This is a genomic window from Candidatus Arthromitus sp. SFB-rat-Yit (genome assembly GCF_000283555.1).
Lineage (GTDB): Bacteria > Bacillota > Clostridia > Clostridiales > Clostridiaceae > Dwaynesavagella.
The window spans coordinates 1,095,757-1,153,427 of sequence record NC_016012.1; the positions used below are offsets into that span (position 1 = coordinate 1,095,757).

A 57,671-nucleotide genomic window follows, 5' to 3' on the forward strand; every position below is an offset into this window, starting at 1 on the left:
CAATAGTAACAAATGCTCTAGTCTTTTCCTCATTCTTATCATTAAATATCCTTTGTTCATAGATCATCTTAACCTTTGATAATTTATGTATAGATGTTTCTACATGAATATTTTCATCATAACGGGCTGGACTCATAAACTTTATATCCATTTCATAAACAGGAAATAAAAATCCTTTCCGCTCAAAGTCCATCATATTAAATCCACTATCTTTTATGAAATTTGTTCTCCCAATCTCCATCCAAATTAAATAATTCGAATGATAAACAACACCCATTTGATCTGTTTCAGAATATCTAACTTCTATATCCTTTATCGACTTCAAACTATTTACCCCCAAAAAATTATTTCAATATACCAACCCTCTTCAAAATAATATCAACATTTTTCATATAATAATCAATACTAAAACATTCTTCAACTTCAAGAAGAGTTAAGTATTTCAAAATTTCTGAATCATTAATTAGCATTTCTTTAAATTCCAACTTGTTTGTAAAACAATTCATCGCCAAAGATTGAACAATGTCATAAGCCTCTTCTCTCGACAATCCTTTATTTATTAAACTATTCATAACCCTTTGCGAAAAAATAATTCCATAAGTTTTATTTATATTTTCAAGCATATTATCTTCAAATACAACCAAGTTCTCCAAAATATTTTTCATTCTATTGAGCATATAATCAATTAAAATCGTAGCATCAGGAAGTATTATTCTCTCTGCACTCGAATGCGAAATATCCCTTTCATGCCAGAGTGAAATATTTTCAAAAGATGTAACCGTATAACCTCTTAGAACACGGGCACACCCTGCTATATTTTCACTAGAAATTGGATTTCTTTTATGTGGCATAGCACTCGATCCTTTTTGTCCTTTTACAAATCTTTCTTCAACTTCACGAACTTCCGTTCTTTGAAGATGTCTTATCTCTACTCCAATTTTTTCAAGAGTCGATCCAATTAAAGATATAGTTGACATATAAAAAGCATGTCTATCTCTTTGAAGAGTTTGAGTTGATATACTTGATGAATTAATTCCAAGTTTATTGCAAACATAATCTTGTATAAATGGATCAATGTTTGAATAATTCCCAACAGCACCACTTATTTTACCAACCTCAACATCTCGTGATGATAATTTAAACCTCTCCAAATTTCTCATCATCTCATCGTACCATAGAGCAAATTTCAAACCAAATGAAGTTATGTCAGCATGAATTCCATGAGTTCTACCTATACAGGGTACTTTTTTATATTCAATAGCTTTTTCTCTTAAAACATCAAGTATTTCTTCTATATCCCTAAGTATAATTTCATTTGCTTGCTTTAAAATATATCCATATGCCGTATCAACAACATCAGTGCTTGTAAGGCCATAATGAATCCACTTCTTCTCTTCTCCTAAAGATTCACTAAGTGCTCTTGTAAAAGCAACAACATCATGTCTTGTTTCTCTTTCAAGCTCAAGCATTCTATGCACATCAACTTTACAATTTTCCCAAAGCTTTTTAACATCATCTTTAGGTATAACCCCAAGCTCACTAAAAGCTTTACTAGATAACAATTCAACTTTTAACCAAGAATTAAATTTATTTTCATCACTCCATACATTGGTCATTTCTTTCCGTGAATATCTCTTAATCATACTACTTTAACCCTACACTTCTCTGCACTACTACATTGTGCAGCTTCAATAATTTTCATAACATCAATAGCCTCTTCTGGTTTTACAAATAATTCTCCACCATCATTTATAGCATGATAAATATTGTCATAATATTTCCCATAATCACCTATCTCTGTTACTATCTTCTCTTCCAAAAATTCATTTTCACTGACTCTACAAAGAGTTCCAAAATATTTTTCTTCATCAACTCCCAAATCTGATTCCCAAGGTCGCATTCCCGAAATCAGTCTACCCTCTTGCAAATCTTTTCCGTATTTTATAAAACTTCCTTTTGTTCCATGAATTGCAAAATGAGGTCCAGACATCGCAACAACTTCACCAGATGATAACACAACTTTTTTATCTTTATAATATAAATACACTTGGAAATTATCAATTCCAGAAGACTCATTACGTTGTTTTCTTAAATCGGCATAAACCTCATTTGGCATCCCAAATATATTGTAAGCTTGATCAATCAAATGAACTCCAATATCATATAAAAGATCTATCCCTTTTCCACCATCAACCTTCCATTGTTTCTTATTCTTGCCAGTTACAAATCGATCAAAATGGCATTCATAATCCAAAACTTCACCAATCATATTTTCATTTATTATTTTTTTGACAGTAAGAAAATCTCCATCAAATCTCCTATTTTGATAAACAGAAAATACAACATTCTCACGCTTAGATATTTCACATAATTCCATTACTTCTTTGCTCGTTGATGCAACAGGTTTTTCTACCACAACATGCTTACCAGCCTGCATAGCTTTCAATGACATTTCAAAATGACAAGGATTCGGCGTTGAAATTACAACAAGATCAATATCAGATGTCAAAAGTTCATCAAAACTTCTAACCACCTCAACTTCTGGATACTCTTTCTTAGAATTAGTCGAGGTTCTCTCATAAACTTTTTTAAGATTAAACCTACTATCTGCATGAAGAAATGGAGCTTGAAAAATTTTCCCCGATAAACCGAATCCCGCAAGTCCCACGCATATCATATTGTTATTAATTTTTTCCACACTACTCTGCCTCACATTCCTACAAAATTTTAAACCATATAACAATTTTAACTAAAATTAAACTTAAATTCTATATATTCTGTTATACTCAATATGTAGACAATTTTTATTTAATTTTTAAGTTGGGAGTTATTTATATGAATTCACTGATTGTTGTTGGAACAGGATGGGGAGATGAAGGTAAAGGTAAGCTTACAGATTATCTCTCAAGTAAATTTGACGTTTGTGTTAGATATCAAGGAGGAAACAATGCAGGACATACAATAAAATTTAATAACAAACATTTCGCTCTTAATTTAATACCATCTGGTATTTTCAATTCTACTACAATGAACATATTATCAAATGGTATGGTAATAGATCTCAAAGTTCTTATTAAAGAATTGAATTCTCTAATTTCTCAAGGTATAAATTGTGAAAATCTTTATATATCAAATCGAGCACACATAATATTTCCATATCATATTGCACTTGATGAAATATTTGAAAATCTAAAAGGAGATAAAAAAGTTGGGACAACCAAACGAGGAATTGGACCTTGTTATGTTGACAAATATATGAGAATAGGAATAAGATTTGGAGATTTACTAAATAAAAATTCCTTTTATGAGAAGCTTTCTTTAAATGTCGACTATGCAAATAAACTTCTATCACTATTTGGAAATACTACTTTTGATAAAGATGAAATCTTCAATGAATACATGTCTTACATAAATATTATAAAAACAAAAATAATAGATAGTTCTGTATTTATAACAAACGCTTTAAATGAAAACAAGAAAGTAATATTTGAAGGTGCTCAAGGTATAATGCTTTGTTTAGATCACGGAACTTATCCATATGTTACCAGTTCATCACCTTCAGCATCATCTGTTGCTCTTAATTGTGGAATAGCTCCTCAATACATTCAAAAAGTTTTAGGAATAACCAAAGCCTACTCAACTCGTGTAGGTGAAGGAACACTCCCGACAGAAATTTTTTGTGAAATTTCAAAAAAGATACGTAAAATTGGAAATGAATATGGAACTACAACTGGAAGGAAAAGAAGAATTGGATGGCTCGATACTGTGATCTTAAAACATGGAAAAAGAATTTCTGGAATTACAGATTTAGCGATAACTCTACTAGACGTTTTAACAGGATTTGAAAAATTAAAAATCTGCATAGCTTACGAGCTAGATGGAAAAACAATAGATTTTATTCCATCAAGCATAGAAGAATTCTCTAGATGCAAACCTATATATATAGAGTTAGATGGATGGAGCGAAGATATAACACAAATTAAATCATTTAACGACTTGCCTGATAATGCTAAAAAATATATAAAAACAATTGAAAACATTACTAAAATTAAAATTTCAATTATATCCGTTGGTCCAGATAGAAATCAAACTATAGAAATATAAATTTAATACTGAATAACTTTTAATCCTAAGGGACAAGATAATAATAGTGCCATTTAAAGTTATAAGAATTAAATTTTATGTAGTGTTTTTAAAAACATCTTTATTTAATATAAAATTTAAGCACGTTGATTATATATTTAAACTGCATCTTATATTTTAAATGGCTGTATTAATTTTTTGTTGACTTTATACAAAATTAATATAATAATATCTCCATAAGGAGGAGGTTATTATGTCAAAATCTGCTATTTTCTTTCTTAGAAGATTATCATTTGCAATAATTTTCTTTTTACTTGGTTGCCTTTTAGGATATATCTAATCATCTAGTTCTACATCATCAAGAACTGGAAGTTCTTCTAATTTCTCAATCCCAAATTGCTTTAAAAAATTATCAGTCGTTCCATATAGAATTGGTCGACCTATGGCTTCAAGTCTACCGGATTCTTTTATAAGATCCTTATCTAAAAGAGTTTGTATTGCTTTATCACTTCGCACACCTCTTATCTCTTCAATCTCAACTCTCGTTACAGGTTGTTTATACGAAATTATAGATAATGTTTCTATAGCCGCTTGAGATAGAGATTGTCGTTGATTAGTTTTCAATAACCTAACTATGTATTTTTCATTCTCAGGTTTTGTCCCAAATTGGTATTTACCATCTATATTAAATACTTTTAATCCTCTATCAGAATTTTTATATAGAAGTTCAAATTCATCCATAAGAGATTTTACAAAGTCTTCCTTCTCTTCAAGAACATCGCTTATATCCTTCAAAGAAATCGGATCACCATATACAAATAACAATGATTCTATAACAGAGAAAAAATTATCTCTAACTGCTGTATCCAAAATAAACCTATCATTCATCTTCACTTTCTCCATATTCCAAGCTATTTTTTTCAAGTATAATGTCTGTAAATTTACCTACTTGTATAATTTTAAAATAATTTTGCTTAACAAGCTCAAGTATTGCAATAAAAATAATAATTATCTCAACCTTATCAACACACGGCTTAACTATTTCATTAAATCTCAAAACAGATTCTGATGTATTTTTTAAGTCTTTTATCTTATCATCAACCCTGAACTTATCCAAATAAATATTAGTTTGTATTGGATTTGAATCATTCTGTTTTTCTATATAAGAATTAATCAATTTCTTATACTTATCATAGAAATATAAAATATCAATATCTTTAAATATTTGATTTAAATCAATTGCCTCTTCTTTAGGCTGATCAATTATTTCTGGCTTTTTAAAATATGTATTACCCTGACCTTTATATTTAGATAGCAATACCTCTGATACTTTTTTAAATTTTTTATACTCTATGAGCCTATCAAACAATAAATTTTCTGATGTTTCTTCCTCTTGTTCTTCAACTTTATTTAATTTTTCTGGAATAAGTTTTCGAGATTTTATTTCAATAAGTGTAGCCGCCATAACAATAAATTCTGACGCAATATCAAGGTCAAATTCTTTCATTTTATCTATGTACTCTATATATTGAATGGTTATATCATAGATATTTATATTGTAAATACTCATTTTATTTTTTGTAATAAGATGAAGTAGCAGATCAAATGGTCCTTCAAAATTTTCAATTTTTATATCCATTACTTAATACCCAATAATTTTAAAATTTTATTTAATTAAATACTATCACATATGCTCATATCGAGTAAATTCTCCAAAATATATAACTAATTAATTTTTTCGAGTTCTTTAAAAGTCAAAAGCTTGTCCCTATAATATTCATATTGTTTCCTCCTCGCTTCAATCTCTGCAGGGAGTCCTTCAGTTAAATCGTTACAAAGCTTATCAAATTTATCGAGGATTGAAACTATTCTTTCTTGTTCTTCTAATGGTGGGAGTGGTAGCACTAATCCTTTAACAATATTGGCATTTAAATTTTGAACGGCTCCACCAAAAGATGCCTTTTTCTTCATCTCATTTTGATAAATATTTGAATTCAACAAATAGTATAAAAAATCTGTTAAATAATAATTGGAAAAGTTACTTATTATAAGCCAACCATCATGAACGCATCCATTTATTTTCAAAATATAAGGTCTTCCAAAACTCATAGAGTTAGATAAAATAAGATCGCCTTTTTTAACAAACCGAGATTTTTCAGCACCTTCTTTAGTAATTCTTTCTTCTGAACAAGTTATATATTTTTCACCTATCTTTACATCACCAATTTTAATCCAATTAACTCCACTAGAATCTGTCGTTATAAATTCCCTTATCGGTCTTGGTGAAGCTCCGCGAAAAATAGTAGCACATTCTCCAAACTGTTTCCACTCAACCCCATCACCAAACATAAGCAATTTATCTCTATAATACTCATACTGTTTCCTTCTTGCTGTAAGCTCTGCTGTAAGCTCTTCTGTAAGATTTGTAAACAAATCTAAAATATGTACAATCTCTTCTTGAAGCTCTAACGGGGGTATTGGAATTTTAAATTTTGAATATTTACCTATCCATTGCCTTGTATGATCATTGTTTGAATATCCTATATTTTTCATACAATGATAAATAAATCTAAAATTTATACTATCTTTGGATTTAGGTGTTAACATTTTCATAGCAGATGATTTTATTTTAAATACAAAATCCACCCAATGAAATGAAGCTGTAAAATCATCAAATATAATTACTGGTTTATCTTTACTAGATTTATACAATCCATCTTTTTCATTTGTGTATCCTAAAACAAATGATTGCCCTGCTGTTAAAACTGGAATATCATATTTATCACTATACTCTGTGGATTTTACTATATATTTTGTAGGTTGTTCATAATCTAAAAACTCCCCAATCTCTTTCCACTCAACTCCATCAGGACAAAGTTCTTTTATCAATTTATCAAATTTGCCCATCTTTTTTTCACCCCTAACACACTCAAGATTAAGCACATTATATTATTATAACTATACATTAATAAAAATTGATACCAAAATAACAAAAAAGGATAGCTAATTGACTATCCTTTTTCCATTAAACTTCTATATTCTAAAAGTTTAATTGGTACTTTCTTCCTTATTATCTTTCTTAAAAATTGATAATATATTATCAAATATACTACTATTTTTCATATCACGATCGCTATATACTTCAACTCTTCCTACTTCTTTTCCATCAATTAAATATATAACTGTTCCCATAATATCGCCCTGTTTAATGTTCTTTTTATTCTTACTTATATCAAGTTTTGTTGATATTTTAAGGTCATTTGTTTTTTCAACAACTAAACTAAGTGATTGTGCTGCCTTTAAAATTATAAATTTATCCTTATCATTTCCTAATTGAAATTTAGAAACCTCAGAATCTTTTTGTACTACTTCTTTTCTCTCAAACAATGAAAATCCATAATTTAAAAGCATACTTGCATCTCTGTTTCTTATCTTATAAGTAGGTGCTCCCATTATTATACATAGCATTCTAACCCCACTTCTTTGTGCTGTCGCAGAAATACAATATTTTGCCTCATTAGTAAATCCAGTTTTTAATCCATCACATCCATTAAAAAATCTAACAAGTTTATTGTGATTAACAAGTTCTATTGGAGTTTTTCTATTTGTTGAAATCGTTTCCATATATGTACCACTATATTTCAATATAGTTTCATGCTTCAATAATTCTCTTGACATAATTGAAATATCATAAGCCGTAGTTAAATGATTTTCTGTTGGAAGTCCTGTAGGATTCTGAAATGTTGTATCTTTCATACCAAGCTCTTTTGCCCTATCATTCATCTTGTTAACAAAATTTTCAACCGATCCACCTAAATATTCAGCAAGTGCAACAGCTGCATCATTGCCGGATGCTATAGCAACACCTTTTAATAACTCCTCAACAGTTCTAAGCTCACCAGCTTCTAAAAGCATAGTGCTTCCACCCATTTTCTGAGCATTCTCTGTAACTGTAACTACATCATCTAGTTTTATTCTTCCACTATCAATAGCTTCCATTGTCAAAAGCATTGTCATTATTTTTGTAACTGATGCTGGAGCAAACTTTTCTCTTGAATTTTTATCAAATATGATTTTTCCAGTTTCAACTTCCATTAATATAGCCGAACGTGCCTCAACATCTGTTCCATTATTATTAGTATCATTTATAGCATAAACTGGCAAACAACCAACTATAAAGGAAAATAACACACCAAATAAAACCGATTTAAATATTCTCATGAATATCCTCCCTTTGATATAAAAAAATAACCATACAAATATAATCACCAATTTTTGTGAAAATATTTAGTACAGTTATAATGTTCAATATTATTTTATAATTCTATATATTAATTCACCTTTAGTTTGCTTTTGTTTTGAAATATTAATATTTTTATCAAGTTGCTCAATTATCATATTAATATCTTTATAACCATTATGATGAATTTGACATATTACATCCCCAACTTTAACATAATCAGAAACCTTTTTCTCAAAAATAAGTCCAACTGATGAATCAATAACACTTTCCTTTGTTTCTCTTCCTGCCCCTAAAAGCATTGCTATTTTTCCTATCTCCTGTGCATTTATAGAACCTATATATCCATCTTCTTTTGCAACAAAAGTATTAATCCTGCTAGCTTTTTTATATTCAGAAATATTATCTATTATAGATAAATCTCCCCCTTGGCACTCTATCCACTCTCTAAACTTCCTATAAGCACTTCCATCATTTATACTTTTTAAGACAATCTCCCTAGCATCATCTATTGAATTTGCTTTCTTACCTAAATAAACCATAATAGAAGATATAGTTAAACATACCTCTAATAAATCTTTTGGACCATTTCCTTTTAAAACTTCAATAGCCTCTCTAACTTCAATAATATTTCCAATCCCAAAACCAAGTGGCTCATCCATCCCAGATATTATACAAATAGTTCTTTTATTCAAATTTCTCCCAATATCAACCATGGTTTTTGCCAAAATTTCAGCATCTTCAATAGTTTTCATAAAAGCTCCACTTCCAACCTTTATATCAAGAACTATAGCATCAGCTCCCGATGCTATTTTTTTACTCATTATGCTAGCTGCAATTAACGAAATATTATCAACAGTTGATGTTACATCACGAAGAGCATATATTTTTTTATCTGCTGGAGCTAATGCATCTGTTTGACCACAAACAACAATTCCATGATCTCTAACATGAGATTTAAATTCATCAATAGTCATATTTGTCTTAAATCCTTCTATAGACTCAAGCTTATCAATCGTACCTCCAGTAAAACCGAGACCCCTACCGCTCATCTTTGCAACTGGTATTTTACAAGATGCAACTATAGGAGCAACAACCAAAGAAACCTTATCCCCAACTCCACCAGTTGAATGCTTATCAACTTTAATTCCTTCTATATCACTAAGATCCAAAACTTTTCCAGAATACGCCATAGAAAGAGTTAAATTTGCAGTTTCCTCAGGTGTCATTTTATTTATAAACATAGCCATAATAAGTGCCGATGCTTGATAATCTGGAATATTCCCATTTGTATACTCATCTACAAAATACTTTATCTCTTCCTTTGATAATTCTAATCCTTTTTTCTTTTTATCAATAATATCTAAAATTCTCATAACGTCACCCTAAAAATTACTATAAAATATCATCTTTAAAACTTTTTCCATGCAAATCATTATCTATTGAAAATAAATCTAAAATTGTCTTTCCTATATCAGTAAAACTTTCCCTACACCCTAGATCTGAAGCCTTTATATTTTTACTATAAACAATCAATGGAATTTGTTCTCTTGTATGATCAGTTCCAGGCGTTGTTGGATCACACCCATGATCTGCCGTCAATATTAATAAATCATCTTCTCTCATGTTATCAATTATCTCAGGTAACTTCGAATCAAATTCTGATATAGCTCTAGCATATCCTTCAACATCATTTCTATGGCCATACATCATATCAAAATCTACCAAATTGGTAAATATAAGACCATTAAAATCCTTTTTCATCAATTCAATCGTCTTATTAATCCCATCAAGATTATTTACAGTTTTAAATTTATCCGTAATTCCAAACCCATTAAAAATATCATTTATTTTACCTACACTTATAACATCTTTTCCATTTTCCTTCAAATAATCAAGCATCGTCTTTCCAGGTGGATCTATAGCATAATCGTGCCTATTTGGAGTTCTTTTAAATGAAGAAACATCTCCGATAAAAGGTCTAGCTATTACTCTTCCTACCAAATCATCTCCAACAAGCATCTCTCTTGCAATCTCACACATTCTATAAAGCTCCTCAAGAGGTATAATTTCTTCATGAGCTGCAATTTGAAAAACAGAATCTGCAGAAGTATATAAAATAGGACTTCCCGTTTCCATATGTTCCTTCCCAAGTCTATCTATAATTTCAGTCCCTGAAGCAACACAATTTCCTATAACTTTTCTTCCTATCTTACTTTCAAACTCATCTATAATTTTTTTAGGAAATCCATTTGGAAAAGTTCTTAATGGAATCTTTGTAACAACTCCAGCTATTTCCAAGTGTCCCGTAATAGTATCTTTCCCACGTGATAATTCATTACACACACCAACAGATGCTATTTTGTTTTCTTCCTTACTTAACTTTAAAGATTCTATCCTACCCAAACCTAGTTTCTTAAAATTTTCTATTGATATAGAACTCGACTTTTCAATAACATTTTTAAATGTATTACATCCATTATCTCCATACTCATGAGAATCATGCATCTCACCAACACCTAAACTATCCAAAATTATTAAAATAACTCTTTTTATCACAAACGTTAACCCCCTTACAATTTAAAATATCAATTTTATTATAAATGGTGTTATCAAACATTTAAACAACAAAGCAATTAAAACACTAAATATTATAAACAAAATTAAAAATCTTAAAGTGATTGATTTATCATTTTCAGAAAATCTTCCCCTAAATCTCGTTCTAGATATTCCACGTGATATACTCTTAACACATAACAATATATACAAAAAAATAATCAACATATTAGGCAACATTATAGTAAAAATAGTTAACAATACACCCTTAAGTTGAAAATTAGTTAATAAAAATGTTGTCGTAAATCCTAAAGCAAATCCCTTCAAAGACAAAGTAACCAAACTTAATGGACAAAAAATAATATTAGCACTAAACAACACAAAAATAATTATAGGCACAATAAGCATGATCGAACTTAACCTAAAATTACTTAAATAACTAAATTCACCTTCTTTAATCACGTTCATATACTCTATAAAATCATTTTTAATATATGTAACAAGTTCAGAATCTAAATATGTAAATAAATAAACTCCAATCAAAAATCCACATAACAAAAATAATAAAACCATCATATAAATGATAAAATTTTTATTATAACTGTCTTTTAACCCAACCGTTAGCGTTCTACTCTTTACCATATTTTCTCATCCCCCTTTATTAAATAAGTATGAGAAAAATTTTTTTATATTCTATTAAAAAAATAAATTTTAAAACATTTTATTTTTTTGTTTTTTCATAATTTCAAATAATTTTATGCCTGTTATAGTCTTACTATCTATTATTTCGCCTTTTGATATCATGAGATTTATTTCATCAAGTGTAAACTCATGCACATTTATAAATTCATCTTCATCTCCCCCCTTTAATCCTTGACTTAAATTATCCGCATAATAAAAATACATCATCTCATCACAAAACCCTGGAGTCATTGCACTTTTACCTAAAAACTCAACATCTTTCGATGTATATCCAGTTTCCTCTTCAAGTTCTCTTCTTGCACATTCAACTGGATCTTCATTTATTTCAAGTTTTCCAGCAGGAATCTCAAATAAAACTTTATCAATAGGTTTTCTAAATTGTTCAACAAATAATATTTTTTCATTTTTTGTTAATGCAATCAAAGCTACTGCTCCACAATGTCTTACAATCTCCCTCGTTGATTTATTCCCATCTGGAAGCAATACCTCCAATTTCTCAACTGTGAAAAAACTCCCATTGTATATTTCCTTTGTTGATAATGTCTTTTCAAACAAATCCATACATTTCCCTCCTATAGTAAAATTAAATAACGATAATAATAATAACACAAATAAGACACACCTTCTAAAAGATATATTAAATAATGACTATCACTTCAATTTTTTAAATAATTGAAAAAAATTTTTTAATGTGGTAGACTTACCTAATTAACCATTTTAAAACGATAAATAATTTAAAAAGGAGATACTAAATGTTAAAAACATTTTTAAAGCGTTCTTTAAAATACGCTTCTTTTTCATTACTAACAATAATTGTTTTATCAGGATGTTCAAACAACGCTAAGCCAAACAATAACACTGCAAACACTACACAAACACAAAACACCAAAGAAGAAACTACAAATTTTGATGAAATATCAAACAAATTTATAAGCCAAATTGAAGAAAAAATCGTTAAAAATTGGCCTAACTTAAATAAAATATGGCCAGATTTAGATTTTTCAAATAATAACACTGTAATATTTTTACTGGGAAATGATGGAAAAGCTATTAAGGCGTGGGCTATAGATATTTCAGGAAAAAAAGAATTGTCTTCCTCTGAATATTCAAAATTAAATTATCCTGATGCAAATGGATTCTCTAAGGATACTTTCAATGGTAAAGATTCAATATTCGTATCTTTATCAGCTGTAAATAATGAAATTAAAGAAATTATTGATACGTATGAATATGCAACTCATGAATTAATTCACGCATATCATCAGCCAAAAGATTATATAGAAGGATCTCGAAATCAAAAATATCCTATTGAATATGAGCCAAGAATTTATAGGACTATGATATATAGAAACTTATCAAATGCCCTCACAGCAGATGATGATAATATTTCAAAAAATCACATACAGAAGGCAGCTTACTGGTTTAACAAATGGAAAAATGAATATCCAAATGAATACGAAGATATTAGAACAACAGATATATTTGAGGGACATGCACAGTATGTAGCTAAACTCGCTGATCTTACAAACAAGGATAAAATTACTAAAGAAGATTTTAGTAAAAAGATAAATCCAAACGCTATCTTAACAAATTTAGGGACAGATAGTTATGATTTAGGTTTTGTTGCTCTTGCTCTTTTAGATAGAAATGATCCAAATTTTAAAAATGATTTCTTTAAATTACAAAAATCTCCAATTGAATTACTTCTTGAAAATGTTACTCCAGTTGAAGATATTGCAGACGAAAATTTATCAACTGAAATAAAGAAACAAATCGATAAAGTAAATAGTGAAACTAAAACATTTATCGAAAATATTTTAACATCTTTAAATGATAAAAGTATACCTTACTTAAAAGTTAATTCAGATTATATTGAAGGAAGTATTGGAGTAGCTGGATTCTATTCATACAATGACCTTGAAATTTTTTCAAAGTTTTCCGCAAAATATAATCAAGATTCATCAAACTCTTTAAGCGTTAATGAATTGAGTATTATTACAAACCCAAATAATAAAGTGGATATAATTCCTTTAACAGAAAAATTTGAAATCAATGGAGATACCTTAACTTTAAAAGGTAAAAATTTAAATGGAACTCTTAAAGTAACTACTTCTATTGAAGATGGAAGAACAGTTTATATAGCAAAGTAATTTTGGATATTCCAAAATTACTTTGAAAAAAAAGTTTTTTGGTGTTAAAATTTAATAAATATTTAAATAAAGAATAAGGTGAAAAATATGTTAAAAATATTTTCAAAACACTCTTTAAAACATCTTGGATTTTCATTATTGACAGTATTTGTATTATCAGGGTGTGCTAATAACACTAAACCAATTAACACTACACCTACACAAACTACTACTGAAACACAAAAAAATACAAATATTGAAACAATGGATAGACTTATTTCTGAAATCCAAAAAAGTATGGCAAAAAATTGGCCAAACATGAATAAAATTTGGCCAGATCTAGATTATTCGAACCATACTGTTATTTATGCTATATTAGGTACGGAAAATACAAATCCTATAAAACCTGTAAAAGTATGGCTCTTAACTCCAACTGAAAAAAGAGAACTATCTCCTGAAGAATATGCAGAAATTAAATTTACATCTGAAGGTGGTTTTAACGGAATAAAATTCCAAGGAAAAGATGCAATTGTTACCTCAAGGTTAAGTGATGCACCTATTGAAGAAAATGGATTTGATTCTACAGTTATTGATGAATATCAATTTTTAACTCATGAACTATTTCACTTATATCATCAAAAGAATATAGCTCTTCCAGATAATTCAAACAATTCAAGATCTCAAAAATATCCTATTGATTTTGAACCAAGACTTTATAGAAATATGATACATTATAATTTAGGAAATGCTGTTATAACAAATGATGATAATACAGCTAAAGAATTTATACAAAAAGCAGCTTACTGGTTCAACAAATGGAAAAATGAATATCCTGATGAATTTTCTGCCATTGCATCCACAGATATATTTGAAGGAGTTGCAGAATATATAGGTAGACTTTCTAATCTTGCAGGTCAAGATACTATTACTAGGGAAGATCTTTCTAAATTAATATCTATAGAATCTACTTTTTCAACTCTAGGATTGGATAGTTATGATTTAGGTTTTGTTACTTTATCAGCAATTGAAAGATTTAAACCTGATTTTAAGGAAGATTTCTCAAAATCTAAAAAATCTCCAATAGAATACCTTTTAGAAAATGTTACTCCTATTGAAGATACACCAAATGAGCAATTATCAAACAAATTAAAACAAAATATTAATGAAATAAATGATACTTTAAATAAGTCACTTGAATATATTATTTCTTCGATAGATAATAAAAATATCCCTTACTTGAGAATGAAGTCAGAATATAGATCAGAATACGGCTTTTCTGCAGGTGGATTCTTTAATTATAACGGATATGAAATCTTACATGGACTTGATACAGAATTCATACAAGACTCATCAAATATTTTATATCTTAAAAATGTTAATACCTTTGAGGAAAATTCAGGTTTTATTTTAATCCCATTAACTGACAAATTTGAAATAAATGGAGACACAATGACTTTAACAGATCCTCAAATAAAAGGAACACTTAAGGTAACTACTTCTACCGAAGATGGAAGAACAATTTATACCGTAAAATAAGAAAAGACTATTTACCAACAAATTTGGTAAATAGTCTTTTCTCATATAAAAATCAACTAAATAGTTTTATTCAAACAAAAAATATAATAACTTCATAACGAAATTATTATATTTTTATAAATGCTATCTTAAGTTTATCATAAAAAATGGTGCTATCAATCAATAATATTACATCCTTAAAATTAAGAATATAATAAAATTAATTAATATATTTTTTTAAAAGGAGTTCATTATTATTATTACCCCTTTATTAAAACTTATACATAAATAATTTTACATATCCCCTAACTTCAAATACTAATCTTTATACTACTTCCACTATTTGAGTCTATCACTTCTATCTTAGATTTTATAAAATCCTTGAGTTCCTGAACGTGTGAAATTATTCCAATAAGTTTTGATTCATCATTAGCATCTATTAAACACTCTAGAGCATTTTGAAGTGAATCAGAATCCAAAGATCCAAATCCTTCATCAATAAATAATGTATCTATAGAAACTCCTCCTGAATATCTTTGTACTACATCTGATAATCCTAATGCCAAAGCAAGTGAAGCCTGAAAGCTTTCCCCTCCTGAAACTGCATCAAGTCTTCTTTCTTGGGAAGTTTTATTATCAAATACGCTAATTTCTAATCCTTGTGGACTTCTCATATCTATACTCTCTTTTAGATGTCTAAACAAAAATCTTCCATTTGTCAACTTTAAAAGTCTTATGTTCGCAGCTTGTATTATTTCTTTAAAATAAATTCCAAGTATATATCTCTCAAAACTAATTTTATAACTATTATTCCCATTTGCAATTTTGTTTAGCTCATTTAAATTTGTCCTTAATTTTTCACGTTTCAAAATATCTTTATTTATCTCTAAGATGCTTCTATGTACATTTTCAAGCAAAGATTTATTTTTATGGTATTTTATTTCGCACTCTTCAATTTCCTTTAAATTATTGGTTAAATCTTCTATATGCAAAAATAATTCATCTCTATTTTTATATGGTGCATTATCTAACCCTCTTTCAAGCTCTTTTATCTTTAATTTAATAGCTTTATATTCTTCTCTTTTATCTTCTATAAATTTATTTCGATTATTATAGTTGTCCTCTGTTATTTTGAATTTTTGGTACTCTTCTACGTCTTTAAATTCATTTGAATTTAAAGACTTTATAAATATTTTTTCATTCTCATCAATCTTAAAATTCAAATCCTCTATATCTTTATTTTTTATATCTAATTTGGATTGAAGTTTTAAAATTTCATTGTTACATTTAGTTATGCTTGAATTTATAGTTTCTCTTTTATTAATTAAACTTTCCAAATTCCCGATTGTCTGTTTTAAAATTTTTGAATAATCACTCACTGATAAAATATTGTATTTTAATAACCTCAATCTTTTATCACTTAAAATTGTATTTAAAGCAGATACATCACTTCGTTTTTTAATATAAATTTTCTCATACTCATCAATATGTAATTTTACTTCTTTAATTTCACCCTCTATATTTAAAATTTCATCCTGAGATTTTATGAACTTATCATATATACCTTTACTCTCTTTAAGCAAATTTTTAAGAAAAGCTAAACTAAATTCAACTTGTTCTATAGAATCTTTACATGATTCAAATTTTTCAAAATTTATAAATTTCCTTTCTTTATCTCGTTTTAAAATTTCATCATAGATTTCACTTATCTTATTAGCCTTTGAACTTACATCTTTGTTTAAATTAATCTTATCAGTTACTATCTTCTCTCTTTCCTTTTCTATCTTTGAAATTTCATCTCTTGATTTTTTAAAAGAATCTTCGCTTATGTTGCTATCAATAAGAGTTGCTTTATTTGGATGAACTGTTGAACCACAAACAATACATGGCGATCCATCTTCAAGCTTTTTTGCAAGAAATCCTGCCTGATTTCTAAAATAAATATCTTCAATTTTTGAAAGATCCCTTAACTTTTCTTCATACAAAGTAGAAATTTTATTGTACTCATCCTCGCATTTTTTACATTTATCAAGTAACTCGCCATATATTCCAAGCTCGCATTCATACTTGTAAAATCCTTCGTTTATTTCCTCTGTATTTAATAATTCTGTTTCAATATGTACAATTTTATCTTTTACGTCCCTATTCTCAAGATTAAATTTTAACATTTCTTCATGTTTATTATTAAGAATATCTAATTTTGTTTTAAATAATTTCACTTCGTCATCAATTGATGAAATTTCATTTTCTAAGTTTTTAATTTTATTTTCAAGATTTTCCTTTTCATTTACAGTATCCTTTAAAGATTCAATATCTATAACCTTACTTCTTAATTTTTCAATCTCTTCATCATAAAATTTTATTTCTTCAAACTCCTTATTTAAAATTTCTAAATTCTTTTTATGATGATCTAAATCCGAAATTATCTTCTCCTTCTCTCCTGTATATCCACTCCTCGTTTCCTTAAAATTTTCCAAAATCCTCTCTTTGTCTCTTATTAAAAATGTCTTTTTTGCCTTATTCAAAAATTCAACTTCATCTTTTAATGAACTTATATCAATTGACATCAATTCTCTATTTTTATCTACCAAAGAATTAATACTCTCAAGAAAATTATTGTTATTTGAAATTTTATTTTTGTAATCTTCCTTCCTTGGTTTCAACTCTTCTAACTTTTTCTCGTAATCTTCTATATCTTTACTTAAAATACTCAATATCTGATCTATCGTAAAATCATCATATGATATTTTATTTATTGAGTTAATCGATTCTAAAAATCCTCTTATTCTCTGATCAGAATTTTCAAATTTCTTTTCATACTCAAGTGACTTCTCTTTTAAAATATTTTGAATATTTTTAAATTCCTCTGTATTAAATATATTTCTATATATACTCTCTCTCTTTTTTGAATCTGCAGATACAAGTTCCCTAAATTCTCCTTGAGCTATCATAACAATTTGTTTAAACTGAGAGCGATCAATTCCCAAAACTTCTTTAATTTTTTGATCAACATTTTTAATTCCATTTATCAACTCATCCTCAACTATAATTTGTGCACTAGCCCTCTGCAAAACCTCCTTACTTCTTGAAATCTTATATTGTTCAGGAAATCTAGTTATTGTATATTTCTTATTTCTATGAGAAAATTCAAATTCAACATATGTTACATCTTCTTTAGCTGCAAATTGACTTCTTAGAGTAGAAGCATCTCTATATTCACCACTAGGTTGTCCAAATAAGGCATAACACATTGCATCAAATATCATTGTCTTCCCACTACCAGTATTTCCCGCAATTAAAAAAAGTCTATCTTCAAAAAATTTACTAAAATCTATTGTTTCTTTTTCCTTATATGGTCCAAATGCTTGCATAGTGAGCTTTATTGGAATCATAAAATTATCCTCCTATTGATCTAAAGTATTTACCTTTTCTATAACATCCTTTAAAATATCTTTTTGATCACAATTAAGTTCTTTATCCGTCATGCTTTTATAAAAAATTTCAAATAATTCAAAAGGAGATTTAACTGTAATATCTAAATTACTTATTTCTTCTTGATTACCATCATTAAAATTATTATCTTTAAACCTAATCTCCATAAAATTTTTATAAACTTTTTTAATTTTAGCTGCAGGATCGCTAATGCCAATAGAATCATGAAGTATTATCCTAAAATAGTCTTCAAGATCATAATCTTTATAAAACTCTTCACTTATAAGAGTATCAATATAACCTTCAATTTCCCTCATATTATGTTTAAGTTTAAGACCAATTTGATTTATTTTAATATCACCTTTTCCTCCTAAATCAACAATAGTCACACTCTTTTTATGATTCATCTCCGAAAATGAATACTTAATTATAGATCCTGAATATCTTATATGATCTACAATAACTTTTTGATTCGCATGAAGATGTCCAAGTGCCACATAATCAAACTCTTTAAGTATCGATGCATCCATAACATCTTGTCCACCTATTGACAATCTCCTCTCAGAATCACTTTCAATCATTTTATCCCCATCTTTATTTGAAAAATATCCATGAGCTATGAATATATTTCTCTTACTATAATCAACATCCAGAGTTTTCATTATCTTAATTAATGCATCATTTGAATTCTTTATAGATACATCATTAAACAAATGTTTTATATGTACTTCATCAAAATACGATATCGGATAAAAATTAACATCTCCAAACTCATCATTTAGAGATATCTTATTAATATTTCCGTCAAATTTCCCTTCTATATAAATTCCTGAATCAATTAAAAATTCTTTTCCAAAAGATATTCTATCTGCACTATCATGATTTCCTGCTATCAAAATCACTTTAGCCCCACATTCATTTACAATTTTAACTAATACTTCATTTAAAAGTTTAATTGCATGAGTATCAACAATTGGTTTATCATATAAATCTCCAGCAATAATCACAACATCAATTTTTTCTTGCTTTATAATCTCACAAATCTGATCCAAAACATATCTTTGATCATCTATCATATTAAAATCATTAATCTTTTTACCTATATGCCAATCTGAAGTATGTAGTATTCTCATAATTTCCTCCTAAATTTTCATATTTTTCAAAATTTCATATGCAAAAACAAGAGCATCAAAAGTTGCTCTCTCACGAATCCTCATTCTATCTCCTATGATATTTAGCTCTTTTACATAAACCTCTCCAAGAACACAAACAGCTATATAAACAACTCCAGGCTTCTTCCCTTCGCTCTCATTTGGACCTGCAACTCCTGTTGTTGAAATGCTCACTTGAGATGATGTTCTATTTAAAACACCGATAGCCATCTCTTTTGCTGTATCACTACTTACTGCACCAAATCTCTCAAGAGTTTCAAAATTTACAGAAAGATTTTTCATTTTAGATTCATTTGAGTAGGTAATAAATGATTCTTCAAAAAATTCAGATGCCCCACTAACATTTACAAATCTTGAAGAAAGCATTCCAGCTGTTAAAGATTCACCAAAAGAAATCTTAAAATTTCGTTTTTTAAGTTCCATATAAAGAAGTTCCTCTACGTTAACTTCTCCTTCTGCATATATAAATTTCCCAACTCTCTTATAAACCTCTTCCTTTAATTTCGATATAACATCTCTTCCTTCCTCATCATTTCTACATTTAGTTGTAATCCTCAAAACTAAATCATCTTTTCCAACATAAGGTGCAAGGGTTTGAACACTATTTTCAAACAAATCACTCAAAATCCCATTTATATCCCCCTCATTTGTCCCATACAATCTTAAAAATTCCGAATAATATTTACACTCAGATTTATTTTTCAAATATGGTTTTACTAAATTGTTAAACATATCATAAAGTTCACTAGGAGGACCAGGAAGATTAATTACAATCTTATCCTCATTTTCTATTATAATTCCAGGTGCTGTTCCTTTTAAATTTTTCATAACTATTGATCCTTCCGGAACATATCCCTGTTTCAAATTTGCATCTGTAAGATTATCTCTAGAACTCTTAACAAACTTCTCAATATTTTTTAAACTCTCTTCATGAGATACAAGATTTAAATTAAAATATTTCGAAATACATTCTTTTGTTATATCGTCATCCGTTGGTCCAAGTCCACCAGATGTTATTATCAAATTCATTCCTCTATTAAAAGAATTTTCTATCGCACGAGTAAGTCTTTCAAAATTATCTCCAACAACTGTATGGTAATAAACATCAATTCCAATTTCTGCTAAAGATTTAGTAATAAAATGAGAATTAGTATTCACAATATCACCGAGTAAAAGTTCTGTACCGACACAAATAATTTCACATCTTAAATCCATAATAATGCCTCCGAAAAAAATTTAATTTTATTATATCACTAAATTTAAATCAAAAAAAATAATGGCCTATAAAATAGACCATTATTTTTTAAACGAAACAATAACTTCTGTAAAAAGACCAAATTCACTTATAATTTCTAATTCTCCCTGATAGAGCTTAACTAATTGAGCTGCTATAGATAATCCTATACCAAAACTATTATTATATTTTCTTGATTCATCAACTCTATAAAATTTATCAGTAACCTTAAGGATATGTTCCTTTTTTATACCGATCCCATTATCCTTTATAGAGATATAAATTCTATTATTTTCTTCATACGATCTTATATTTATAAACTTCTTATCTTTATCACAATACTTTATTGCATTATCCACAAAAATTATCACAAGTTGTTTTAAATGTTCCCTTAAAATTTTTAAATAGATATTATTTGTCTTATCAAAATTAAATTCTATATCTTCAGACAAAATATCAAAACCATATATAACTTCTTCAATAACCTGATTAACATCAATGTATTCATCAACCTTAAATGAAGAATGTGTTTCCATCTTATTTAAATTAAGGAGATCATTCACAAGTTTTATTAATCTTTCAAGTTCTTCAGATGCAATTTTAAGTGATTTATCTAAAGTTTCAGGATCATTTTTACCCCATCTATTCAACATCTGAAGATGTCCTTTAAGTATTGTAAGAGGAGTTCTAAGCTCATGTGAAGCATCGTGTACAAATTGTTTTTGCTGATTAAATAATTTTTCGAGTTCATCCATCATCGAGTTAAATACAATACCTATTTTATAAAACTCATCATTTCGATTTAATATTTCAACACGATTAGATATTCCCTTTTCCTTGACATTTTCCATTGTAACTTTTAAAAATTTAAGTCTATTCACAAACTTTCTCGATACAAACATACCTGAAAGCAAACTTATTACCAAAATCATAATAATAAATACTATCAGCATCGGAATCAAGGTATCTAAAAAATCTTGATAAATCTCAACTTCCTTTTCTATATAAACATAATAACTTTTCCCATTTAAATATAATGGAGTATTCAATATTACCTTTTCTTCACCATCTACTTTATGAACATAATTCATTTTCTTAGTAGGTAACTTTCCATATAAAACAGCATTTGGAATATCATCTGTCGATATCAACATGTTTCTATCGGAATCATATATCCAAAAATCAGCATCATTAAATTCAAAGAACTTAAGGTAATCTGCGTTCTCAATACTATGATAATAAAAAAATGACTCTATTTGCTCTAATGTATTTTTAACACTATCTTTCTCATAATCAATTATCCAAACCCTAGTTATGAAAAACTGAAACACATAACTAATAGATATAATAAATACCATAATAGAAAATATCATCATGGACATTTGCCAAAAAGTTGATAATCTATTTTTCATGTCATCTTACCACATATCCGATTCCACGAACAGTTTGAATATACTCATTATTATTTAATTTCGATCTTAAATGCCTTATGTAAACATCAACTACATTATTTTCCCCATCATAATCATATCCCCATATATTTTCTATCAAATAATCTCTCGACAAAACTTTATTTTTATTCTTTATAAGATACAATAAAAGTTCATACTCTTTTGTTGTTAAATTAATTTCTTCACCTGAACATTTAACAATTCTGGATTCTATATTAATCACAATATCTTTAAACTCAATGACATTTGATACTTCTTTAGAATTTTCTACACGTCTTAAGAGTGCTTCAATTCTTGCAAGAAGTTCCTCTATTGCAAATGGCTTTACTAAATAATCATCAGCACCCATCTGAAATCCTGAAACCTTATCCATAACACTATCTCTAGCTGTCAACATTATTATAGGAGTATTCTTACTTTTTCGGATTCTTCTACAAACCTCTAACCCGTTTAAATAAGGGATCATAAGATCTAAAATTATCAAATTAAAATTAGTATTTAATGCTTTTTCCAACCCTTCTTTACCATCATAAGAATTTTCAACCTCATATCCTTCATATTCAAGCTCCATTTTCAAAAAAGAAGCTATATTCTTTTCATCTTCTATAACAAGAATCCTACACATATACACCCTCCTAAACTTCTATTTCATTATATTATAACACATATAGATAACTTTATAAAAAAAGGTTAGCCTAAAGCTAACCCCTAATAATCGTTTTATATCAAATTTTAATATTCATAGTAAATTCCATTAACAACTTTACCCTCAAGGTCTAAATCTGTTATAGTTCCCCATTTAACTTCTACATCATAAACGCTTCCATCTGTTGTTCTAATAGTAAATTCATATTCCCATGTTCCATCGTCCCAATCTTGATCTATTTTCAAGAAAGTACATCCAGGAAACCTTTGTCGAACTATATTCTTAGCTCCCTCCAATCCACTAGTATTTGTTGTATTTGGAGTTTGAACTACTGGTGTATTTACTGCTGGAGTTTGAACTTGCTGTACTTGTTGTACTTGTGGTGTTTGATATACTTGCTGAGATACTGGAGTTTGAACTACTGGTGTAGCTGCTGGTACTTGATAAAAATCATAATCATCATTTCTTTCTACTTTTATAACTGTACCATTTTGTGTTTCAACATCTACCTCATATGCTCGTCCATCAACTGCTTTAACTATAACTTCATGTACAAATTTTCCATTTTCAGTTCCTTGCTTATAAGTTAAAACTGTTCCCCCTGGAAATTGTGCAAGAGCAACTTTTTGACACTCTTCAAATGATTTATTTACAGTAAAAAGACTTTGGTTTATAAATCTATTTCCATTTGCATCAATATCATGATCTATTTTCCAAACTTGTCCTGTTGCAACAACTAAATCTATTTCTCTTATTCTTCCACTACTATCTCTGATTTCAAACTCTATTATTTGTGTACCATTATCATAATCATAACTATACTTAACTACAGTTCCTGGAATTGCAGATAATGCTTTTTGTTTCAATTGATCAAAGCTTAGTCTAGATGTTGTTACTGTTGTTAAATTAGTCACAGTTCTTGAAAGTTGTGTATTGTCAACTGATGATTCAGTAACCGCACTCACTTCAGTAACATTACCTTTTTTACTAACAAAAGAACCAGCTGTAACTAATAAAGCTGCTACAAAAACACCAGCTACTATCTTAACTCTACTCTTTTTCATTTTAAATCACTCCTCAAAACAATTAAAAATTATATACTCACTTCTGAAATTAATTTTTATACTATTGTTGTTATCATGGTTACATTATATTATCGTAACAATAAAATAAAGTTAAATGTAAATTAATCTTAAGTAAATTATCAATTAAATATTTTTAATAATTCAAATTCAAAATTTTAAAAAGGAGCTAGTATCAACTACTAGCTCCTTTATAATACTACTTACTATAACATATTAATAATCATAGTAAACTCCATTAACATATTTACCTTCAGCATCTATCTCTGTTATATAATTCCCAGAAACTCTTACATCATAAACAGTTCCGTCTGTTGCTTTAACTCTAAATCTATACTGTAGTCTTCCGTCATCCCAATCTTGTCTAGCTGTTAAGAAAGTACATCCAGGAAATCTTCTTCTAACTACATTCTTAGCTGAATTCATTCCAGTATTAGCTACTACTTGAGTTACTGGCTGAGTTGATACTTGATCTTGTCCCACTGGTTGAGTTGATACTTCTCCATAATTATAGACGTCATTCTTTGCATCCACCCTTACAACTAAACCACTGCTAGTTTCAACATCTACCTCGTATACTTTTCCATCTGTTGATTTAATTTCAAAATCATAAACAAATCTTCCATTTTCAGAATCTTGCTTACTAGTCAAAACTGTACCACCTGGAACTTGTGTAAGAGCAATAGTTCTACATTCTTCAAATGATTTGTTTACAGTAAAAAGACTTTGATTTATAAACATATTACCAGTTGCATCAATCTCATGGTCTATCTTCCAAACTTGTCCAGTTGCAGCAACTAAATCTATCTCTCTTTTTCTTCCATTATTATCTCTAATTTCAATTTCTAATATTTGAGTACCGTTATCATAACCATACTTATAATTAGTTATAGTTCCTGGAACTATAGCTAATGCTTTTTGCTTCAATTGTTCAAAACTTAATCTAGATGCTGTTGCCGTCGCTGCTGCTGCTGTCGTTGATGTTACAGTAGCTGCTTTTACTTCGGTAGTTCCATTTGCTTGTCCAAAAACTGAACCGGATGTGATTAATAGAGCTGCTACGAACACACTAGCTACTATTTTAATTCTACTCTTTTTCATTTTAAATCATCCTCCAAAATGAACAAAAATCATATATTCATGAGCTTAATTTTTTAAATTAATATCATTTCCATATTATATTATAAAAAGAATAATATAAACTTAATTATAAATTAAAGTTATATTAATTATCAATTAAAATTTTTTAATAATTTGAAAAACCAAGTATATCAAATGCCTTCTTTATATATCTATTTTGACTTACAAGATTCCATATAAGCCCTGTTCTATAATTCTCAATCATAATCATGCTTATACCTTTATCAATACCTATTTCATAATCACAATACCAATTCTTATCCAAATTATAGGAATCTTTAAATCCATACTTACCCCATACATTATCTTTCAAATTATTAAAAATATATTCTATCGCACCAATACTTTCCTCTTCAGTAAAAACTAAAGAGGAAATCGATCCATATATTCCAATCGTTCCTTCATTTGTTGAAAGATTAAGACAAGGTTTTACTCCAAGTGTTCCAATATATCCCGTTGGAGTTTCACACGGAGTTATTCCCCAAGAATTCTCACCATATGACTTAGATTTATTAGAATTCTTAATGCAATACTCCCTATTTAAAAGAGTTGCTATCTTAGAATTTAAAAAAAAGTTTGTACCTTCCCTATCTTTTTTCCCTCTAAAATCAATAAACGCATGTGAAAACTGATGAGTAAACAGAGATCCGAATGGAGAAAATATAAACTCATGTCCATGTACAAATACCTTATGTCTATCAAAACTATAAAACATTTCTTTATTTATACTATACGTAGGAGAAGCTACCCCTAAAAAGTACATAATAAGCTGCTCAGCATAACTATCCCATTCCCCAAAATGACTTTTTTCTATATCATCATATCCCATATAAAATCTGTTAGTTTCTCTGTTTCTGAAAAATTCCCAATTAATTCTATTATAAATTTTTTCAAAATACTCACTTATTTCAGAACCAAAATATTCAGATGACACTAATGCCCCCATAACAAATAATGATGTATCTATAATTGAAACTTCTGAATTCCATGCTGTCTTCCCAGTTTCCATATTTAAAAAATGATTAAAGAATCCTTCTGTATTTGATGCATTAAAATAAACGCTTTTAAGCGTGTTTAAACTTCTTTTATATGCTGAGTCATAGTCTATATACCCTCTAGATACACCTATAACTATTGCACATAGCCCAAATCCCGTTGAGGCTATCGATGAAATATTCTTATGAGTTTCAAACTTAGATGTGGAATCTCTAACAAGTCCATATCCATTACAACTTCTACTTGATTCATTCCAAAAAAAGTCAAAACATCCTTTGTTTTCAAGTTCCAAAATAAGATCAATACCCAATTATAAACCCCTCATTTCATAGCTCTCATTAATACAATTTTCGTAATTCTTATTTGAAACTTCATATCGTAAAAAATTAAAGCCTTATAGAAAATTTCTATAAGACTTAAACTATAAATAATTCAATTACATTTTCTCGATCTCTAAGCTTTTCATTCAATATTTGTTTTTTAACAGACATAAACTCTTTTCCATAAATATTTTTTTCACATATAAAGTTTATCTCTTCTCCATTTAATTTTATCTTTAAATCTTTATCCCTTTTATATAAAATTTCACTCTCTTTTCCCAAAATTTTATAACTACACTTTAACTCTTCAAATGTCTTTGATATTACAGGATCAAAAATAATTTTATCTTTAACTTCTCTTATACCTATAATATTTGAGATAAGCTGACTTATATATATACCTGGTCCACTTGAATATATCCTCCATCCCCCTTTAACTTTAACATCTCCATTCCTAAGTTCATTAAACCTCTCATGAAAATCATACCGAGTGTTAAATGCTCCATCAGAACTAGAAAAATATACATTACTTTGCCTAAAGTTTGCATTCTCCACATAATCATTTAATTTTATTGGAGTTATTTTATACAAAGCTTCCCAAACTTTCTCTTCACGCCCAAGTTTACACATACTTTCAATAAATCTAATATGTGCATGCACATATTGAAGTGATATCTCTCTTCCAACATTTGAAGCTTGCTCTGCACGTTTAAATATTTTGGAGATTCCTCCATTATATTTAGGCGTATTATTCATAAGTCTTACACCATCATTAAAAGTTAAATGATCTTCTATAATTTTTTCATTTATATTTGCTTGATTCAAATCAACTATTTCTGAAATTATACTTCTTGTAAGTGGAAGAAGTCTGTACTTTATTCCTGTTATCTCATCTAAAGGATGAAGTATATATTCTATTTCATTATTTTCATTAAAATATAAAAATCCACCAATAACATCGTCTTTTATTGCATACTTCAAAAAACATTCTTTAATTCCTATAACTATCCCATATATTTCTTCTCTCAAATTCTCATCCTTCAAAGAAAGATATAAATGATTTAAAGTTTCATAAGCAAGTGCCATGGTCCAAGTTGACACCAATCTCTCTTTAAAATCATCATTAATCGGCTGAAGCGTATCATCCCAATCTCCTCCGGCGTAACTTATCAAATAACTATCCCCTATAAATCTATTTTTTATAGAACTAATCGCTCTCTTAACATGATCTACTATAGTTTCTTTGTGAGTTACATTACATAATGGAAAACTTCTATATACAGTTTCCTCATAAAAAATAGAATCATCGCCTGTATTCAAAACATATTCACTAAGTACTTTAAGAGGCCAAAATAGAATATCACCATGTGAATCATCTTGCTGCATATTATATTGATCAAACATAAACCATTGAGGAAACTCTCCATTTTCTATAAACTGATGTGAAAATACTTCAAGAAGTATCTCCCTAACCATTTTATAATTATTTGTACACATAAAAAATTCAATAGGTCCCTGACAAATATCTCGAGTACCCCAAGCAGCTCCAGAAGATTGTTCAAGTCCATGAGGAGAAGAAAAATGTATCAAGGCATTGTGAGTATAAAAATGTACCATCTCATTAAGTTTACTCACATCATACTTAGAACTTTTACCTTCAAGTTTGAAACCGTTTAATAATTTTGAATAAAAATCATTAAATTTATCTCTCTCACATTCAAGAGAACTCAAATCATCACACACACTCTCCCCTTCAAGTGATCCATTTATTGAAATAGAGAATGTACAACTCTTATCAATTTTAAAAGTTATTATACTTCTATCATGAGTTAAACCGTCTTTAAAGAAAATGCTATCGTCACCCATAGTAAATTTACAATCAAAAAGTTCAATTTCATAATTTATGTTTTTGTACACGCTTCTTATAAAAGATTCTTCAAGAGGTGTTATTTTAATCTTGTTTCCATCTTCATTTAAATAAAACCCATTGTTATATTCGCTATCACCCATAACAATTTGATTTGTAACAACAAATTCATACTCAATTCCTTTTTGAGATCTCACATTTAAAACAATTTTCGTATGATCCCTCAAAATATAATTTTCAACTACAATGATATCTTCATCAAATTTATAATACCACTTCGAAAAATTAACCCCCATTTCATAAATTCCTGAAAGTGTAAGCATTTTAAATTTATTATTTATCTTTATATAAATTCTCTGACCAGAATTTTTAATAACATTCAAGAGTCCTCTATTAACTGACATCATTTTATTTAAACTTGTATTTCCAATTGCAACTTGTGCATTGAAAAGTCCAAACATATAATTTGTTGATGTCATAATATTATTATTTATCTTTTCATTATCAATTTTATTTATGATTATATTGCCATGAGGTCTTTCACATAATATTTCCTTATCTTGAAGAACCACATGCGTATGATCATTTGTAAAAAATGAAAGGAGATTCCCACTTGAATACTCTTCAAAATTTCTTTCATTATATATAGAATTTATTTCACTAAGTGTAAACTTCTCTGAAGAAATTTCTCCTAAAAATTCCTCCTTCACACAAACCTTTTTTACCTTTTTGAAATTATTTTTGAGTTTTGAGACTTCTAAATACTCTTTCATAACTTCATCTTTATATTTAAGAGTTTCAATCGAAGCTTTATAATCTTCCCGAAAGATACCATAAAAACAAATATTCTTATCTCCATCTATTTTCATTTTTTCAGTTTGGAGAACAATGTATGCAAGCTCAAATTGATAATTTTCCTTAGGCAAATTTTTGTCTATAAGATATGGCACACCAGTTTTCTTGTACTCAGAAGAAAAAAACTGAGTTTGATCAGTTGAATAAGAAATAACCTTTTCATTCATGCACCCATGCTCAATGTATGGAAATCTTCCCCCCTGATCTTGATTTTGTCTTGAAGAAATAACAAAACCATTTGAAGAATTTATTGCTTTATGATCTATGTATTGACTCGTGTAAAGCTCATTATTTAAACAAGCATTCTTATTTGCAATTGAAATATCTTGACAATATAAAAGATCAACTTCAAAATTTTTACCATTTAACTCAACCTCATAAAACCAAATACAATTATTTGAAAGAGTAAATCTCACACGATACGATAGAGAAAAAGCACTTCCTTCAAACAACATGGAATTTGAATCAAAATAAATTTCCCCCTTCGACTTCCCTCCCATAAGTGGAAAAATTTTAATTCCATCCTCTTCATATATCCTCAAGTAAATATTATTTAATGAACCATCTCTAAACGTTCCATTAAACATATTGATCATAATGTCTTTATGTAAAATCTCAAAAATATCTCCACTCTTCAGAAATTTAAAAACCATATTATCCTTCTCAAAAGTTAAGAATTCAAAATTTGGTTTAACCTTCATCAAAAGTCCCCCTAAACACAAAATACTTAAGATTATTCTCTCTCACTTAAATAATAAATATGTAAACAAAAAGTGGATCTAAAAAGATCCACTCATCAAATAAAATTTTTAAACTCTACTATATAAACTTTTATAAATTCCACCCTTATTTATCAATTCCTCGTGACTTCCTCTCTCAACTATTCCACTCTTACCTATAAGTAATATTTCATCAGCATTTTGTATTGTTGAAAGCCTATGTGCAACGATTATATTTGTCCTACCTTTTGATAATTTCTCCAAAGACTCTTGAATCTCACGTTCTGTTATATTATCAAGTGCTGATGTCGCTTCATCTAATATCATAATTTTAGGATCTTTAAGAAAAACCCTCGCAATAGATATTCTTTGTTTTTGACCTCCCGAAAGTTTAAGTCCTCTCTCTCCAACAAAAGTATCATATCCATCTTTAAGACCAATTATAAAATTATGAATACTTGCCTTAATACACGCATCCTTAACTTCTTCATCGCTTGCATCCGGCTTTCCTATAACTATATTATCCCTTATAGTTCCCGTAAACAAAAATACCTCTTGAGATACAATTCCAATGTTTCTCCTTAAAGACTCCAAAGTAACATCTCTCACATCAATTCCATCAATCCTTATGCTTCCTTCATTCACATCATAAAATCTTGGAATCAAACTACATATAGTTGTTTTTCCTCCACCAGATGGTCCAACAAGAGCAATTGTCTTCCCAGCTTCAATTTTAAGATTAAAACCATTAAATACTTCCTCATTGTTGCTCTCATATCTAAACGTCACGTTATCTATACTAATTTCTCCCTTAACATTTTTAAGTTCTATCGCATTATTTGATTCTTTTTCCGTTTCAACTTTCAAAAGCTCTTGGAATCTTTGAAAACCACTCATACCATTTTGAAATTGATCAGAAAAGTTTATAAGCTTTCTTATTGGCTGGATAAACATCTTAACATACAAGACATAGGCAACAAAATCACCTATAGTAATATATCCATTAAATGTAAATACAGCAGATGCTATAAGTGCAATAAGCTCAAGAATATCAACCAAGAAAAAAGTTCCCGAAAAGAACTCTCCCATTTTTTTATACGCATATTCCCGTGCTTTTCTAAACATATCATTTGAATTTTCAAATTTATCGAGTTCACTCTTTTCATTTACAAACGATCTTGTAACTCTAATCCCTGAAATAGAATTTTCAATAGTTGCATTTACATCTCCTGTTTTAATTCTAGTTTCTCTAAATGCACTACTCATTTTCCTACGCTTAATTATTGAAAATGTAACTATGACAGGGACAAAAGCAAATATAAGTATAGTAAGAGGAACATTTATTCTAAATAATAAAGCAAATGAACCAACAAACATAACGATAGATACAAACACATCTTCTGGACCATGATGTGCAAGCTCAGATATTTCCATAAGATCATTCACAATTCTCGACATAATAACACCAGTTTTATTATTGCTAAAATATTCGTTAGGTAATCTTTGAAGATGTTTAAATACCTTTCTTCTCATGTCTCCCTGCATCCTAACTCCCATAACGTGTCCATAATACTGTATAAAATAATTAAGTCCAGCTTTAATAATAAAAATAACAAGCAAAACTATGCAAAATACAAATATCATTCTTATGTTTCTATTTGGTACAGCATCATTTATTATGCTACGTGTTATCATTGGATAAACTAAATCTATCATAGCAACCAAAAACGCTGCTAACATATCCATAAAAAACAATTTTTTATATGGAGCATAATAGCTTATAAAACTTTTTAACATATGTAACCTCCTTCTCTCAAATAAAAAAACCACATCATAATAATGCAGTTTCTATTCTATCTTAATTTCACAATTAATTATAAATATTTTTTATAAAATTTAGTCAAACTTTTTTATGAAATTTTCGACTTCATCTACCATTTTGTTTGTTGAATCAAATCCACCTGAAACCAAATACCAAACTTGTGCATTTAAATAAACAATATTCCCATTTTTATATGCATCCGTTGATTTAATAAGATCGTTATCCAGAACTGTCTGAGCAGTTCCTGTTCCAGATGTAGCTACTCCCCTATCTATAACAAATAACACATTTGGATTTTTATCAACTACATATTCAAATGACACCTGCTGTCCATGCGTAGAATCTTGGAGAGTATTATCAATATTAATAAAACCAAAATTATTATATAAAATACCAAATCTTGATTTATCACCATATGCACTCAAATTCCCTTCATTAACTAACAATGTTAATGCATTTAAATTTTTTGACGTCACTGATGCATTTAATGTATTTATTTTATTTTGAATTTCATCCAATTTTGATTTAACAATATCTTCTTTTCCAAATATGCTTCCCAAAATATTTGCATTATTAGTTAAATCTTCCATGTATTTTGATCCATCTAAGCTTAAAAGTATTGTAGGAGCTATTTGTGAAAATTTTTCATACATATCAGATTGCCTGCCACTTATTATTATAAGTTCTGGTTTAATTGAATTAATTATTTCAAAATTTGGTTCTTTTAATCCACCTAAATTTTCATATTTACTATCTTTATATTTTTCAAACATTGATGGTAAACTATCTTTTGGAAGTCCTACTACATCAATTCCTAAATTCTCCAAAATATCTAATGATCCAAAATCAAATGTAACAACTCTTTGAGGATTTTTCTTTACATTTGTTTCCCCATTTAAATGTTTAACTAAAATAGTTTCAGTGTCAGCTCCTTCAGACAAACCTTGATTATTATTTGTGGTATTACCACAAGAAACTAAAAGTCCAATAAGCATCATTGAACACACCATAGATAATTTTTTGATAAATTTCATAACTTTAAATTCCCCTTTCTTTTTAATAATAAATACTAATTTTATTACCATTTATATTTTTAACATCAAACTTAATTTGGTATATCTCTTCCAATACACTTTCATCTATTATGTCACTCGTTTTTCCCTCTTTGTATACTATTCCATCCTTAAAGGCAACAACATAATCTGAATAACAAGAAGCAAAATTTATATCATGCATAACAACAACTATTGTCTTTCCCAAATCATCACAAAGTTTTCTTAAAACTTTCATCATCTGAACCGAATTACTCATATCCAAATTATTTAAAGGCTCATCAAGAAAAATATATTCAGTTGCTTGAGCAATGACCATAGCAATAAAAGCTCTTTGTCTTTGTCCACCACTTATCTCATCTAAAAACTTATCTTGTATATCACAAAGTTTCATATATTCAAGAGCATCATCAATAAACTTTTCATCATCTCTAGTCAATCTACCCTTAGAATATGGAAACCTACCGAAACTAACTAGGTCACGTATAGTCAACCTGATATTTAAATTATTTGATTGTCTAAGTATGGATATCTTTTTAGATAACTCATCTTTTTTATAACTATTGATATCCCTATCATCTAAATAAATTTCTCCACTCTCTTTTTCAAGCAATCCAACTATTATTGATAAGAGGGTACTCTTACCTGCCCCGTTAGGTCCAACAAAAGATGTTAGCTTACCTTTCTCTATATCAAGAGAAACATTATTGACTACTCGGTTACTTCCATAAGACTTAGAAACATCTCTGATTTTTAACATACTTTACTCTCCCTTAACAACAAATACATAAAATAAATACCCCCGATCAAATTTATAATTACACTTACAGGAGTAGATATTTTTAAAACCCTCTCAAGTAACAATTGACCAAATAACAATACAAAAACTGATAATAGATTCCCTATCGCAACTATATGAGAGTGTTTATAGCTCTTCACAATCTGCTTAGTTGCATTAACAACAAGCAAACCTAGAAATGTAATAGGTCCAACCAAAGCTGTAGATATTGATATCAAAATAGAAACTACAATAAAAAACTTTTTAGTTAATCTATCATACTCAACTCCCAAATTTATAGCATGATCTCTACCTAAACTCATTACATCCAAATATTTAAAATCCTTAAATGTAAATATTAATGTAATGACTATCATTATCACTGATATAACTAAAATATTTTCATTTATATTATTAAAGCTAGCAAACAATTTATTTTGAAGTGTTAAATACTCGTTAGGATCAATCATTATTTGCATAAATTTTGAAAGACTTCCAAAAAGAGTTCCCAATATAACACCAACTAATACAATCAAAATAATATTGGTTCTATTTTTCTTCATCAGTGTAGAATACAAAACCGTAGATATTAAAACCATCATTACTATACAGATCATAAAATTAATTTTCTTATTACTTATGAATATATGCGTTGAGCCAAATACATAAACAATTACTGTTTGGATAAGCACGTAAAAAGAATCAAGTCCCATTACATTTGGTGTCAAAAGACGATTGTTTGTAATCGTTTGAAACAATATCGTAGAAAAGGATATTAAAGCCCCCGTCAATACAATTGCAATTAATTTAGGAATACGTTGGGATAATGAATATTCAAAATTTCCTTTTCTTATATTCATAAATAAATATAGTAAACAAACTATTGATATGAAAATCGTAAGCAAAACTATAGTTTTTTGAAAATATTTATCTTTATTAACACATTTATTTCCCACGCCCATTTCTCCTTAACACTATACAAAGAAATACTACACTCCCAATCACACCTACAGTAACTCCTATTGGCAATTCATACGGATAAATAATAACTCGTCCAATTACGTCACATACAAGTATAAAAATAGAACCAACAAGTGCGATGTCCAAAAGGCTTTTATTAACATTATCTCCTTTATACATGGCAACCAAATTCGGTACAATAAGACCAATAAAAGGTATACTCCCAGCAGTAACAACAACTATAACAGTTGCTAATGCAACTATAGTAACACCTATATTAACAATTTTGTCATAGTTAAGCCCCAAATTTGTTGCAAAATCTTTTCCCATTCCTACAACAGTAAACATATTTGCATAAACTATAGTAATTATAACAAGCGGAATACTTAAATATAAAAGTTCATAATTTCCTTTCAATATCATTGAAAAATTACCTTGTAGCCAAGAACTGACACTCTGTAGCAAATCAAATTTATAACCTAAGAAAGTGGTCACAGATCCAATAATATTTCCAAAAATAATTCCAACTAGTGGCACAAATACAATATTTTTTATCTTTAAGTTTCTTAAAAATATTATGAATATAAATGTTCCAATCAAGGCAAATATAAAAGATATAATTGTTTTTTGCATTATACTTGCACTTGGAAATATAATTATGGCTACCATTATGCCCAATTGTGCCGAATCAATAGTTGCCCCAGTCGTTGGTGATACAAATTTATTTTGACTAATCTGTTGCATGATAAGTCCACATACACTCATAACAACTCCTGCTATCAAAATGCTTATGAGCCTTGGCAGTCTGCTTATCAAAAAAATCCTAATACTATCAATGTCCCCTTTCAAAATTTCTGATAACGTTATATTCTTAGCCCCTAAAAATAACGATGTCAAAGATAGAACAATTAAAATCAGTATTAAGATTAAATATCTCTTCTTCATTCTAATTTTCCCACACCTAACTAACTTGACTTACTTTATAAACACGAGTAAAATGATATTTGTTATCATTAATGATAATTCAATTATAATATTTAAAATTAAACTTGTCTACATTTTAATGATACTTAATATTACTTTCTATTTAAAAGGAGATATAATAAATGAAAATTTTTTCAATTTTCAAAACTGCACTAATATGTATCTTAGCTGTAGTTATTGTTGGATGTACATCATCAAACAAAAATGCTAATAGTGATAATTCTTCAAATAATACATCTGTGGAAATGATAACCGTTAAAGACTCAATTGGAGATGTACAAATACCTAAAAATCCTATGCGTATTGTAGATTTAAGTGGTAACAGCGATATACTAAGCATTCTTGGTTACTCTGTTGTAGGTACTGCAAATTCTGATGCTTATGACTACACTAAATTCCCATCATATTTGGAAGAAACTCTAAAAGGAGCTAAAATTTTAGGATATAGTTTGCAGGATACTGTAGATATTGAAGGTATTTTGAATCTTAATCCTGATTTAATTATAATTTCAAAAACGCAAGAAAAGATGTATGACCAATTGAAAAGTATAGCTCCGACGATAATGATAGAACTTGAACAAATAGATTGGAAAAAAGATATACTTAAAATTGCATCCATATTAAATAAAGAAGATATTGCAAACAAATGGCTTGAAGATTATAAATCAAATGCCATACAAAAAGGAAATGAAATAAAAGAAAAATACGGAAATAACTCAACTTATCTCTCAATACTTGCAAGTGGTGGACAAATATTTGTATTCGACTCTGCTGGAATCGGCGGAATATTGTACGAAGATATGAAATTAAATAAACCTGCTAATCTTCCTGTTCAAAACAACATAAGTCTTCCTGTTATAAACTACGAGGGATTGCTTGAGATAAATTCAGATTATTTAATTCTAATAGGAACTGATGAAGATATAAATTCACTAAAACAAAGTCCTATTTACAAAAATTTAAATGCAGTTAAAAATAATAAAGTTATAGAATTACCATCAAGCCCATACTTCAATATGGTTTATAGTTCTATTGGTAAAAATTTATTTGTAAATCAATTTGTTACTTTATTGGGGAATTAACTATGAAAATTAATAAGAAATTAATTTCAATTATTGGATTTGTTTTACTAATTATAGGAGTATTAGCTTCAATTAACATTGGAGCTAAATATATTCCTATTAAAGAAGTGTTTAATTCTATATTTTTTTATGATGGATCTGTAGAAGCTCATCTTATACGAGATGTTAGATTACCTAGAGTTATTTCAGCATTATTAAATGGTGGAATTCTTGCAGTATGTGGAGCAATGATTCAAGGAGTTATGCGTAATCCTTTAGCTGACCCTTCTGTAATTGGTATAACTCAAGGAGCTACTTTAGCCATATCCCTATCTACACTTTTTCCAATAGGTCTTGGAATCTATGGAAATTTTTTTATGGCACTTATAGGTTCTGCGTTTAGTGGTATAATAATTTTGATAATTATGAAGAATTCTTCATTAAACCATAACATATCTAAAGTACTTCTTGCTAGCACTGCAATGAGTACACTTTTCATATCTATTGCATCAATAATTGCTCTAATTAAAAATAGATCTCAAGAATTGGCATTTTGGATTTCTGGAAGTTTTAATCAAAATGGGTGGGTTCAAGTTATTTCACTAATAATAATAGGATCTATATTTTGTTTTATATCTTTCTTGATGATCGATAATCTTAATGTTTTAAATTTAGGAGATGAAAATGCAATAAGTCTTGGTGTTTCTCCATCTAAAATGCGTATAAAAATTATTTCTATAATAATTCCCCTTTGCTCAATTTGTGTTTCAACAGCTGGAAATATTAGTTTCGTTGGACTTCTTGTTCCTCACATAATTAGAAAATTAGTTGGTACGAACTACAAAGATATACTCCCTCTTTCATTTTTATTTGGAAGTGTTCTGCTTATCTTTAGTGATATAATAGCAAGAACAGTTTTATCTCCATATGAACTTCCTGTTGGCATATTTACATCTTTTATTGGGATTCCAATATTTTTATTATTAATTAGAAAGGAGAAGGTATAAATGAAGAAGAGCTCATTATTTTTTTTAATCTCATCAATAATACTTATCTTATCTATTCTCCTTTATTTAAATCTTGGAAGTTTCAAAATTACCATAACTGACATATTTAAAACTTTTTTAGGTCAAGGAACAAGCTCACAAAACTTTGCAATATTTAATTTGAGATTACCAAGAGTTATACTAGCTATTATCGTTGCCTTTTCTTTAAGTATATCTGGCGTAATATTTCAAACAACAACAAAAAATCCTTTAGCAGAACCTGGTATAATAGGAATAAATTCTGGAGCTGCACTATTTGTTATTTTATTGATTTCATCTAACACAACTTCATACTACTCAAAATTACCAATATCAACTATCCTATTAATACCACTTGTTGCAATAACAGGTGCAATGTTTTCAATGATTCTGATTTATGTATTTGCATATAAAAAACAATTTAAACCAATAAAATTTATTTTAACTGGAATTGCAATAAATACAGGATTTTCTGCAATAATTTCATTTTATCAACTTAGCGTTTCAAAAGGAGATTATAATCAGGTTTTAACTTGGATTTGCGGAAGTCTTTGGGGAAGCAATTGGAACTATATAATATTAACACTTCCATTTATTTTAATTTTAACAATCATCGCACTGATTAAAGGTAAAACGCTTGATATATTAACTCTTGGCGATGAACTATCTTATGGAGTTGGTGTAAATGTTAAAAAAGAAATGGCATTGTTCATATTTATTGCATCACTTCTTGCTGCTATCGCAACATCAGTTGCAGGAAATATTGCTTTCTTAGGATTTATAGCACCCCATATATCAAAAAGTATAATCGGATATTCTCACCGAAAAATAATTTTGCTATCTGGAATAATAGGATCAATAATTTTGGTTTTGTCCGATGCCCTAGCCAAAAATTTATTTTCCCCAATTGAAATTCCCGTTGGAATAATTGTGTCTATTTTATCTGTTCCATATTTTATATTCTTAATTATAAAAGATAGGAGGTTTAAATAATGGGAATAAAAACTCAAAATCTTCAAATCAATTATGATGAAAAAATTATAATTCCTTCTTTAAATCTTGAAATACCTGAAAATAAAGTAACTATATTAATCGGTCCAAATGGATGTGGTAAATCTACACTCTTAAAATCGATTATGAGAATCATACCAATAAAAAATGGAAAGATTTTTCTAAATGATAAAGATATGAAATCTTTATCGCAAAAAGAAATTGCTAATAAAATTTCCATACTGCCACAAACTCCTATTGTACCTGATGGTATAGATGTTAAAAATTTAATTTCTTATGGTAGATTCCCTCATAAAAAATCACTTTCTGGTTTAAACAAGGAAGATTATGAAATAATTAATTGGGCAATGGAAAAAACAAATATATTAAATATAAAAGATAGCATAGTTTCAGAATTATCAGGAGGTCAACGTCAACGTGTTTGGATATCACTCGCATTAGCTCAAAAAACAGATATGATAATATTAGATGAACCAACAACATACTTAGATATGTCACATCAGCTTGAAGTACTAGAACTACTTCAAGATCTAAATAGAAAAGATAAAACAACAATAATAATGGTAATTCATGAATTAAATCACGCAACTAAATTTGCCGATAACATTATAGGTATGAAAAATGGTAATGCTATTTTTCAAGGTAATCCTTCAGATGTAATAACTAGGGAAAATTTAAGATTACTTTATGAAATAGATGCTACTTTGATAAAAAATGAAGAGAAAGGATATCCAATTTGTGTGGATTACTCGATAATAGATGAGAAATAATAGAAATTTTAAACTAATTTTAATAGGGCAAATTATAAGTTTATTTGGGAATGCCATACAAAGATTTGCATTATCTCTTTATATATTAGACATAACCGGGAATTCATCTATTTATGCAAATATATTGGCATTATCCATTGTACCTTACATAATTTTAGCACCAATTGCAGGTAACATAGCAGATAATTATAACAAAAAATATATGATGATACTCCTTGATATAATAGCAGGAATTCTTATGATAATTTGTTTTATACTCTTTATATTTAAACTAGACTCCACGTTTCTTATAGCCATTGTCATGCTTTTATTATCTACTATATCTGTGTGCTACGAACCGGTTGTAACATCTTCAATACCTCAAACTGTAGATATTGATTATCTTCAAAAGGCAAATAGCTACATAAGTCAATCAGGATCATGGGCAAATATTTTAGGTCCAATACTTGGTGGAATTCTCTACGGATTTTTAGGCATAAAACTCATACTCATAATAAATGGATTAAGCTTTCTAATATCTGCTATACTAGAATGCTTTATAAAATTTCCTAAACATCAAAATACAACATATAAATCATTAAATCCCCTTTCAGCATTTATTCATATGAAAAATACATTAAAAACACTCTCAAAAAATTATAAAATTATTTTAGGAATCATTTTATCTTATGGATTGTATAACATTTCAATAGTGCCAATAATTTCTGTGTTGTTCCCAACAATAATAAATTTAAATTTTAATATGCCTCCACAAGTATACGGAATATTAGAAAGCATAATAGCAAGTGGTTTACTTATAAGTGGAGTTTTAATAAATCTAAAATCAAATTTATTTAAATTCAAAACTCATTATAAATGGAATTATCTTATGCCATTATCTATGTTCCTTGTTGGAACCCTTTTAATAATCTCAAATAATATAAATCTATCTATGCTCGGAATAACAATAGGCGGATTTATTATTATGTTTTGCCTCGGCATAGGAAACATTATAACTCTTACATACATACAAACTGTTGTACCTAAAAATATATTAGGAAGTGTAAGTGCATTATCTACTGCTATTGCAACCGCATCAATTCCAATTGGACAAGTATCTTTTGGATACCTTATTCGTGGAAATTTAAATATCGGATTAATTTTGGTATTATCTTCTATAATAGCCTTTTTTGTATGCAGTTTTGTAAAATTAAATATTAAAAATAATTATTACCTCAAAAAATAGAAGGAAAGAGCCTTCAAATCTGATTGCTCTTTCCTTTTTTAATTTTCCTTGCAATATAAACAAACGGCGTATCCATCACAGAAGTAATTACAAAAATTATATAACTTGATAAAATCATAGAAACAATTACATTAACATCATACACTCCACCAAAAGCAAACAATGTAAAAAGAACCGTATTAAAAATTTGACTTATAAGAGTAGATCCATTATTTCTAACCCATAAAAATTTATCTTTATTTCCGATTTTTTTTGACGTAAAATCCCACCATTTATGATATAACCAAACATCCACAAACTGACTTATAGCATAAACACTTAATGACGAAAAAATCACTCTCGGAACACTCGTAAAAATATTTCTAATAGAATCCATCTTCATATCATTGACACTTGGAGTATAATATATCCAACTCTGGGATATAACTAGAAAAAATATCATCATAATTATACTAATAAATACAGATTTATTTGCACTCTTCTTGCCTTCACATTCAGATAAAATATCTGTTATTAAGAAGGTCGATGCAAAAAGTATATTACCAAGGGTTTGTTCCATTCCAAAAGCATCTACAAGAAGTACAACCTCAATATTTGCAAGGATAGTTACAACTCCAATCATTACATAGAGTCCACTTTTCCCAAAATATCTATATGTAATAAGAACCATTCCATATATAAAAAATAATGATATAATAAGTAGAATTTCATTCATCATTAATCACCTACCCCAAATCCAGTATTATTAATCAGAATATCTAATCTATAATCTTCTTTATATTTTGGATAGATTTTTTCCATAAATTTCTCTATAACCTCTTTATCTGGAGTAATTGTTGAACTATTTTTACACATTATATTTACACAAATTCTTTCAAAATTTTCAAGACCCAATTCTATATCGTTCATCATACTATTTATGGTTTGTCCACTTATACCAAAAAGAAAATTTGCTTCATCAAAATATTCTGATATGATTTTAGGATCCTTATCATGTATTCCCTTATTAAAAATATTTTCCCTAAAATCATAATCAAACGTTTCGAGTCCAAGTTTCATTTTTAAATTAAATTCAGAAAACTCTTCCTTGAGTTTTGGAATTCTTTTTCTATAAATATAATGGCTTTCAAAATGAATAGTTGAAATTCCTTTTTCATTACACACGCTCTTAATAAGATCTATCGTTTTTTTATCAAGTTCAAATACTGATCCAGAATTAATAACTTCCAATGCATCATACTCTCCAGTAACATTATCAATTACTGACTTATTTAATAAAAAATTTTCGTGAAAATCATTAGACATATCCAAATAATAATCACAAAATGTGCATTTCTTATAAATACAACCTGATCCTCGAAGAAGAACTATTTCCCTCTTATTCTTTTCACTAATAACACTATATCTTTTCATATTTTTACTGTAAAGGACAACACCCTTTACTCCCTCCTAGTTTTGATTTAGATAAAACTTTTTATCCGAGCAGGATAGTTTCGAACTGCTCTTTTGAAAATATATACAAATTAATTTATTTTTCTTTATTAGTATAGAAAATTAAATCGTTAAAATCAACATCATATGATTTAAATATATTTCTTAATATAAATAACTTTTTCTCTGTACTTGTACATGAATTTACATATATCCCATCATAGATCTCAACACTATTAATAAAGTCAGATTTATTAAAACTAAAATAAGATTCCATACCATAATTTGAAGATGTTGCAAATTTTGTTATAACACTCCTATCCTCAATATAAAGTATTTGCAATACTTTTTGAAACATTTCTATCCATGATGTTACTGTATACTCTGCATTCCTAAAACTGAAACACTTAATTTTCTTTCCACTAAAATCAATATCTTCATCAATAAGCGAATAAACATCTGCTTGCTTCTTCTCAGGTTCAAATCCACTTGATGGTAACATCCATATTTTAATAGCTTGGTTAATAAGATATTTACTACGCTCTTCAATTTCTGCACTTGTCCACTTTTCATTTTTTGCAATATAATTATTCATACGAATACCACTATCTTCAAAACCATTTTCCATAGTTTTCTTTTCTTTAAAAGTCTTATTACTATATCTTGAATTATAAGCAGTTAATGTAAGATTCCCAATTCTATGTAACCACGTTTCATGAATTTCTCTATAATTATCTCCTAAATCTTTTATCCATGCTGGTGTCAACTCTTTAGGCATAATATGTTCAATTGAATAAATTCCCTTATCATATTTTTCATATACATCCTTACATTCTTTTGTTTTATAATTTTCAAAACGCTCTAAAATATAGATTTTATTTTTAGAAGTCATATTATAAACTTGTTTTTCCATAAATTTTTTCCTAAATTCTCGATTACTTGGAAAAGATGCCCTTCCATTTTTAGATAAAAGTACATATTTAAACTTCTCGAGATAATTTTTACAAGAACTATCATTATATCTCATAATTTCACGATGAAGATTTGAAAACATTCCATTTAAATATTAGTTTGCATATCACAAATTATCCTTCTAAATAAGTAACTCTCAGTAATCAAAAATATATCTGTTACTTGAGAAATACTTAATTCTCCCTCATCATATAAACGCAATACTTCAAGAAAAAACGGTCTAGTAACACTCTTCTCCAATCTATTCAACCTATCAATGCAATTATATAAACTATCATTTTTATTAGCTCCATTTAAAAGTACACCATATCTCTTTGCATAGTCTAATAAATCTTTAAATAAATCCTCAACAGTCAAAGATAAATCTTCAACATATTGTTTAAAATTAGTATAAATTTTTTTACTACTACACACTTCCCCATTTTTAATAGTAAGATAATCTCTTAAAAACGAGGTTACATCGTAGTTTGTAAATTTTTCTATTCTATTCCAATATTTTGTATAATAGTTCTCTTGTAAATCTACAGGTAATCCCATAAGAATAAAATTTCTTATCTTATCTCCTTCGCTTAAAGCAAGTCCAGTTGAATTAAGACTCTCAAAGATAAGTTGTGGATTATCTTCTCCACTTAGAGTAATATTAATTATTTCAAGTCTACATATAGCCTCATATAATTCATCAATTGTGATTTCATTTTTCTGAATTCTATTATAAAAATATTGATAATTTATAGTTAAATTAGATTCTCTAACATACTCATCTACATCACCATCAAAAAGTTTTTCAAATGCTACACGATCATCTTTAACAGGTCTTAACTTTATACGTTCAACACCTGTTTGATATTTATCAACAAGAAATTCTTCATAAATTTGAATGCCTAAAGAATCATCCATAGGTTTAATAATTCCTTTAGAAATCAAATTATACATAGCTAAAAAAAGTAATGAAATAGTAGTCACCCTCTGTTGACCATCTATTATAACATATTCTGTATTTCGTCCAGATCCTTCATGAACAGATACAATACTCCCAAAAAAGTGACTCCTTCTTTTACCTATTACAATTTTTATAAGATCATCAAAAAGCTGTTCACAGTTCTTTTCTTTCCAATCATAATTACGTTGATAAACTGGAATAACAAATCGTGTTTTAGAACCTTCTATATATTTTATTAAACTATCTTCTTGTCCCTTCATTACTTCCTCCAAAAATTACAATATAATTAGCTACGACTTTGCTTTTAAAAAACTATTAGTGAATTATTCCATCTTCCATAGTGTATCCTTCTAAAGAATTTTCTTTAACTTGGATACAAACAAATGTCATTGCTTCATTTTCTGATGCAAAAAATTGGCGTTGTCCTTTTGGAGAAATACGAATCCAATCTCCAGCTAAGAGATCTATATTTTCTCCATCTATGATTGCCTTTCCTTTACCAGATAAAATTGCGACAATTTCCTCATTTTGTTTATGTGAATGTATAAATGGAACTCCTGCACCTGCTGGAAGAGTGTTTACACTAACTTCTGCCCCTGTTAAAGAAAGCGTATTATGTAATTCTGTTCTATTTCCTTCTTTAACATGTGTTTTAGTATAATTTTTCATATCTTATATCCTCCTTTAATTTAAAAATTTCACAGAAAAATTATATTATTCTCCAATTTTAATGTCAATTTATTAAAAAAATAAGAACCTTGAGTTTAAACCCAAAGTTCTAATTTTTAATTAAACATTTAATGATTCTCTTTTAGGAATAGCATTTTTATCATTAAATCTCAAAAATCCAGCAATATTATCAACTAAACTATTAATTCTTTGAAAATCTATTTTATCTATAGTATCAGTAAACCTGTGTATAGTTCCACTAGGATACGTATCCATAAAGAAAATAGCTTGAATCCCATTATACTCAAAAGATGCATGATCACTATTATAATCTCTTATTTTTGTATCCTTTTTAATTTTTTCATTTGTTGAGTCCATATATTCAAATATTAACTTTGATAATTCAGGAGATCTCTTATCACTGCTATAAACAATAAGAGGAGATCCACCTTTGAAACCCACACAATCAATATTTATATTATAAATAGATTCATACCTATCTTTTATATCATTAACTAATGCTCTACTACCAACAAGTCCAAGCTCTTCATGGTTAACTCCTGCTATTATTATATCAGTTTCAAAAGGAGTTTCTTTAGACATTTCTTTAAGTTTATATGCAAGTCTTAAAAGAGTCGTAGTTCCAGAAGCATTATCTATTGCACCATAATAAATTTGATTTTTTTCACCAGTAGTACTTAATCCATAACCAACATGATCAATATGTGCTGTTATAACAACTGCTTTTTTCCTCTCAGCATGATTCGTTCCTTTAATTAAACCAACAACATTTTGTTCCTCTTCATTTGGACGAATAAAATGTGGAAAAAATTCCCCACTAAAATTATATTTATGGAGGTAAGTATCCTTAAATAAATAATCCAAACCTATATTAGTAAATTGCTCATTCAAATATTTTACAGTCTTATCATTTCCATCAGTATCATCTCCTCTACCCTTTAATTCATCTGAAGTAAGAGTTCTCATAATTTTTTCAGCATCATCTATAAGTTCAAGGTTTTGAATAGGTGTATTATCTGATTCATTAAATTCATTTTTAATTGGAATAATCTCAGACTTTAGAATTGAATTATTGTAAATTTCTTTAATATTATCCTTATTTCCAATACAAGAATTTAAGACAAACAAAATACAACACGCAGCTAAAATACACTTTATTTTTCTAAATTTTTTCATATAATAACAATTCCTTAAATTTTATTTATTTAACATAATTAAAACACATATTTAAAATTTTTTCCAGATCATTTTATAACTATAAAATTTTCAATTATCATTAATAAACTCCAACTCAAGTTTTCCCTCACTAACATTTAAAACTTTATATTTAGTATCTCTTGCTAATATTATTCCCTTATGATTTAACCAACCTGAATCTTTACCAACATAAATAGACTTACTATTTCGAGGAACCTTAATCTCTATCATCAAAGAATTTCCCCGATTTCTTTCATTATTTAAAAAACATTCAGCCACTTTTTTATCAACAGAAGTACTAAAATAATATCTTAGTTAAAAGTTCCGCCAACTTCAAGATATTTAAAATAGTTGCCGTTTACATCCTTAAAAACTATAAAATCAGACTCGAAACATCTTCATGATAAACCTTAACTATATGTTTTTCACCTGATACATTTCTATTTATATCCCTACTTCTATAAGTATACATTAAAAAGTCCTGCTGCTCATGAAAATCCAAACTATTAAAAAAGGTTTTCCCAAGTAAATTGTACTTTGTAATTTGAGTCTTAGATAAAACATTATATCTAATGTTAGTAGTTTTGTTTACTATAGACACCACATCCCCCCATTCATAAGACTCATATTTTTATTATTACTCAACCTATGTACTAATGAACTTATACGAACAATTGAATGAGAAACTTCCATATTAATTCCAAAACAACAATAGAGATATGCAAGTAAAGTTTTACCTGGTATCATAATTAACTCCTAAAAGAATTCAATACAAATATACAAAATTTATTCGTACATAAAAATAATTTCTTTATATAAATTATTAAATTAAAAAAGTCCCTTACCAACTCGATAGCAAAAGGACTTTTTGTTATACAAATTTATCTATTAATAATTATCAGCATGAACTTCAAAATAACTCTTAGAATGATTACATACTGGACATAGTTCTGGTGCTTTTGTACCAACTACAATATGTCCACAATTACGACATTCCCAAACTTTCACTTCACTTTTTTCAAATACTTGTTATATTTCAATTTTAAAGAAACGTACGATATCTCTCTTCACAATGCTTTCCAATTCCAATTAACGCTCTAAATTTTATGACAAATTTCCATGAAACCCTTCCTAACCCGCAACATCTTTAAAGTTTTTCCATATTTATGTTCCTAAATACCTGTCTACTGATGTTTCTCAACTCACACCACTTACAACTTTTTCAAAATCAGATACACCATGTTTACATATAGGACAAATAAAATCATGAGGTAACTCTTCGCCAACATATTCATATCCACAAATCGAACATCTCCATATAGTTTGTCCATCTTTAGTTGATCCAACTGCCTGAGGTTTCGGCTTAATATTATTTAAATAATATTCATAAGTTGCAGATGATACATGGCTCAATACCTCCATCTCAACAATATCACCAATAAACATCGTATGAGTTCCCAAATCTTGTATTCTGTTAACCTTAACAGATATATAAGCATTACTTCCCTCTGTTATATAATAAATTCCTCTAGAATCTCTTTCACATTTTTCATAATCTTCAAATTTATTAACTAATTTACCTGTTTGAAATCCAAAATGTTTAATTAAATCAAATTTTGCATCTTGACTCAAAACAGATACTGTAAATTCCCCAGTTCTTTCAATCATTCCATGAGTATAAGATGATTTATTCAAACAAATACTTAACTGACTTGGGGAATCAGTTACTTGAATAGCAGTGTTTATAATACACCCGTTATCTTTATCAGATTCCTTCGCAGTTAAAACAAATAACCCATAACTTAATTTAAAAAGTGCTTTTTTATCCATATCAAAACCTCCTATTACACATAAAATTCAAAATAATTATTATCTCTTTTTCAAATTTCGTTGAAATTCTTTAAATACTTTTTTACCACCAAACATACGATTTAACTTCTCTTGTTCACGTTGACGACAATTCATAGAATGATATCCTAACTCACGTTTCAATTTTTTATAGTTAATAAATCTATCTTCTTCTATTATACCATCCATAATTGCACTACGAACTGCACATCCAGATTCACCAGAATGAGTACAATTCCTAAATTTACACCTAGCTACAATCTCTTCAATATCCTCAAAAGTCTTTGACACATCTCCTGAGTAAATTGATAATTCACGCATCCCTGGCGTATCTATAACAACTCCACCACTTGGTAACAAAATAAGTTGACGATAAGTCGTTGTATGTTTACCTTTATCATCACTCTCTCTAATCTCATTTGTTTTGATAAAATCTTTTCCAATAAGTTTATTTATTATTGTAGATTTACCTACACCCGAAGAACCAATAAATGCTACAGTTTGTCCTTCACATATATAATTTTTCAATTTTTCAAAACAACTATCATCTTTATATGAGCATATAAAAATTTCCACACCTATACTTATAGTTTCTACCTCTAAAATCTTGCTTTCTATATTTTTGCATAAATCCGATTTAGTAAGAATAATAACAGGCTTGGCTTGACTATCCCAAGAAATAGTCAAATATCTTTCTAAACGTCTAAGATTAAAATCATCATTAAGTGACATACAAATAAATACAATATCAATATTAGATACTACAACTTGAACATTACTTGATGTTCCTGCTGACTGACGCACAAATACACTACTTCTTTTCAAAATATGGTGAATAGTAACATTGCCTCGAGTTTCAACATCTTTTACCATTACCCAGTCTCCAACAGCTGGATAATCTAATACATTGATTGCCAAATATCTAAATTTACCTGAAACATTAGCAAGTCGTTCCCCATTTTCACAAACAATTTTATATAAATTAAGATGTTGTTCAATAACCCTGGCCAAAACAAACCCTTCATACATTTTGGATTCTTGCTCAAAATAACTATTAAACCCATATTTTTTCAAATCCACACTTATTTTCCCCCTATGTTTTTATAAATAATGATACTTTTTCCTCTTTCCAATAATAAATGAAACCGTCATAATTACAGCTATAATTTCAGCAGCTACAACTGAAAACCATATACCATTAATTCCAAAAATCATAGGGAACACAATTACAGCTATAATTTGAAATACCAAGCTACGCAAAAATGAAATCAATGCAGAAGTTAAACCATCATTAAGTGCTGTAAAGAAAGATGAGCCATAAATAGCAACCCCAGAAAATAAAAATGAAATCGAATAAATTTTAAATGCCTTTGTTGCCATATTTAAAAGTTCAGAATCATATCCAACAAATATACTAGCTAATCTACCACCAAAAAACTCTGCCATCCCAAACATAATAACTGCAAAAATAGATATAATAACAAAACTCTTTGTTAACAATCTCTTTAACTCCGAATGATTCTTTGCTCCATAATTATAACCAATTACAGGTGCTATTCCAGATGAATATCCAATAAAAACAGAAAGGAAAATAGTATTAACATACATCAATACTCCATATACAGCAATTCCATTTTCACCTGCATATTTCATAAGCTGAAAATTATACAACATACCCACAATTGATATAGAAATATTGTTCATAAATTCTGAACAACCATTTGAACAAGATTTTAATAATGCCTTCACATCCATTTTTGTTTTTGTTAATCTCAATGCGGTATTATTTGGTATACAAAAATATAAAACTGAAATCACAGCCCCAATTATCTGACTTATCGTTGTAGCAATAGCTGCTCCAGAAATTCCCCAAGAAAAAACTCCCATAAATAATATATCTAAAACAATATTTGTAACTCCACAGATTACTGTAGTTATAAGACCTATATTTGGTTTCCCTGCTGTAACAAAAAAACTTTGAAATTCAAATAAAATCATATAAAAAGGTACCGCAAACAATATAATCTTTCCATATGAAACACAATTTTTTAATAATTCTCCCCTAGCACCTACGAGATATACAATCGGCTCAATAACTAAAAAAGCTATTACAGCTATAATAATTCCAAAAACAATTGTTGTATATACAACCAATGAAAAAAGATTTCTTGCTTTTTCCTCATTCCCCTCCCCTAAGGTTTTAGAAACAAGAGCACTACCTCCAGATCCAAACATCATTCCAATAGAAGCCAAAATTATAAGTATTGGAACAATAAAATTAATTGCAGCAAATGGTACCTTCCCAACAAAGTTAGAAACAAAAAATCCATCCACCACCATATAAATAGAAGTAAACACCATCATAACTATCGATGGAAATGTAAATCTTAGTAATTTTTTATAATTAAAACTATCTGAAAGTTGTATATCCATACTAAAACTCCTTTGCTTTCGTCTTAAAATCTCTTAAATATCGCTGTGTTAATCCTATGTAAATACTTCTTTCTTCATCAGACCATGAAGAGAATATATCATTTTCTGCTTCAATAACACGAAGAACTGTATCATTAACAAGTTCTCTTCCTTTTTTAGTAAGATATACTTTCTTCTTTCTTCCGTCAAAAGTTTTCAAATAAACGATATTATCTAACTCTAATTTACGTAAGGCAGAATTAATAGTTTGCTTGCTAGCTCCGACTATTATATCTTTAAGCATACATTCACCATTACAAGTACAAAGTGTGTATAAAACTAACATTACACTATCACTAATTCCTAGCTTAAGTGCCACCTCATGATAAACTGCATCTATCTTTGACATCAGTAAGTTAAATCGTTTTATTCCAGAATCACTGTAAAATTCCATAAATATTTCTCCTTTGTATGATTTCGTACACAGCGTTAATAAGTTTAGTGTAAATTCAAACTTTTGTCAAATAATTTTAATCTTCTAAATTCCTAAACATAAAATTCTTAAATTAAAAACACTACTAACTCTTTTATAGTAGTGTTTAAATTTTTAGCTTCAATTTTAATATATCTGTTAATTTAATCAACACAAATTCAATATTCCTATACATAGTAAAAACTAATTATACACATAAAACATTAAACTATTTAACTTCATTCATACAAATTCCTAAAGCATCTGCAATACCTTGTCCATATTCTGGATCTGCTTTATAACAATTTGATATATGCCTCATCTTAATTTCCTTTGGAATATCTCCCATAGAACGAGCAGTATTTTCAAATAAAGCTCTTTTTTGCTCTGATGACATCAATCTAAATAATTTTCCTGGCTGTGTATAGTAATCGTTATCATCTTCCCTAAAATTCCAACAATTAGCATCACCACTTAAGCCCAACGAAGGTAACTTATATTCTGGTTGTTCTTCCCACTCACCATAACTATTCGGCTCATAACCTAAAGTACTTCCAGAATTTCCATCTACTCTCATTTTACCATCCCTATGAAAACTATTAACCTTACACCTAGGTGCGTTAACAGGTATTTGGTGAACATTCACTCCAAGTCTATATCTTTGAGCATCACCATAGGCAAACAATCTTCCTTGTAGCATTTTATCAGGGGAAAAACCTATTCCAGGTACAACACTTGCCGGATTAAATGCTGCTTGTTCGACCTCTGCAAAATAGTTTTCTGGGTTGCGATTAAGTTCTAAATATCCAACCTCAATTAAAGGAAATTCAGCCTTATACCAAACCTTTGTCAAATCAAATGGATTATACGGCATATTTAATGCCTGCTCTTCAGTCATTACCTGAATATACATTTTCCATCGTGGATAATTACCTTTTTCGATGCTATCATATAAATCACGTTGATGTGCTTCACGATCTTTCCCTGTTATTATCTCTGCTTCTTCATCTGTTAAATTTTTAATTCCTTGTTGAGTAATAAAATGGAATTTAACCCAAACACGCTCATTTTTATCATTTATCATACTAAAAGTATGACTTCCAAAACCATGCATGTGCCTATATGATACTGGTATCCCCCTATCACTCATTGTAATTGTAACTTGATGAAGAGCCTCTGGAAGTAATGTCCAAAAATCCCAGTTATTTTTTGCACTTCTCATATTCGTTCTTGGATCCCTTTTAACAGCATGATTCAAATCTGGAAATTTTAGTGGATCTCTTAAGAAAAACACTGGAGTATTATTTCCTGCTAAATCCCAATTCCCCTCTTCTGTATAAAATTTTATAGCAAAACCTCTAATATCTCGCTCTAGATCTGCAGCTCCACGCTCACCCGCAACTGTAGAAAATCTTATAAATAAATCAGTTTTTTTACCAATCTCTGAAAATATTTTAGCCTTAGTATATTTCGTAATATCATGCGTAACAACAAAAGTCCCATATGCTCCAGAACCTTTTGCATGCATTCTTCTTTCTGGTATTACCTCTCTATCAAAATGTGCAAGTTTTTCTAAAAACCATACATCTTGAAGTAGCATAGGTCCTCTTGGTCCTGCTGTCATAGTATTTTGATTATCTGATACCGGTGCTCCAAAAACTGTTGTAAGTTTTTTATTTCTATTTTCTGGATTCATTTTAGCTACCTCCTTCAATTATTAATGTTAAATAATTTAAAATAATATATGATAATTAAACGGAATTACATGATCCTCATGCACCCTCTAATACTTGAATACACTCCGAACATAATCCTTTAACATAAACATCTTTTTCTTGAATATGAAATTTATTTAAAAAATCACTATAAATTTTATCAACATCAATTTCAAAGTCATATATCATATCACAATTTTTACATTTAAAATGGCCATGATTAGATGTAATTATGTCATATCTCAACTCATTCTCTTCAATACAAATACCTTTCAATATATTTGATTCCATAAAAACATTAATTGTATTATATACAGTTGATTTTGATAATGTTGGAATTTCTTCCAAAACTCTTTTATAAACTTCATCTGCCGTTGGATGATCATTGTATTTCATCAAATTTTCAAGTATTTTCACTCGTTGAAAAGATGGCTTTATATTATGCTTAACCAAATACTCAGTCAAATTTTCAATTTTATCATTCACAAGAAATCACTCTTTCTTAATAATAATTATCACTTTATATTGATTATAATTTAGTTTTTTATATTATGTCAATAAAAATATTAAACTTTAAAAAATATATTAAACCGATTTAATTCATTTGGAATGAGCAATATCATAGCCTACAAAGTTATTCTAGCTATTATAATTATCGTATTTATTGTTTTAAAAATAATAAATACTTTTCCAGAAAAAAACCATAAAACAAAATTTTCAATAAAAATATACTTTAAATAACTATATCAATTTATCTATTTTCCTACAAACAAAAATAGCTAATCCTAATTTTAATAGATCTGGAATTATGTATGGAAATACACACATTGACAATATCTTAATAATTGAATACTTAGTCCCAGAAGCTTCATATATTATCCCAAACCACAATGTACCTATTACATAACATATAATTAATCCAATAATAAGAACACCTACCTTAATTTTTGGATACTTTAAAATCAATCTCCCAAATAAACAATAAAAAAATGCAGTAAATACAAATCCAACAATGTATCCTCCTGTTGGACCTAAAATATGTCCGATTCCTCCCCTAAATCCAGAAAATACTGGAAGACCAACACATCCCATAAAAATATATAAAGAAATAGCCAGAAGTCCACATCGACCACCCAATAATAATAATGCACAAAAAATTGCAAAAGTCTGCATAGTAAATGGAACTGCAGACGGTATATTAATCCATGAACATACTGCTATAAGACATGTCATCATGGCTATTAAAATCATTTTCTTTATCGTCATATTTTTCCTCCGTATATTAAGATTCACTATTTTTTGTCATGAAATAATTTATTAACGCAATACCTCCTCTAATTGTTTGTAACTCCTCAACAACTACGTATCCTCTTTTTTCAAAAAAAGGTCTTGCGGTAATAGATGCATGTACACTTATAGTGCATCCACTAACCTTTTCTTCTAACTTATTACAAATTTCAGTTCCAATTCCTTTCCCTTGATAATCATGATGAACATACAATCGATCAATATATCCTAAATAATCAATATCTCCAAATCCAACAATAATTTCATTATAAATCGCAACCAAACTATAATGTTTTTGTAAAGATTCATTCCATTTCTCAAAATCTATTTGTTCTGTTGCCCAAACATCCAATTGATCTTTTGAATAATCTTTTGCATTTATTATATGAACTGTATTATAAAAAAGATTGATAATTTCATTACAATCAGATGGAGTATATTTTCTAACAATCATACATAGAAAGCTTATTAATAGCAAGAGAAACTGTAGATTGAAAATAAACATTATTACCTTTATTACTCTCATGCATAAAAGCTTTTAATGAATTACTTGTATATTTTGAAAAATCTCCATATATTGCAAACCTAACACGATAATTAATAAATTTCTGTAATATTTCCCCTGCTATACATGAACTTAGAATAAAAAAATCATCTGAAATAGCTTCTTTATTCAATGCAATATTATTACATCCTGTTTCATACTGAACCGTTGTAATAAAATCTAAAGCAGATTGGGTATCTCTAATTAATACCTTATCACTGCTAACAACTGCAACATCTATATTGTTTCTTTTTACAACTTTTATCTTCATCCTCAAACATCCTCCAATTTAATTAACATTTATTAAAATATAAAATTTGAATATTTTATATCTAAATTGCAATTACATCATTCTTAAGATTCTGAAACACCCTATAAATATTTCCATATATTCCCTTATTTAGTAAGTTTATAATATTATAAATTATTATCATGCATAAATATATTATTCAGATAAATTCCCAACCATTAGCAAAATCTCTTTATACATACTACCATTAAAATATTCCAATACGATTAATCCTCCAACTCTATTCTTCTACAAAAATAAAGCATTTCCTCCGCTTTTATCGTGAATACCTGCACTACTACCTACAGCTCCAATAACAATACTATCATATCACGAAAAATACAAACTTTATTTTTTATTTTAATAAACTAGTATTTTGAAAATTATTTTAGTAAAAGCTAATATAAAAAATCAAAGGAGTGTTTATATGTTTAAACATGAAAAACAACTATTATGTAATGTAGAAGTAGAAAGAGCAAACCCATATTATGCAGCACTTTTACAAGAGCAATTAGGTGGTGCAAATGGTGAATTAAAAGCAGCACTACAATATATGTCACAAAGTTTTAGAATAAAAGATCAAGAAATAAAAGATTTATTTTTAGATATAGCAGCAGAGGAATTAGGTCATTTGGAAATTATTTCCCAAACTATAATGTTGTTAAATGGACACGATGTAGATGCAACTTCAACACAGAGTGGTCAAATTCAATCTCATGTATTATTTGGTTTAAATCCTGGTTTAGTTAATTCATCTGGCTATTCATGGACTGGAGATTATGTTTCAGTTACTGGTGACTTGTGTGCTGATTTATTATCAAATATAGCTTCAGAACAACGTGCTAAAGTAGTATATGAATATCTATATAGACAAATAGATGATAAAAAAGTTAAACAAACAATTGATTTCTTATTAAACCGTGAAGAAGCTCATAACGCTATGTTTAGAAAAGCATTTAACAAAATACAAGAAAGCGGATCAAATAAAGATTTTGGAACAACTCCTGATGCAAAAATGTATCTTGATCTATCATCACCATCACCATCCAATAATAAATTTTCTAACATAGATGTAAATCACCCTTCATTTAATTAATAAAAAAGAGCCTTAAAAATTAATTTTTAGGGCTCAACAAATATACTAGATTAAACATAAATTTAAAATTTTTATTTTATATATTAGTAAACTAACTTTTAAATATCGTAATCATCATCTATATAAAAATTTAAAGCGTCCTTTTCACCTTTGGATAAAATGTCTATAGATTTAACACAATTATCAATCACATCGCTCTCAGATATTAAAATATCATGATCCCCTCTATAAAACATGAGTCCTTAAGTGTCCTATATGTCTTCCAAACAACAAGTAAATTAGATTTAGAATATTTTATAAGGTTAACTATATAATATAGAGCTGTAGTCTTAGATTTTTTACTAGCTCGACTACCTTCCACTCTATACCTTCCTCAAGGATTGCCAACGTGGATTTAAATATATTAATATCCTTCAAAGGCTCGAAGATTGTACCACTGTTTAATAAATGCTCTACATCATAAAACCTAACAGACCCATCATTAAAATAAACATACAAACCATAAGATTCATTAGGTACTACTTGACATACTTTCGGATAAAAATATATAAAGTCTAAATCTTGCATAGCTAAACACCTCCTAAATAAGTGGATTTATACAGTTAAGAGGTTTGTCTTGTCTAGACAATTCCCAATTCTGCATAAGCTCATCTCTATGGATCTCGCACCAAGCAAGTACAAGTTTTAATTGCCTATTAGGTATGTATCCCTTATCTATTCTACTTTCCTGTATCAATACAGTAGCTTTATAATCTGCATAGGACACATGAAAATGGAGTTGATTATGCTCGTTCCAATTCATCGTTATTCGTATACCATAAAACAAACTTATCTCATGCATTGAATCATCTCCTTTTTAGATCATTTTACCATATATGTTCATAATCAGAAAATGCTCACATGTCAAAATACAGCACATAACATTCCGTTGTATATAGAGCTTGTATTAGCTTGTTGATATAATTCAAGATCCCATGGAAGTCCAAACCAAACAATAATGTTACCACCATCTTGCAGATTCAAACCATAATCACTCGATGATGGATATGCGATAAGTAATTCAATCTCTCCCCTATTCCATCTATCAATAGTATCTGATGATAACTCTTCGACAAATGAAAAAGTGCTTTTAATCCTATCTACATCGTGATAATACTGATAAAAACATAAAATAGGACTATCTAAGGTACTCTAAACTATCTCTTCTAGCTTATTTAATTTATCATACATAACCATTTATATTTTTCGTAGCTTTTCACCCTTCCGCTTAAACTCTACAAAAAACATTCTCCCACTAGGTAAAAGGATCTCTTTCTGGTATACCAACAAATCCATTCAGTTTTATACACACCCCTCCATTAGATTCGATCTTAGTTTTAAAGTACTTCTCAATAGTTTTTTCTAGCATAAAAACTTCCCTAAATTTATTAATATAAACTGTATATCCTCCAAACCCTTATAATATATAGAATACCAAATACCGATGCCCACATTTATGACTACAAACATTTTGAAAATGTTTTAACTGTTAACATCGTTATGTTTAAATCCTCATGTACAATTCCTTCGAGTGGGTTGTGTTTGGTATGTCGATCCTGTTGTTGTTTTGCTAAGTCATTAGCCTATTTATCTAATATCAATAATTCACCAGTTTTGTAATATTTCACTGCTTCTGCCCATATCTGATCTACTTCATACATGTTTAGCTCTTTCCACAAATCTCTCTAAAAACTCTAATAAGCTTATCCTACTTAATTTTAATTTCCCGAATTTCAATACTGATAATAATCTTAACCGTATTAATGTATATACATACCCCGTATTAGTTTAAGTAACTTTGACACCTCAAGTACAGCGTATAAAATATCATTCACTTACTATTTTCTTTTATATTTATACAACACTACTACGGATACTTCTGATGTTGTGATAGTCAAAAAACAAAATGATA

57 protein-coding genes and 1 pseudogene (2 of these 58 only partly in view) are annotated in these 57,671 nt (G+C 28.4%); 10 read left to right on the plus strand and 48 right to left on the minus strand.

Translation table 11 applies throughout. The features are described 5' to 3' along the window. The 3 genes in view from RATSFB_RS05130 to RATSFB_RS05140 are tightly spaced (at most 19 nt apart) and all read right to left on the minus strand, a layout consistent with a single transcriptional unit that may run on beyond the window. Positions 1-325, minus strand: the 5' portion of a protein-coding gene (locus RATSFB_RS05130; RefSeq protein WP_044035572.1) for an acyl-CoA thioesterase. The gene continues 92 nt to the left of window position 1, outside the view; only the first 325 of its 417 coding nucleotides appear in the window; the start codon lies at positions 323-325; the stop codon falls past the left edge of the window. Positions 326-344: 19 nt separating this feature from the next. After that, complete coding sequence (purB, locus tag RATSFB_RS05135) at positions 345-1,643, minus strand: adenylosuccinate lyase (RefSeq protein ID WP_014094982.1); 1,299 nt, start codon at positions 1,641-1,643, stop codon at positions 345-347. Beyond that, positions 1,640-2,698, minus strand: a complete 1,059-nt coding sequence (locus tag RATSFB_RS05140) for a Gfo/Idh/MocA family oxidoreductase (RefSeq protein WP_044035573.1) — start codon at positions 2,696-2,698, stop codon at positions 1,640-1,642. The genes purB and RATSFB_RS05140 overlap by 4 nt, the downstream gene beginning before the upstream one ends. A 137-nt stretch (positions 2,699-2,835) precedes the next feature. Here RATSFB_RS05140 and RATSFB_RS05145 point away from each other — a divergent pair, with 137 nt between their 5' ends. Continuing rightward, a complete protein-coding gene (locus tag RATSFB_RS05145) occupies positions 2,836-4,104 on the plus strand; it encodes an adenylosuccinate synthase (RefSeq protein WP_014094984.1) in 1,269 nt (422 codons plus the stop codon). 315 nt (positions 4,105-4,419) lie between these two features. On the opposite strand, the gene scpB is transcribed toward RATSFB_RS05145, so the two are convergent. The 8 genes from scpB to RATSFB_RS05185 form a co-directional block, all read right to left on the minus strand. Next, positions 4,420-4,971, minus strand: coding sequence for an SMC-Scp complex subunit ScpB (scpB, locus tag RATSFB_RS05150; protein ID WP_014094985.1), 552 nt, complete (start codon positions 4,969-4,971; stop codon positions 4,420-4,422). Further along, positions 4,964-5,722 (minus strand): segregation/condensation protein A, encoded by a 759-nt coding sequence (locus tag RATSFB_RS05155; RefSeq protein ID WP_014094986.1) that lies wholly within the window; start codon positions 5,720-5,722, stop codon positions 4,964-4,966. The genes scpB and RATSFB_RS05155 overlap by 8 nt, the downstream gene beginning before the upstream one ends. Before the next feature lie 86 nt (positions 5,723-5,808). After that, complete coding sequence (locus tag RATSFB_RS05160) at positions 5,809-6,990, minus strand: restriction endonuclease subunit S (protein ID WP_014094987.1); 1,182 nt, start codon at positions 6,988-6,990, stop codon at positions 5,809-5,811. 141 nt (positions 6,991-7,131) lie between these two features. After that, complete coding sequence (locus RATSFB_RS05165; protein ID WP_014094988.1) at positions 7,132-8,304, minus strand: D-alanyl-D-alanine carboxypeptidase family protein; 1,173 nt, start codon at positions 8,302-8,304, stop codon at positions 7,132-7,134. Between the two features lie 90 nt (positions 8,305-8,394). Then, entirely contained in the window at positions 8,395-9,699 is a 1,305-nt protein-coding gene (locus RATSFB_RS05170; RefSeq protein ID WP_014094989.1) for a pyrimidine-nucleoside phosphorylase, read from the minus strand. 19 nt (positions 9,700-9,718) lie between these two features. Further along, a complete protein-coding gene (locus RATSFB_RS05175) occupies positions 9,719-10,882 on the minus strand; it encodes a phosphopentomutase (protein ID WP_014094990.1) in 1,164 nt (387 codons plus the stop codon). Between the two features lie 21 nt (positions 10,883-10,903). Continuing rightward, complete coding sequence (locus RATSFB_RS05180) at positions 10,904-11,521, minus strand: stage II sporulation protein M (RefSeq protein ID WP_014094991.1); 618 nt, start codon at positions 11,519-11,521, stop codon at positions 10,904-10,906. A 69-nt stretch (positions 11,522-11,590) separates the two neighbouring features. Continuing rightward, positions 11,591-12,142, minus strand: coding sequence for an NUDIX hydrolase (locus RATSFB_RS05185; protein WP_014094992.1), 552 nt, complete (start codon positions 12,140-12,142; stop codon positions 11,591-11,593). Between the two features lie 191 nt (positions 12,143-12,333). On the opposite strand from RATSFB_RS05185, the gene RATSFB_RS07470 reads away from it, so the two are divergent. Further along, positions 12,334-13,731, plus strand: coding sequence for a hypothetical protein (locus RATSFB_RS07470; protein ID WP_014094993.1), 1,398 nt, complete (start codon positions 12,334-12,336; stop codon positions 13,729-13,731). Between the two features lie 87 nt (positions 13,732-13,818). Then, positions 13,819-15,246, plus strand: a complete 1,428-nt coding sequence (locus RATSFB_RS07475; RefSeq protein ID WP_014094994.1) for a hypothetical protein — start codon at positions 13,819-13,821, stop codon at positions 15,244-15,246. 290 nt (positions 15,247-15,536) lie between these two features. Here RATSFB_RS07475 and RATSFB_RS05210 read toward each other — a convergent pair whose 3' ends face one another. The 14 genes from RATSFB_RS05210 to RATSFB_RS05275 form a co-directional block, all read right to left on the minus strand. Continuing rightward, a complete protein-coding gene (locus RATSFB_RS05210) occupies positions 15,537-18,617 on the minus strand; it encodes an AAA family ATPase (RefSeq protein ID WP_014094995.1) in 3,081 nt (1,026 codons plus the stop codon). 12 nt (positions 18,618-18,629) lie between these two features. Continuing rightward, complete coding sequence (locus RATSFB_RS05215; RefSeq protein ID WP_014094996.1) at positions 18,630-19,790, minus strand: exonuclease SbcCD subunit D; 1,161 nt, start codon at positions 19,788-19,790, stop codon at positions 18,630-18,632. A 9-nt stretch (positions 19,791-19,799) separates the two neighbouring features. Beyond that, positions 19,800-21,044 (minus strand): competence/damage-inducible protein A, encoded by a 1,245-nt coding sequence (locus RATSFB_RS05220; RefSeq protein ID WP_014094997.1) that lies wholly within the window; start codon positions 21,042-21,044, stop codon positions 19,800-19,802. A gap of 81 nt (positions 21,045-21,125) precedes the next feature. Then, complete coding sequence (locus RATSFB_RS05225; RefSeq protein WP_014094998.1) at positions 21,126-22,475, minus strand: sensor histidine kinase; 1,350 nt, start codon at positions 22,473-22,475, stop codon at positions 21,126-21,128. A gap of 1 nt (position 22,476) precedes the next feature. Further along, positions 22,477-23,139, minus strand: coding sequence for a response regulator transcription factor (locus RATSFB_RS05230; protein ID WP_014094999.1), 663 nt, complete (start codon positions 23,137-23,139; stop codon positions 22,477-22,479). 107 nt (positions 23,140-23,246) lie between these two features. Next, positions 23,247-24,224 (minus strand): PepSY domain-containing protein, encoded by a 978-nt coding sequence (locus RATSFB_RS05235; protein WP_014095000.1) that lies wholly within the window; start codon positions 24,222-24,224, stop codon positions 23,247-23,249. Between the two features lie 234 nt (positions 24,225-24,458). Continuing rightward, a complete protein-coding gene (locus RATSFB_RS05240) occupies positions 24,459-25,343 on the minus strand; it encodes a PepSY domain-containing protein (RefSeq protein WP_014095001.1) in 885 nt (294 codons plus the stop codon). Positions 25,344-25,488: 145 nt separating this feature from the next. Beyond that, the gene (locus RATSFB_RS05245) at positions 25,489-26,688 is read right to left on the minus strand and encodes a glucoamylase family protein (protein WP_014095002.1); all 1,200 of its coding nucleotides are present in this window, start codon (positions 26,686-26,688) and stop codon (positions 25,489-25,491) included. 106 nt (positions 26,689-26,794) lie between these two features. Beyond that, positions 26,795-30,121: a GH36-type glycosyl hydrolase domain-containing protein gene (locus RATSFB_RS05250; protein ID WP_014095003.1), complete on the minus strand. Its 3,327-nt coding sequence runs from the start codon at positions 30,119-30,121 to the stop codon at positions 26,795-26,797. Between the two features lie 108 nt (positions 30,122-30,229). Further along, a complete protein-coding gene (locus tag RATSFB_RS05255; protein WP_014095004.1) occupies positions 30,230-31,936 on the minus strand; it encodes an ABC transporter ATP-binding protein in 1,707 nt (568 codons plus the stop codon). A gap of 99 nt (positions 31,937-32,035) precedes the next feature. After that, the gene (locus RATSFB_RS05260) at positions 32,036-32,995 is read right to left on the minus strand and encodes a siderophore ABC transporter substrate-binding protein (protein ID WP_014095005.1); all 960 of its coding nucleotides are present in this window, start codon (positions 32,993-32,995) and stop codon (positions 32,036-32,038) included. Positions 32,996-33,017: 22 nt separating this feature from the next. Beyond that, the gene (locus RATSFB_RS05265; RefSeq protein ID WP_014095006.1) at positions 33,018-33,773 is read right to left on the minus strand and encodes an iron ABC transporter ATP-binding protein; all 756 of its coding nucleotides are present in this window, start codon (positions 33,771-33,773) and stop codon (positions 33,018-33,020) included. Continuing rightward, positions 33,767-34,753, minus strand: a complete 987-nt coding sequence (locus tag RATSFB_RS05270) for an iron chelate uptake ABC transporter family permease subunit (protein WP_014095007.1) — start codon at positions 34,751-34,753, stop codon at positions 33,767-33,769. Before RATSFB_RS05270 ends, RATSFB_RS05265 begins: the two co-directional genes overlap by 7 nt. After that, on the minus strand, positions 34,737-35,696 hold the full coding sequence (locus RATSFB_RS05275) for an ABC transporter permease (protein ID WP_014095008.1): 960 nt from the start codon (positions 35,694-35,696) through the stop codon (positions 34,737-34,739). Before RATSFB_RS05275 ends, RATSFB_RS05270 begins: the two co-directional genes overlap by 17 nt. Before the next feature lie 161 nt (positions 35,697-35,857). Here RATSFB_RS05275 and RATSFB_RS05280 point away from each other — a divergent pair, with 161 nt between their 5' ends. From RATSFB_RS05280 to RATSFB_RS05300, 5 genes are read left to right on the plus strand one after another with little or no spacing between them, the layout of a single operon-like run. Then, entirely contained in the window at positions 35,858-36,817 is a 960-nt protein-coding gene (locus RATSFB_RS05280) for an ABC transporter substrate-binding protein (protein ID WP_044035576.1), read from the plus strand. A gap of 2 nt (positions 36,818-36,819) precedes the next feature. Further along, positions 36,820-37,803, plus strand: coding sequence for a FecCD family ABC transporter permease (locus RATSFB_RS05285; RefSeq protein ID WP_014095011.1), 984 nt, complete (start codon positions 36,820-36,822; stop codon positions 37,801-37,803). Continuing rightward, complete coding sequence (locus RATSFB_RS05290) at positions 37,804-38,814, plus strand: FecCD family ABC transporter permease (RefSeq protein ID WP_014095012.1); 1,011 nt, start codon at positions 37,804-37,806, stop codon at positions 38,812-38,814. Further along, positions 38,814-39,602, plus strand: a complete 789-nt coding sequence (locus RATSFB_RS05295) for an ABC transporter ATP-binding protein (RefSeq protein ID WP_014095013.1) — start codon at positions 38,814-38,816, stop codon at positions 39,600-39,602. The genes RATSFB_RS05290 and RATSFB_RS05295 overlap by 1 nt, the downstream gene beginning before the upstream one ends. Further along, positions 39,592-40,827 carry an MFS transporter gene (locus RATSFB_RS05300; protein WP_014095014.1) on the plus strand — a complete coding sequence of 412 codons (1,236 nt, stop codon included), beginning with the start codon at positions 39,592-39,594 and terminating at the stop codon, positions 40,825-40,827. The genes RATSFB_RS05295 and RATSFB_RS05300 overlap by 11 nt, the downstream gene beginning before the upstream one ends. 13 nt (positions 40,828-40,840) lie before the next feature. Here the strand turns inward: RATSFB_RS05300 and RATSFB_RS05305 are convergent, their stop codons facing one another. The 19 genes and pseudogenes from RATSFB_RS05305 to RATSFB_RS05375 form a co-directional block, all read right to left on the minus strand. Next, positions 40,841-41,542: a queuosine precursor transporter gene (locus tag RATSFB_RS05305; protein ID WP_044035577.1), complete on the minus strand. Its 702-nt coding sequence runs from the start codon at positions 41,540-41,542 to the stop codon at positions 40,841-40,843. A 2-nt stretch (positions 41,543-41,544) separates the two neighbouring features. After that, positions 41,545-42,240, minus strand: a complete 696-nt coding sequence (locus tag RATSFB_RS05310; RefSeq protein WP_014095016.1) for a radical SAM protein — start codon at positions 42,238-42,240, stop codon at positions 41,545-41,547. Between the two features lie 115 nt (positions 42,241-42,355). Next, a complete protein-coding gene (locus RATSFB_RS07480) occupies positions 42,356-43,312 on the minus strand; it encodes an HNH endonuclease family protein (RefSeq protein WP_242821389.1) in 957 nt (318 codons plus the stop codon). A gap of 5 nt (positions 43,313-43,317) precedes the next feature. After that, positions 43,318-44,430: a DUF262 domain-containing protein gene (locus RATSFB_RS07485; RefSeq protein ID WP_242821390.1), complete on the minus strand. Its 1,113-nt coding sequence runs from the start codon at positions 44,428-44,430 to the stop codon at positions 43,318-43,320. Between the two features lie 55 nt (positions 44,431-44,485). Continuing rightward, positions 44,486-44,839, minus strand: a complete 354-nt coding sequence (locus tag RATSFB_RS05320; protein WP_014095017.1) for a cupin domain-containing protein — start codon at positions 44,837-44,839, stop codon at positions 44,486-44,488. Between the two features lie 120 nt (positions 44,840-44,959). Beyond that, complete coding sequence (locus RATSFB_RS05325; RefSeq protein ID WP_014095018.1) at positions 44,960-46,036, minus strand: M28 family metallopeptidase; 1,077 nt, start codon at positions 46,034-46,036, stop codon at positions 44,960-44,962. Between the two features lie 90 nt (positions 46,037-46,126). Beyond that, positions 46,127-46,336: a hypothetical protein gene (locus RATSFB_RS07490; protein ID WP_242821391.1), complete on the minus strand. Its 210-nt coding sequence runs from the start codon at positions 46,334-46,336 to the stop codon at positions 46,127-46,129. 94 nt (positions 46,337-46,430) lie between these two features. Next, positions 46,431-46,658 carry a hypothetical protein gene (locus tag RATSFB_RS07495; protein ID WP_242821392.1) on the minus strand — a complete coding sequence of 76 codons (228 nt, stop codon included), beginning with the start codon at positions 46,656-46,658 and terminating at the stop codon, positions 46,431-46,433. Continuing rightward, positions 46,649-46,804 (minus strand): hypothetical protein, encoded by a 156-nt coding sequence (locus tag RATSFB_RS07360; RefSeq protein WP_158309320.1) that lies wholly within the window; start codon positions 46,802-46,804, stop codon positions 46,649-46,651. Before RATSFB_RS07360 ends, RATSFB_RS07495 begins: the two co-directional genes overlap by 10 nt. Positions 46,805-46,945: 141 nt before the next feature. Further along, positions 46,946-47,162: pseudogene (locus tag RATSFB_RS07500) on the minus strand (rubredoxin-like domain-containing protein); the annotation flags it as partial. 92 nt (positions 47,163-47,254) lie between these two features. After that, a complete protein-coding gene (locus RATSFB_RS05335; RefSeq protein ID WP_014095019.1) occupies positions 47,255-47,887 on the minus strand; it encodes a flavin reductase in 633 nt (210 codons plus the stop codon). A 39-nt stretch (positions 47,888-47,926) separates the two neighbouring features. Beyond that, positions 47,927-48,985: a ribosome small subunit-dependent GTPase A gene (gene rsgA, locus RATSFB_RS05340; protein ID WP_014095020.1), complete on the minus strand. Its 1,059-nt coding sequence runs from the start codon at positions 48,983-48,985 to the stop codon at positions 47,927-47,929. 21 nt (positions 48,986-49,006) lie between these two features. Further along, positions 49,007-50,338: an MATE family efflux transporter gene (locus tag RATSFB_RS05345; RefSeq protein ID WP_014095021.1), complete on the minus strand. Its 1,332-nt coding sequence runs from the start codon at positions 50,336-50,338 to the stop codon at positions 49,007-49,009. Position 50,339: 1 nt separating this feature from the next. Further along, on the minus strand, positions 50,340-50,771 hold the full coding sequence (locus RATSFB_RS05350; protein ID WP_014095022.1) for a MarR family winged helix-turn-helix transcriptional regulator: 432 nt from the start codon (positions 50,769-50,771) through the stop codon (positions 50,340-50,342). A gap of 247 nt (positions 50,772-51,018) precedes the next feature. Beyond that, a complete protein-coding gene (locus tag RATSFB_RS05355) occupies positions 51,019-52,485 on the minus strand; it encodes a catalase (RefSeq protein WP_014095023.1) in 1,467 nt (488 codons plus the stop codon). A 76-nt stretch (positions 52,486-52,561) separates the two neighbouring features. Further along, a complete protein-coding gene (locus RATSFB_RS05360) occupies positions 52,562-52,990 on the minus strand; it encodes a Fur family transcriptional regulator (protein ID WP_014095024.1) in 429 nt (142 codons plus the stop codon). A 255-nt stretch (positions 52,991-53,245) separates the two neighbouring features. Beyond that, a complete protein-coding gene (locus tag RATSFB_RS05365) occupies positions 53,246-53,770 on the minus strand; it encodes a biotin transporter BioY (protein ID WP_014095025.1) in 525 nt (174 codons plus the stop codon). A gap of 16 nt (positions 53,771-53,786) precedes the next feature. Then, the gene (locus RATSFB_RS05370) at positions 53,787-54,245 is read right to left on the minus strand and encodes a GNAT family N-acetyltransferase (RefSeq protein ID WP_014095026.1); all 459 of its coding nucleotides are present in this window, start codon (positions 54,243-54,245) and stop codon (positions 53,787-53,789) included. Continuing rightward, positions 54,235-54,606, minus strand: coding sequence for a DUF4180 domain-containing protein (locus RATSFB_RS05375; RefSeq protein ID WP_014095027.1), 372 nt, complete (start codon positions 54,604-54,606; stop codon positions 54,235-54,237). Before RATSFB_RS05375 ends, RATSFB_RS05370 begins: the two co-directional genes overlap by 11 nt. 445 nt (positions 54,607-55,051) lie before the next feature. Here RATSFB_RS05375 and RATSFB_RS05380 point away from each other — a divergent pair, with 445 nt between their 5' ends. Next, on the plus strand, positions 55,052-55,720 hold the full coding sequence (locus RATSFB_RS05380) for a manganese catalase family protein (protein WP_014095028.1): 669 nt from the start codon (positions 55,052-55,054) through the stop codon (positions 55,718-55,720). 98 nt (positions 55,721-55,818) lie between these two features. Here the strand turns inward: RATSFB_RS05380 and RATSFB_RS07370 are convergent, their stop codons facing one another. The 4 genes from RATSFB_RS07370 to RATSFB_RS05390 are packed head-to-tail and all read right to left on the minus strand — an operon-like array spanning position 55,819 to position 56,561. Next, entirely contained in the window at positions 55,819-55,956 is a 138-nt protein-coding gene (locus tag RATSFB_RS07370; RefSeq protein WP_162470259.1) for a hypothetical protein, read from the minus strand. Further along, positions 55,926-56,081 (minus strand): phage terminase large subunit, encoded by a 156-nt coding sequence (locus RATSFB_RS07315; RefSeq protein WP_435867655.1) that lies wholly within the window; start codon positions 56,079-56,081, stop codon positions 55,926-55,928. Before RATSFB_RS07315 ends, RATSFB_RS07370 begins: the two co-directional genes overlap by 31 nt. Further along, the gene (locus RATSFB_RS05385; RefSeq protein ID WP_014095029.1) at positions 56,027-56,287 is read right to left on the minus strand and encodes a DUF2442 domain-containing protein; all 261 of its coding nucleotides are present in this window, start codon (positions 56,285-56,287) and stop codon (positions 56,027-56,029) included. Before RATSFB_RS05385 ends, RATSFB_RS07315 begins: the two co-directional genes overlap by 55 nt. A 13-nt stretch (positions 56,288-56,300) precedes the next feature. Continuing rightward, positions 56,301-56,561: a DUF4160 domain-containing protein gene (locus RATSFB_RS05390; RefSeq protein WP_014095030.1), complete on the minus strand. Its 261-nt coding sequence runs from the start codon at positions 56,559-56,561 to the stop codon at positions 56,301-56,303. Positions 56,562-57,646: 1,085 nt separating this feature from the next. Between RATSFB_RS05390 and RATSFB_RS07270 the strand changes: the two genes are divergently transcribed. Then, positions 57,647-57,671, plus strand: the 5' portion of a protein-coding gene (locus RATSFB_RS07270) for a LexA family protein (RefSeq protein WP_242821393.1). 203 nt of this gene lie beyond the right edge of the window; 25 of the gene's 228 nt are visible here — the first part of the coding sequence; the start codon lies at positions 57,647-57,649; its stop codon lies off the right edge, out of view.

Excerpts from the sequence above, each read along its gene's own strand:
- RATSFB_RS05345 (WP_014095021.1), bottom strand. The coding sequence starts at position 50,338 with ATGGATATACAACTTTCAGATAGTTTTAATTATAAAAAATTACTAAGA.
- RATSFB_RS05270 (WP_014095007.1), bottom strand. The coding sequence starts at position 34,753 with ATGGGCGTGGGAAATAAATGTGTTAATAAAGATAAATATTTTCAAAAA.
- RATSFB_RS05145 (WP_014094984.1), top strand. The coding sequence starts at position 2,836 with ATGAATTCACTGATTGTTGTTGGAACAGGATGGGGAGATGAAGGTAAA.
- RATSFB_RS07475 (WP_014094994.1), top strand. The coding sequence starts at position 13,819 with ATGTTAAAAATATTTTCAAAACACTCTTTAAAACATCTTGGATTTTCA.
- RATSFB_RS05180 (WP_014094991.1), bottom strand. The coding sequence starts at position 11,521 with ATGGTAAAGAGTAGAACGCTAACGGTTGGGTTAAAAGACAGTTATAAT.
- RATSFB_RS05375 (WP_014095027.1), bottom strand. The coding sequence starts at position 54,606 with ATGAAGATAAAAGTTGTAAAAAGAAACAATATAGATGTTGCAGTTGTT.
- RATSFB_RS05320 (WP_014095017.1), bottom strand. The coding sequence starts at position 44,839 with ATGAAAAATTATACTAAAACACATGTTAAAGAAGGAAATAGAACAGAA.
- RATSFB_RS05355 (WP_014095023.1), bottom strand. The coding sequence starts at position 52,485 with ATGAATCCAGAAAATAGAAATAAAAAACTTACAACAGTTTTTGGAGCA.
- RATSFB_RS05370 (WP_014095026.1), bottom strand. The coding sequence starts at position 54,245 with ATGATTGTTAGAAAATATACTCCATCTGATTGTAATGAAATTATCAAT.
- RATSFB_RS07480 (WP_242821389.1), bottom strand. The coding sequence starts at position 43,312 with ATGTTTTCAAATCTTCATCGTGAAATTATGAGATATAATGATAGTTCT.
- RATSFB_RS05155 (WP_014094986.1), bottom strand. The coding sequence starts at position 5,722 with ATGGATATAAAAATTGAAAATTTTGAAGGACCATTTGATCTGCTACTT.
- RATSFB_RS05170 (WP_014094989.1), bottom strand. The coding sequence starts at position 9,699 with ATGAGAATTTTAGATATTATTGATAAAAAGAAAAAAGGATTAGAATTA.
- RATSFB_RS05235 (WP_014095000.1), bottom strand. The coding sequence starts at position 24,224 with ATGAAAAAGAGTAGAGTTAAGATAGTAGCTGGTGTTTTTGTAGCAGCT.
- RATSFB_RS05325 (WP_014095018.1), bottom strand. The coding sequence starts at position 46,036 with ATGAAAAAATTTAGAAAAATAAAGTGTATTTTAGCTGCGTGTTGTATT.
- RATSFB_RS05310 (WP_014095016.1), bottom strand. The coding sequence starts at position 42,240 with ATGAAAAGATATAGTGTTATTAGTGAAAAGAATAAGAGGGAAATAGTT.
- RATSFB_RS05335 (WP_014095019.1), bottom strand. The coding sequence starts at position 47,887 with ATGGATAAAAAAGCACTTTTTAAATTAAGTTATGGGTTATTTGTTTTA.
- RATSFB_RS05285 (WP_014095011.1), top strand. The coding sequence starts at position 36,820 with ATGAAAATTAATAAGAAATTAATTTCAATTATTGGATTTGTTTTACTA.
- RATSFB_RS05290 (WP_014095012.1), top strand. The coding sequence starts at position 37,804 with ATGAAGAAGAGCTCATTATTTTTTTTAATCTCATCAATAATACTTATC.
- RATSFB_RS05300 (WP_014095014.1), top strand. The coding sequence starts at position 39,592 with ATGAGAAATAATAGAAATTTTAAACTAATTTTAATAGGGCAAATTATA.
- RATSFB_RS05265 (WP_014095006.1), bottom strand. The coding sequence starts at position 33,773 with ATGTTAAAAATCAGAGATGTTTCTAAGTCTTATGGAAGTAACCGAGTA.
- RATSFB_RS05275 (WP_014095008.1), bottom strand. The coding sequence starts at position 35,696 with ATGAAGAAGAGATATTTAATCTTAATACTGATTTTAATTGTTCTATCT.
- RATSFB_RS05385 (WP_014095029.1), bottom strand. The coding sequence starts at position 56,287 with ATGCAAGATTTAGACTTTATATATTTTTATCCGAAAGTATGTCAAGTA.
- RATSFB_RS05250 (WP_014095003.1), bottom strand. The coding sequence starts at position 30,121 with ATGAAGGTTAAACCAAATTTTGAATTCTTAACTTTTGAGAAGGATAAT.
- RATSFB_RS05185 (WP_014094992.1), bottom strand. The coding sequence starts at position 12,142 with ATGGATTTGTTTGAAAAGACATTATCAACAAAGGAAATATACAATGGG.
- RATSFB_RS05165 (WP_014094988.1), bottom strand. The coding sequence starts at position 8,304 with ATGAGAATATTTAAATCGGTTTTATTTGGTGTGTTATTTTCCTTTATA.
- RATSFB_RS05255 (WP_014095004.1), bottom strand. The coding sequence starts at position 31,936 with ATGTTAAAAAGTTTTATAAGCTATTATGCTCCATATAAAAAATTGTTT.
- RATSFB_RS05350 (WP_014095022.1), bottom strand. The coding sequence starts at position 50,771 with ATGGAATTTTACAGTGATTCTGGAATAAAACGATTTAACTTACTGATG.
- RATSFB_RS05390 (WP_014095030.1), bottom strand. The coding sequence starts at position 56,561 with ATGCATGAGATAAGTTTGTTTTATGGTATACGAATAACGATGAATTGG.
- RATSFB_RS05260 (WP_014095005.1), bottom strand. The coding sequence starts at position 32,995 with ATGAAATTTATCAAAAAATTATCTATGGTGTGTTCAATGATGCTTATT.
- RATSFB_RS05280 (WP_044035576.1), top strand. The coding sequence starts at position 35,858 with ATGAAAATTTTTTCAATTTTCAAAACTGCACTAATATGTATCTTAGCT.
- RATSFB_RS05220 (WP_014094997.1), bottom strand. The coding sequence starts at position 21,044 with ATGGATTTAAGATGTGAAATTATTTGTGTCGGTACAGAACTTTTACTC.
- RATSFB_RS05305 (WP_044035577.1), bottom strand. The coding sequence starts at position 41,542 with ATGAATGAAATTCTACTTATTATATCATTATTTTTTATATATGGAATG.
- RATSFB_RS05240 (WP_014095001.1), bottom strand. The coding sequence starts at position 25,343 with ATGAAAAAGAGTAGAATTAAAATAGTAGCTAGTGTGTTCGTAGCAGCT.
- RATSFB_RS07470 (WP_014094993.1), top strand. The coding sequence starts at position 12,334 with ATGTTAAAAACATTTTTAAAGCGTTCTTTAAAATACGCTTCTTTTTCA.
- RATSFB_RS05210 (WP_014094995.1), bottom strand. The coding sequence starts at position 18,617 with ATGATTCCAATAAAGCTCACTATGCAAGCATTTGGACCATATAAGGAA.
- RATSFB_RS05160 (WP_014094987.1), bottom strand. The coding sequence starts at position 6,990 with ATGGGCAAATTTGATAAATTGATAAAAGAACTTTGTCCTGATGGAGTT.
- purB (WP_014094982.1), bottom strand. The coding sequence starts at position 1,643 with ATGATTAAGAGATATTCACGGAAAGAAATGACCAATGTATGGAGTGAT.
- scpB (WP_014094985.1), bottom strand. The coding sequence starts at position 4,971 with ATGAATGATAGGTTTATTTTGGATACAGCAGTTAGAGATAATTTTTTC.
- RATSFB_RS07485 (WP_242821390.1), bottom strand. The coding sequence starts at position 44,430 with ATGAAGGGACAAGAAGATAGTTTAATAAAATATATAGAAGGTTCTAAA.
- RATSFB_RS07370 (WP_162470259.1), bottom strand. The coding sequence starts at position 55,956 with ATGTTTTATAGAGGGGATCATGATATTTTAATATCTGAGAGCGATGTG.
- RATSFB_RS05365 (WP_014095025.1), bottom strand. The coding sequence starts at position 53,770 with ATGACGATAAAGAAAATGATTTTAATAGCCATGATGACATGTCTTATA.
- RATSFB_RS05230 (WP_014094999.1), bottom strand. The coding sequence starts at position 23,139 with ATGTGTAGGATTCTTGTTATAGAAGATGAAAAGAATATAGCTTCTTTT.
- RATSFB_RS05380 (WP_014095028.1), top strand. The coding sequence starts at position 55,052 with ATGTTTAAACATGAAAAACAACTATTATGTAATGTAGAAGTAGAAAGA.
- RATSFB_RS07360 (WP_158309320.1), bottom strand. The coding sequence starts at position 46,804 with ATGATACCAGGTAAAACTTTACTTGCATATCTCTATTGTTGTTTTGGA.
- RATSFB_RS05295 (WP_014095013.1), top strand. The coding sequence starts at position 38,814 with ATGGGAATAAAAACTCAAAATCTTCAAATCAATTATGATGAAAAAATT.
- RATSFB_RS05215 (WP_014094996.1), bottom strand. The coding sequence starts at position 19,790 with ATGAGAATACTACATACTTCAGATTGGCATATAGGTAAAAAGATTAAT.
- RATSFB_RS05225 (WP_014094998.1), bottom strand. The coding sequence starts at position 22,475 with ATGAAAAATAGATTATCAACTTTTTGGCAAATGTCCATGATGATATTT.